This window comes from Rhizobium rhizoryzae (assembly GCF_011046895.1).
Classification (GTDB): Bacteria; Pseudomonadota; Alphaproteobacteria; order Rhizobiales; family Rhizobiaceae; genus Neorhizobium; species Neorhizobium rhizoryzae.
This window is the reverse complement of record NZ_CP049250.1, coordinates 629684-685061: the sequence shown is the minus strand read 5'-3', so window position 1 is coordinate 685061 and position 55378 is coordinate 629684. Positions and strand designations below refer to the sequence as shown.

At 57.9% G+C, this 55378-nt stretch carries 59 protein-coding genes (2 of these 59 cut by a window edge); 24 read left to right on the top strand and 35 right to left on the bottom strand.

Going from position 1 to position 55378, the window contains the following annotated elements:
* The 9 genes from G6N80_RS09490 to G6N80_RS09450 form a co-directional block, all read right to left on the bottom strand.
* Nucleotides 1–56: the start of a DUF1513 domain-containing protein gene (locus tag G6N80_RS09490; protein WP_165133317.1), read on the bottom strand. 1039 nt of this gene lie to the left of the window's left edge; 56 of the gene's 1095 nt are visible here — the first part of the coding sequence; the start codon lies at nt 54–56; its stop codon lies beyond the left edge, outside the window.
* A 4-nt stretch (nt 57–60) separates the two neighbouring features.
* The gene (locus tag G6N80_RS09485; RefSeq protein ID WP_246251469.1) at nt 61–1179 is read right to left on the bottom strand and encodes an imelysin family protein; all 1119 of its coding nucleotides are present in this window, start codon (nt 1177–1179) and stop codon (nt 61–63) included.
* A complete protein-coding gene (locus G6N80_RS09480; protein ID WP_165133311.1) occupies nt 1176–2708 on the bottom strand; it encodes a di-heme oxidoreductase family protein in 1533 nt (510 codons plus the stop codon). The genes G6N80_RS09485 and G6N80_RS09480 overlap by 4 nt, the downstream gene beginning before the upstream one ends.
* Before the next feature lie 42 nt (nt 2709–2750).
* Nucleotides 2751–4022 carry an imelysin family protein gene (locus tag G6N80_RS09475; protein ID WP_165133308.1) on the bottom strand — a complete coding sequence of 424 codons (1272 nt, stop codon included), beginning with the start codon at nt 4020–4022 and terminating at the stop codon, nt 2751–2753.
* Nucleotides 4023–4199: 177 nt separating this feature from the next.
* The gene (locus tag G6N80_RS09470) at nt 4200–5480 is read right to left on the bottom strand and encodes an RsmB/NOP family class I SAM-dependent RNA methyltransferase (RefSeq protein ID WP_165133305.1); all 1281 of its coding nucleotides are present in this window, start codon (nt 5478–5480) and stop codon (nt 4200–4202) included.
* Between the two features lie 84 nt (nt 5481–5564).
* Nucleotides 5565–5873: a septal ring lytic transglycosylase RlpA family protein gene (locus tag G6N80_RS09465; protein ID WP_137135056.1), complete on the bottom strand. Its 309-nt coding sequence runs from the start codon at nt 5871–5873 to the stop codon at nt 5565–5567.
* Nucleotides 5874–6320: 447 nt separating this feature from the next.
* The gene (locus tag G6N80_RS09460) at nt 6321–7205 is read right to left on the bottom strand and encodes an SDR family oxidoreductase (protein WP_165133302.1); all 885 of its coding nucleotides are present in this window, start codon (nt 7203–7205) and stop codon (nt 6321–6323) included.
* Entirely contained in the window at nt 7193–8377 is a 1185-nt protein-coding gene (gene queG / locus G6N80_RS09455; protein ID WP_425503942.1) for a tRNA epoxyqueuosine(34) reductase QueG, read from the bottom strand. The genes G6N80_RS09460 and queG overlap by 13 nt, the downstream gene beginning before the upstream one ends.
* Nucleotides 8370–9062, bottom strand: coding sequence for a glutathione S-transferase family protein (locus tag G6N80_RS09450; protein WP_062555138.1), 693 nt, complete (start codon nt 9060–9062; stop codon nt 8370–8372). The genes queG and G6N80_RS09450 overlap by 8 nt, the downstream gene beginning before the upstream one ends.
* 160 nt (nt 9063–9222) lie before the next feature.
* Between G6N80_RS09450 and G6N80_RS09445 the strand changes: the two genes are divergently transcribed.
* Complete coding sequence (locus tag G6N80_RS09445) at nt 9223–10029, top strand: undecaprenyl-diphosphate phosphatase (protein ID WP_165133296.1); 807 nt, start codon at nt 9223–9225, stop codon at nt 10027–10029.
* Nucleotides 10030–10114: 85 nt separating this feature from the next.
* Here G6N80_RS09445 and G6N80_RS09440 read toward each other — a convergent pair whose 3' ends face one another.
* From G6N80_RS09440 to dnaN, 7 genes are all read right to left on the bottom strand, one after another.
* Nucleotides 10115–10303: a hypothetical protein gene (locus G6N80_RS09440; RefSeq protein ID WP_162249581.1), complete on the bottom strand. Its 189-nt coding sequence runs from the start codon at nt 10301–10303 to the stop codon at nt 10115–10117.
* A gap of 201 nt (nt 10304–10504) precedes the next feature.
* Nucleotides 10505–11485 carry a complex I NDUFA9 subunit family protein gene (locus G6N80_RS09435; protein ID WP_165133293.1) on the bottom strand — a complete coding sequence of 327 codons (981 nt, stop codon included), beginning with the start codon at nt 11483–11485 and terminating at the stop codon, nt 10505–10507.
* Nucleotides 11486–11627: 142 nt separating this feature from the next.
* On the bottom strand, nt 11628–11924 hold the full coding sequence (locus tag G6N80_RS09430; RefSeq protein WP_062555141.1) for a DUF1330 domain-containing protein: 297 nt from the start codon (nt 11922–11924) through the stop codon (nt 11628–11630).
* Between the two features lie 39 nt (nt 11925–11963).
* On the bottom strand, nt 11964–12662 hold the full coding sequence (gene pyrF, locus G6N80_RS09425; protein WP_165133290.1) for an orotidine-5'-phosphate decarboxylase: 699 nt from the start codon (nt 12660–12662) through the stop codon (nt 11964–11966).
* Nucleotides 12662–13261 carry a histidine phosphatase family protein gene (locus tag G6N80_RS09420; RefSeq protein ID WP_165133287.1) on the bottom strand — a complete coding sequence of 200 codons (600 nt, stop codon included), beginning with the start codon at nt 13259–13261 and terminating at the stop codon, nt 12662–12664. The genes pyrF and G6N80_RS09420 overlap by 1 nt, the downstream gene beginning before the upstream one ends.
* Nucleotides 13262–13269: 8 nt before the next feature.
* On the bottom strand, nt 13270–13866 hold the full coding sequence (gene pmtA / locus G6N80_RS09415; protein ID WP_062555144.1) for a phospholipid N-methyltransferase PmtA: 597 nt from the start codon (nt 13864–13866) through the stop codon (nt 13270–13272).
* A 122-nt stretch (nt 13867–13988) separates the two neighbouring features.
* The gene (gene dnaN, locus G6N80_RS09410; RefSeq protein ID WP_062555145.1) at nt 13989–15107 is read right to left on the bottom strand and encodes a DNA polymerase III subunit beta; all 1119 of its coding nucleotides are present in this window, start codon (nt 15105–15107) and stop codon (nt 13989–13991) included.
* Nucleotides 15108–15368: 261 nt separating this feature from the next.
* On the opposite strand from dnaN, the gene rsmI reads away from it, so the two are divergent.
* The 9 genes from rsmI to G6N80_RS09365 all read left to right on the top strand — a co-directional run bounded on the left by rsmI (nt 15369) and on the right by G6N80_RS09365 (nt 24331).
* Complete coding sequence (gene rsmI / locus G6N80_RS09405; protein WP_062555147.1) at nt 15369–16280, top strand: 16S rRNA (cytidine(1402)-2'-O)-methyltransferase; 912 nt, start codon at nt 15369–15371, stop codon at nt 16278–16280.
* Nucleotides 16261–16635 (top strand): YraN family protein, encoded by a 375-nt coding sequence (locus tag G6N80_RS09400; RefSeq protein WP_062555148.1) that lies wholly within the window; start codon nt 16261–16263, stop codon nt 16633–16635. Before rsmI ends, G6N80_RS09400 begins: the two co-directional genes overlap by 20 nt.
* A 128-nt stretch (nt 16636–16763) precedes the next feature.
* Nucleotides 16764–18086 (top strand): sn-glycerol-3-phosphate ABC transporter substrate-binding protein UgpB, encoded by a 1323-nt coding sequence (gene ugpB / locus G6N80_RS09395; RefSeq protein ID WP_165133284.1) that lies wholly within the window; start codon nt 16764–16766, stop codon nt 18084–18086.
* A gap of 107 nt (nt 18087–18193) precedes the next feature.
* Complete coding sequence (ugpA, locus tag G6N80_RS09390; RefSeq protein ID WP_062555150.1) at nt 18194–19078, top strand: sn-glycerol-3-phosphate ABC transporter permease UgpA; 885 nt, start codon at nt 18194–18196, stop codon at nt 19076–19078.
* A gap of 9 nt (nt 19079–19087) precedes the next feature.
* Nucleotides 19088–19936, top strand: a complete 849-nt coding sequence (gene ugpE / locus G6N80_RS09385) for a sn-glycerol-3-phosphate ABC transporter permease UgpE (RefSeq protein WP_062555151.1) — start codon at nt 19088–19090, stop codon at nt 19934–19936.
* Between the two features lies 1 nt (nt 19937).
* Entirely contained in the window at nt 19938–21029 is a 1092-nt protein-coding gene (locus G6N80_RS09380; RefSeq protein WP_165133281.1) for an ABC transporter ATP-binding protein, read from the top strand.
* A 100-nt stretch (nt 21030–21129) separates the two neighbouring features.
* Nucleotides 21130–21639 (top strand): cupin domain-containing protein, encoded by a 510-nt coding sequence (locus G6N80_RS09375; RefSeq protein WP_165133278.1) that lies wholly within the window; start codon nt 21130–21132, stop codon nt 21637–21639.
* A gap of 69 nt (nt 21640–21708) precedes the next feature.
* Nucleotides 21709–22662, top strand: a complete 954-nt coding sequence (gene gshB / locus G6N80_RS09370) for a glutathione synthase (protein ID WP_165133275.1) — start codon at nt 21709–21711, stop codon at nt 22660–22662.
* A 136-nt stretch (nt 22663–22798) separates the two neighbouring features.
* Entirely contained in the window at nt 22799–24331 is a 1533-nt protein-coding gene (locus G6N80_RS09365) for a YifB family Mg chelatase-like AAA ATPase (RefSeq protein WP_165136993.1), read from the top strand.
* Between the two features lie 264 nt (nt 24332–24595).
* Here the strand turns inward: G6N80_RS09365 and cysK are convergent, their stop codons facing one another.
* The 3 genes from cysK to dut all read right to left on the bottom strand — a co-directional run bounded on the left by cysK (nt 24596) and on the right by dut (nt 26842).
* Nucleotides 24596–25561 carry a cysteine synthase A gene (gene cysK, locus G6N80_RS09360; RefSeq protein WP_165133272.1) on the bottom strand — a complete coding sequence of 322 codons (966 nt, stop codon included), beginning with the start codon at nt 25559–25561 and terminating at the stop codon, nt 24596–24598.
* A gap of 156 nt (nt 25562–25717) precedes the next feature.
* Nucleotides 25718–26329 carry a LysE family translocator gene (locus G6N80_RS09355; protein ID WP_062555156.1) on the bottom strand — a complete coding sequence of 204 codons (612 nt, stop codon included), beginning with the start codon at nt 26327–26329 and terminating at the stop codon, nt 25718–25720.
* A 54-nt stretch (nt 26330–26383) separates the two neighbouring features.
* A complete protein-coding gene (dut, locus tag G6N80_RS09350) occupies nt 26384–26842 on the bottom strand; it encodes a dUTP diphosphatase (protein ID WP_062555157.1) in 459 nt (152 codons plus the stop codon).
* A gap of 85 nt (nt 26843–26927) precedes the next feature.
* On the opposite strand from dut, the gene G6N80_RS09345 reads away from it, so the two are divergent.
* Entirely contained in the window at nt 26928–28511 is a 1584-nt protein-coding gene (locus tag G6N80_RS09345; RefSeq protein ID WP_165133270.1) for a peptide chain release factor 3, read from the top strand.
* Here the strand turns inward: G6N80_RS09345 and otsA are convergent.
* Nucleotides 28490–29890 carry an alpha,alpha-trehalose-phosphate synthase (UDP-forming) gene (gene otsA / locus G6N80_RS09340; protein ID WP_062555159.1) on the bottom strand — a complete coding sequence of 467 codons (1401 nt, stop codon included), beginning with the start codon at nt 29888–29890 and terminating at the stop codon, nt 28490–28492. The genes G6N80_RS09345 and otsA overlap by 22 nt on opposite strands.
* Before the next feature lie 42 nt (nt 29891–29932).
* On the bottom strand, nt 29933–30670 hold the full coding sequence (otsB, locus tag G6N80_RS09335; RefSeq protein WP_244484755.1) for a trehalose-phosphatase: 738 nt from the start codon (nt 30668–30670) through the stop codon (nt 29933–29935).
* A 263-nt stretch (nt 30671–30933) separates the two neighbouring features.
* On the opposite strand from otsB, the gene G6N80_RS09330 reads away from it, so the two are divergent.
* The 3 genes from G6N80_RS09330 (at nt 30934) to G6N80_RS09320 (ending at nt 32884) form a co-directional block, all read left to right on the top strand.
* A complete protein-coding gene (locus G6N80_RS09330; protein WP_062555161.1) occupies nt 30934–31728 on the top strand; it encodes a class II glutamine amidotransferase in 795 nt (264 codons plus the stop codon).
* A gap of 68 nt (nt 31729–31796) precedes the next feature.
* The gene (locus G6N80_RS09325; RefSeq protein WP_165133246.1) at nt 31797–32360 is read left to right on the top strand and encodes a chromate transporter; all 564 of its coding nucleotides are present in this window, start codon (nt 31797–31799) and stop codon (nt 32358–32360) included.
* Nucleotides 32357–32884, top strand: a complete 528-nt coding sequence (locus G6N80_RS09320; RefSeq protein ID WP_165133243.1) for a chromate transporter — start codon at nt 32357–32359, stop codon at nt 32882–32884. The genes G6N80_RS09325 and G6N80_RS09320 overlap by 4 nt, the downstream gene beginning before the upstream one ends.
* 5 nt (nt 32885–32889) lie before the next feature.
* Here the strand turns inward: G6N80_RS09320 and coaBC are convergent, their stop codons facing one another.
* From coaBC to ubiE, 3 genes are all read right to left on the bottom strand, one after another.
* Nucleotides 32890–34095, bottom strand: coding sequence for a bifunctional phosphopantothenoylcysteine decarboxylase/phosphopantothenate--cysteine ligase CoaBC (coaBC, locus tag G6N80_RS09315; protein WP_165133240.1), 1206 nt, complete (start codon nt 34093–34095; stop codon nt 32890–32892).
* A gap of 72 nt (nt 34096–34167) precedes the next feature.
* Nucleotides 34168–35742 (bottom strand): 2-polyprenylphenol 6-hydroxylase, encoded by a 1575-nt coding sequence (gene ubiB / locus G6N80_RS09310; RefSeq protein WP_165133237.1) that lies wholly within the window; start codon nt 35740–35742, stop codon nt 34168–34170.
* Nucleotides 35743–35781: 39 nt separating this feature from the next.
* Nucleotides 35782–36558, bottom strand: a complete 777-nt coding sequence (ubiE, locus tag G6N80_RS09305) for a bifunctional demethylmenaquinone methyltransferase/2-methoxy-6-polyprenyl-1,4-benzoquinol methylase UbiE (protein WP_165133234.1) — start codon at nt 36556–36558, stop codon at nt 35782–35784.
* A 142-nt stretch (nt 36559–36700) separates the two neighbouring features.
* Between ubiE and mutM the strand changes: the two genes are divergently transcribed.
* The 4 genes from mutM (at nt 36701) to G6N80_RS09285 (ending at nt 41103) form a co-directional block, all read left to right on the top strand.
* On the top strand, nt 36701–37591 hold the full coding sequence (gene mutM / locus G6N80_RS09300; protein ID WP_062555167.1) for a bifunctional DNA-formamidopyrimidine glycosylase/DNA-(apurinic or apyrimidinic site) lyase: 891 nt from the start codon (nt 36701–36703) through the stop codon (nt 37589–37591).
* Nucleotides 37592–37799: 208 nt separating this feature from the next.
* Entirely contained in the window at nt 37800–38066 is a 267-nt protein-coding gene (gene rpsT / locus G6N80_RS09295) for a 30S ribosomal protein S20 (RefSeq protein WP_062555168.1), read from the top strand.
* An 824-nt stretch (nt 38067–38890) separates the two neighbouring features.
* Complete coding sequence (gene dnaA / locus G6N80_RS09290; RefSeq protein ID WP_062555169.1) at nt 38891–40471, top strand: chromosomal replication initiator protein DnaA; 1581 nt, start codon at nt 38891–38893, stop codon at nt 40469–40471.
* Nucleotides 40471–41103 carry a class I SAM-dependent methyltransferase gene (locus G6N80_RS09285; protein WP_244484756.1) on the top strand — a complete coding sequence of 211 codons (633 nt, stop codon included), beginning with the start codon at nt 40471–40473 and terminating at the stop codon, nt 41101–41103. Before dnaA ends, G6N80_RS09285 begins: the two co-directional genes overlap by 1 nt.
* Here the strand turns inward: G6N80_RS09285 and G6N80_RS09280 are convergent.
* Genes G6N80_RS09280 through rph form a run of 4 tightly spaced genes read right to left on the bottom strand, consistent with a single transcriptional unit; the run spans nt 41100 to nt 44431 of the window.
* Nucleotides 41100–41840 carry a class I SAM-dependent methyltransferase gene (locus G6N80_RS09280; protein ID WP_062555170.1) on the bottom strand — a complete coding sequence of 247 codons (741 nt, stop codon included), beginning with the start codon at nt 41838–41840 and terminating at the stop codon, nt 41100–41102. The genes G6N80_RS09285 and G6N80_RS09280 overlap by 4 nt on opposite strands.
* Before the next feature lie 32 nt (nt 41841–41872).
* Nucleotides 41873–43051: a radical SAM family heme chaperone HemW gene (gene hemW / locus G6N80_RS09275; RefSeq protein WP_246251468.1), complete on the bottom strand. Its 1179-nt coding sequence runs from the start codon at nt 43049–43051 to the stop codon at nt 41873–41875.
* Nucleotides 43052–43055: 4 nt separating this feature from the next.
* Nucleotides 43056–43700, bottom strand: coding sequence for an RdgB/HAM1 family non-canonical purine NTP pyrophosphatase (gene rdgB, locus G6N80_RS09270; RefSeq protein WP_165133228.1), 645 nt, complete (start codon nt 43698–43700; stop codon nt 43056–43058).
* Between the two features lie 14 nt (nt 43701–43714).
* On the bottom strand, nt 43715–44431 hold the full coding sequence (rph, locus tag G6N80_RS09265) for a ribonuclease PH (RefSeq protein ID WP_062555173.1): 717 nt from the start codon (nt 44429–44431) through the stop codon (nt 43715–43717).
* 176 nt (nt 44432–44607) lie between these two features.
* Here rph and hrcA point away from each other — a divergent pair, with 176 nt between their 5' ends.
* The gene (gene hrcA / locus G6N80_RS09260) at nt 44608–45702 is read left to right on the top strand and encodes a heat-inducible transcriptional repressor HrcA (RefSeq protein ID WP_062555174.1); all 1095 of its coding nucleotides are present in this window, start codon (nt 44608–44610) and stop codon (nt 45700–45702) included.
* A 91-nt stretch (nt 45703–45793) separates the two neighbouring features.
* The gene (gene grpE / locus G6N80_RS09255; RefSeq protein WP_062555175.1) at nt 45794–46432 is read left to right on the top strand and encodes a nucleotide exchange factor GrpE; all 639 of its coding nucleotides are present in this window, start codon (nt 45794–45796) and stop codon (nt 46430–46432) included.
* An 82-nt stretch (nt 46433–46514) separates the two neighbouring features.
* On the opposite strand, the gene ptsN is transcribed toward grpE, so the two are convergent.
* From ptsN to lptC, 6 genes are all read right to left on the bottom strand, one after another.
* Nucleotides 46515–46976, bottom strand: a complete 462-nt coding sequence (gene ptsN / locus G6N80_RS09250) for a PTS IIA-like nitrogen regulatory protein PtsN (RefSeq protein ID WP_062555473.1) — start codon at nt 46974–46976, stop codon at nt 46515–46517.
* A 59-nt stretch (nt 46977–47035) separates the two neighbouring features.
* Nucleotides 47036–47608: a ribosome hibernation-promoting factor, HPF/YfiA family gene (hpf, locus tag G6N80_RS09245; protein WP_062555176.1), complete on the bottom strand. Its 573-nt coding sequence runs from the start codon at nt 47606–47608 to the stop codon at nt 47036–47038.
* 301 nt (nt 47609–47909) lie between these two features.
* Nucleotides 47910–49463 (bottom strand): RNA polymerase factor sigma-54, encoded by a 1554-nt coding sequence (gene rpoN / locus G6N80_RS09240; RefSeq protein WP_165133225.1) that lies wholly within the window; start codon nt 49461–49463, stop codon nt 47910–47912.
* A gap of 152 nt (nt 49464–49615) precedes the next feature.
* Entirely contained in the window at nt 49616–50407 is a 792-nt protein-coding gene (gene lptB, locus G6N80_RS09235) for an LPS export ABC transporter ATP-binding protein (protein WP_062555178.1), read from the bottom strand.
* Nucleotides 50408–50423: 16 nt separating this feature from the next.
* Nucleotides 50424–51002, bottom strand: coding sequence for an LptA/OstA family protein (locus G6N80_RS09230; RefSeq protein WP_062555179.1), 579 nt, complete (start codon nt 51000–51002; stop codon nt 50424–50426).
* Nucleotides 50999–51682 carry an LPS export ABC transporter periplasmic protein LptC gene (gene lptC, locus G6N80_RS09225; protein WP_062555180.1) on the bottom strand — a complete coding sequence of 228 codons (684 nt, stop codon included), beginning with the start codon at nt 51680–51682 and terminating at the stop codon, nt 50999–51001. The genes G6N80_RS09230 and lptC overlap by 4 nt, the downstream gene beginning before the upstream one ends.
* 193 nt (nt 51683–51875) lie before the next feature.
* Between lptC and sppA the strand changes: the two genes are divergently transcribed.
* The 3 genes from sppA to G6N80_RS09210 all read left to right on the top strand — a co-directional run bounded on the left by sppA (nt 51876) and on the right by G6N80_RS09210 (nt 53664).
* A complete protein-coding gene (sppA, locus tag G6N80_RS09220; RefSeq protein WP_165133222.1) occupies nt 51876–52820 on the top strand; it encodes a signal peptide peptidase SppA in 945 nt (314 codons plus the stop codon).
* A gap of 27 nt (nt 52821–52847) precedes the next feature.
* Nucleotides 52848–53153, top strand: a complete 306-nt coding sequence (locus G6N80_RS09215) for an integration host factor subunit beta (RefSeq protein WP_062555182.1) — start codon at nt 52848–52850, stop codon at nt 53151–53153.
* A 166-nt stretch (nt 53154–53319) separates the two neighbouring features.
* Entirely contained in the window at nt 53320–53664 is a 345-nt protein-coding gene (locus G6N80_RS09210; RefSeq protein WP_165133219.1) for a DUF1049 domain-containing protein, read from the top strand.
* Nucleotides 53665–53668: 4 nt separating this feature from the next.
* On the opposite strand, the gene G6N80_RS09205 is transcribed toward G6N80_RS09210, so the two are convergent.
* Complete coding sequence (locus G6N80_RS09205) at nt 53669–54127, bottom strand: SRPBCC family protein (RefSeq protein WP_062555184.1); 459 nt, start codon at nt 54125–54127, stop codon at nt 53669–53671.
* Nucleotides 54128–54258: 131 nt separating this feature from the next.
* On the opposite strand from G6N80_RS09205, the gene G6N80_RS09200 reads away from it, so the two are divergent.
* Nucleotides 54259–55378 carry the 5' portion of a class I SAM-dependent methyltransferase gene (locus G6N80_RS09200; RefSeq protein ID WP_165133216.1) on the top strand. Its footprint extends 17 nt past the window's final position, so only the first 1120 of its 1137 coding nucleotides appear in the window; it begins with the start codon at nt 54259–54261; the stop codon falls past the right edge of the window.

The following is a 55378-nucleotide window of genomic DNA, read 5'->3' as shown; positions in this document are numbered from 1 at the left end:
GCCTTGACGAAGCTGCGCCTGTCAATCTCGCCCGTCCTCACCTCGAAGGTCCGCATCCAATCAGTCTCCGTCGGAAAAGGAAAAGCCCGTGGTCAGGCCGAGCGCCTGCCCCAGATCATCGTTGAAGAGAGAAATCAGATCGCGGCTGTCGGAAAGCATGGCATCCAGCTTTGCCTTCTGTTGCGGTTTGCTGACGGCCGCTTCCAGATCGGCATCAATATCCTGAGCAAGCGTGATGAGGGATTTGAAATAGACATCGATGGAGTTCACGATCCAGATCTGGCTGGGCTTCAACAGCTCTTTGATGCCCGATCCATGGACAAGCTGCCGCAGTCCTTCCAGATTTTCGCGCATCATCGGAAAGGTCAGGCCGGATCGCCAGAACAGCGCTTGCTTTGGAAAGCTTTGAGAGGATCCGCTTTTGTAGAAGCTCTCGATGCGCTGATCGCGAAGGGCCTCCGCGGCGTGAACCAGAATACCAAGCACCTCGGTGACGGCTTCCTGGTCCTGCCGGAAGGCAGAGCTTTGCGGCCCGGGGTTCTTCCAGTCTTTGGAAAGGCCGTCCGGATCATCCCAGGCCTGCACCAGTTCCATCGCGATGTGCTGCACGTTACCGGCGATTGCGAGGCCGTAGCGGCATCGATAAGATTTTGTCTGCGCAGTCAGTTGATCCGAACCGGTGCCATACAACACAAATTCGAGCGCTCCCAAACCCTGTACGGCAACACTTTTGGAAGACAGCGTATCAGGTGCAGTCGCCGTCTCGTCGGAGGATGACAGCAAGGCCTGAACCTGCCGAAACCCGAGACCCTTCTTGTCCGGATAGAAAAGTATCCTCTCGAAGCGGTTCTTTTCGAGCACGGGGCCGACGCGCACGATCTCGATCCGCGCCCAGCTTTTGGCGGCTTCCGAGAATGCAGCCTGTGCCTGAGCAAGATTGTTTGCAGAGGGCACGGTGCAAAGCTGCATCATCCGGTCGCTCAAAAGGCCGGTCTTCTCCGAAAAGTCCCGGTAGCCCGGCTGTATGACATTGGTGATGACCCGTTCCATCAGCGCCGTCGTCCGCTCATGCGTCAGAACCGGCGGAGAAGGGTTCGCATCCTGCGCGCCCGCATCCGCTGCTGCAAACAGAAAAAGACCAAGGGCCAGACCGATAGACAGGACACTCGTGCGCATCATAGGGACTCCAGAAACGTCAACAGGGCATTGCGATCTCTGGTTTCAAGAGCCGCAAAACCGTTCCGGGATTTCTCCGCCTCGCCACCGTGCCAGAGAATGGCCTCAGTCAGGTTGCGGGCGCGCCCGTCATGCAGAAAAAAACTATGTTTACTGACAGTTTGCGTCAGGCCGACGCCCCATAGTGGCGGAGTACGCCATTCTCGGCCGGACGCGTCGCCGACGGTTTGGCCGTCAGCAAGTCCATCGCCCATATCATGGAGCAGGAAATCCGAATAGGGCCAGATCAGTTGAAAGGCCTGAGAAGGGTCGGAAGCGGAGCGGCTCGTCACAAATTTCGGCACATGGCAGCTCGCGCATCCAAGGCGGTAGAAGGCCTCCTTGCCCTTCAGCACCTCGGGTGAACTGACATCGCGTCGTTGAGGAACGGCAAGATGGCTCGAGTAAAACGTCACGAGGTCCATCACCGGGTCCGGCGCTTCGGTATCGCCAAGACGCGGCTGGACCCCATGTGCACGGGCGCGGCAATCCGTTTGTTGCGGGGTGCAATCGCCGTAAGGATCGGGTCGATCGGACGTGGATAATCCAAGGTCGCCCGAGAAGGCCGCAGAGGTCTGGTCGCGGACGGTGGCATTCTGTGCCTTCCAGCCAAAGCGCCCGAGCGCCAGTTTGCCGGTCACGTGGTCTCGAACGATGGCCGCTTTCCCCGAAATTCCGTCTGCGTCCCTGTCATCCGGGTCCGCATGGGCGAGAATGTCCTGCGCAGGAATGGCTTCGATGAGCCCAAGCCCGATCATCGCAGGGGCAATGCGGGGGGAAAGGGTCGTTCCCGCTGCAAGCGGGCCTTGAGCCAGTCTGTTGACCGAATAGGCCGGGCGTCGTAGCGAAACGTTAGTACCATCCTTGAGGCGGACAGGCTGCTCCGAGTAGGAGATCTGCATCGTGCCTTCGGCAGCAAGTCCAGGGACGGCAAGATCCTGCAACTGCGCACCGTAGATCGGATCGGGAAAATTGAGCGCACGACGATCGGCAACACGTGCACTCTCCTCCGGCGTTGCAGGGGCGCGCGCCAGCCGCAGGAACATGGAGATCCTGTCATTGCCTCCCTCGGGAGGGTGACCACGCCCATCCCTCACATGGCAGCTTACGCAGGAGCGTGCGTTGTAGAGCGGCCCCAATCCATCGGAGGCTTGTGTCGAGGAGGGTGCGGCGACCCATAGCTTGGTGAAAAGCGCATTTCCGAGTTTGAACTCTTCCTGCTGGCTGAAGGTGATGCCGGGTGCGAACTGCGAAAAAGCATCGGCATCGACGGCGCGCGTCGAGGTCGCTGCACCGGCGGCCATCGCTTCAAATGGTTCTGCCTGGCCAAAATTACCGGTTGGTCGAGTGACCGCAGTGACACGCGCCTGATCCTTCGGCGTCAAATCCCTGCGTGGACCCTGATACGGCAACTCCTGCTGTCCAATGCCGGACGCTGGCACGAGACAGGTCAGCAGGATGGGGAGAGCAAGGACGAGTGCGCGTTGATGCATCGGGAGTAGCGGCCCATCGATATTCGATGGGCCGTCCTGGTCTCATTTGAACACGGCGTTCGGATTATCGAGGCTCGCCGAACCCTGGAGCTTCACCTGGCCAAGATCGAGCGCCGCGATCACGCGCTCGATTGATTTCGTCTGGGCAATCAGGTCATCGATCGGGGCCTGAACAATCGCATTGCCGTCCTTGTTACCCTCGGCGATCATCTGGTCATAGGCTTCGACTTTCTGAGCGCGCTCCGCCATGATCTGCATGTCGGCAAGCGTCTTGTCGAGCTTGGCGTTCAACTCCGTGTCGAGAGCGGCATCCTTGGCCTTGACGAGATCGGAGAGGGAAGGCCCGGCCAGTTTGGTTCCGTCAGTGCGTGTGTAGGTTCCGCGATAGGCGGATGCTATGCCGATTGCATCGTTCAGGTGCGAATTGTGCGTGTTGTCGGAAAAGCAATCCTGCTCCTCTTCCGGATCATGCAGCAGAAGGCCAAGCTTCATGCGCTCGCCCGCCAGTTCGCCGTAGGACAGTGAGCCCATGCCTGTGAGGATCGCGGAAAGGCCCGCCTTCGGATCGGCCAGAACAGCTTTCGTGGCTTCGCCGGTCGCAGCCCAAGCCTCTACCATTTCCTGAAGATCCTGAACCAGCAGCGTGGTCGCCGACTTCAGATAGTCGCCACGACGATCGCAATTGCCGTGCGTGCAATTGGCCTTGTCGTAATCGGTAAAGGGGCGATTACCCGCTCCCGGTCCGGTGCCATTCAGGTCCTGTCCCCACAGCAGGAATTCGATCGCGTGATAGCCGGTCGAAACATTGGCCTCCACTTCGCCCGCCGTATGCAGGCTGCGGATCAGTTCCGGCGTGATCTTCGAGGCATTGATGTCCTCGCCGTTGATCTTGAGCTTGGGATTGGCAATGACATTGGCCGTGTAGAAGGCATTGGCATCGCTTTCGGTGCCGTAGGCGGCATCAACATAGTCGATAAGACCTTCATCGAGAGGCCAGGCATTCACCTTGCCTTCCCAGTCATCAACAATGGGATTGCCGAAGCGGTAGACCTCAGTCTGCAAATAGGGTGTACGCGCTGCAAGCCATGCCTGACGTGCAGCCTTCAGCGTTTCCTCTGATGGCTTTGCGATGAGGGCGTCTACGGCCTTGTCCAATGCCTTGGCTGTGCTCAGGGCGTCTTCGAATTTCGCATGGCCGACGGCCGCATAGTGTTTCAGAACCTCGGTGGGCTCTGCAGCCAGTGCAGGCAGAGCGACAAAAGCCACCGAAGCGGCCAGAGCAGAACTGATAGTCGAGAGAGTTCGGCGGAGCATGGTCCCCTCCTGTCTGAAAATGACGATGCCGATGGCCGATCACGCCTTCCCGGCAAAACGTGACCGAAGCAAGGCATCTCTGCCCCTTCTCCGATCAATCGTTTCAATCCTCATTGCGCAAAAGGAAACTGGTGTCAAATAATCTAGATTAGAGGAATTCCAGCCTCGACAGTCCTTTTAGCTCTGCCGTTTAAGCTTGCAGAAGAAGAAGCCATCAGTCTGCGTGGAGGCCGGTGTCAGCGTCAGACTACGACCATCGGCGGAATGCGGCTTCGGCGCATCCTTGCCAAACAGTGTTTTCCAGTCGTCCAGCGCTGACTGGACTTCGTAAGAAGGATTGTTTGCCAGGAAGCGCTCGATCTGTCGGTCATTCTCTTCCGGCAGAACGGAGCAGGTGACATAGACGAGTGTTCCGCCCGGTTTGACATAGGCTGCAGCCGATGACAGCGCATCCTGCTGTTGCCCAAGGCGCTCCTCGATGTTCTTCTGCGTCAGGCGCCATTTCGTATCGGGCCGCCTGCGCCATGTTCCTGTACCCGTGCAGGGAGCATCCACAAGCACGACGTCCAGCTTCTCCTTCAGGGCATCCATCTGCTGCACGTCGTCGTGCACCTGAACATTGCGCGTGCCGGCGCGGCGCAGGCGCTCGATGATGGGAGCAAGGCGTTTGCGGTCGGCGTCATAGGCATGAACCTGACCCTTGTTGTTGAGGCTTGCCGAGAGCGCCAGCGTCTTGCCGCCGCCACCTGCGCAGTAATCCAGAACCTGCTGCCCTTCGGATGGCATTACGAGATCGGCAACAATCTGCGATCCTTCGTCCTGAACTTCGAACCAACCCTTTTGGAAGGAGAGTTCGGCGGTCACGTTCGGAAGGCGGGATGCGCCATCACCGGCAGGGATACGAATGCCCTGACGCGCGATCTGCGTTGGCTGCGCGCCCGCCCGATCCAGCGCCTTGACGACCTTGTCCCGGTTAGCCTTCAGCGTGTTGGCTCGCAAATCCAGCGTTGGCCGACCAGCCATAGCCTGAGCTTCTGCAAGCCAGGCGTCGCCGAAATAGGACTGGAAGCTCTCAACGACCCATTCCGGGATATCACCTTGAATATGCGCTGGCGCGTCCGACAGATTTCGCTCGGAAAGACCTGTCAGATCCGGAGCGGGTGGCGCAAATTTGTCATCCGCCAGTTCTGCCGCGAGGCTTGTGCGCGTGAAGCCCCATTGACGTAGAAGAACGGCGTAGACCAGTGCCGTCTCACTCTCGTCATCCATCAGCCAGGCATGGGATAGACGCATGCGCAAGGCATCATAGACGATGTTGCCGATGGCGGCGCGATCTCCGGAGCCAGCGAAGCGATGCGCCAGGCCCCAGTCCTTCAGTGCATCGGCAACGGGACGTTTGCGCGTCTCGATATCTGCCAACACTTCGATGGCTGCAGCCATCCGTCCGCCCAGTCGCATGTCCTGATCTCCTTGCTTTCCGGCGCGTTTAACGTTGAAAAGCCATCAGGGCAAGCTTGAGGAGCAATCCGTCATCCATGCGGATCAGCCGATGACCTCGTAACAGACCTGCGCGGTGCCTGTCGAAACCATTCCGATGTCGGCGGCTGCTGCCTTCGAGAGATCGATGACGCGGCCGCGAATGAAAGGGCCGCGGTCATTGATGCGAACCACGACGGTCTTGCCATTGCGCTTGTTGGTAACTTTGACCTTCGTTCCGAAACTCAGCGAGCGATGCGCCGCGGTGAGCTTGGAGGCGTTCATGCGTTCGCCGGAGGCTGTCTTGGAACCCAGTGCATACCAGGAAGCGTGACCACAACCTGGAGCGGCTTGCGCCGTTTGAGAGCCAATCATCGAGAATGATGCGAGAGCGACTGCTGCGAAAGCTGAGCGTTTTGGAAGTTTCAAATCCGATTATCCCCGTTGATCCAAGTGGTGAGATGCGTGCGGGGTGGTCTAGGCACGGCCAAAAAAGGCGAAAACGTGGGCTTTGTGATCACGCAATGTTAAAATCTGTAACAATCGTGATTGGAAGCCGGCTAACGAGTTAAGATGTTCAGCCAGGAAAAATTTAGTGATTCCAGTAGGATTCTGGAAAATTGTTCTGCCGAGATTCGAACGCCTGATTCGCGTGAAAACGTGAAGAGAAAATTTTATCAAAAAGCAGAATCGCTTGCCACATTTGGACAAAAAATATGGCGCTTTGTCATGAAAGTTAAATTTCTATAATCCAACTGCCCAATTTGGATGGAATTTTCATCTTTCTTCAACAGCGCGCATAGACCGTCTGCAGGACCGGCTTTACGCTTTCCAGCGGCCGGATTGCCACAGCTGCTCCAATGAAACCTCGAAGGTCGGAAACTGAAAGTTAAATCCAAGGTTGCGTATCTTCATATTCGAGACGCGTTTGTTCTCGCCGTAGAAGGAGCGCGCCATCGGCGTCAGTTCAGCTGTTTCGAAGGCCTGTTCCGGCGGTGGCTGGATGCCCATGAGGTGCGCGGCTTCCGTAACGACATCCTGTGGCGGCGCGGGAAGATCGTCCGTCACGTTGAAGATACCGGAGGCGTGGCGCTCGCACAGGAACAGCGTCGCACGACCGATATCTTCCACGCGGATGCGGTTGAACACCTGGCCCGGTTTGACAAGCCGGCGTGCCGTCCCCTGGGCCAGACTGATGAAGCCGTTTCGTCCGGGGCCATAAATTCCGGAGAGGCGCAGGATCGCGAGTGGCACTTCAGCGCGGTTCGCCGCTGCCTGCCAAGCGTTTTCCGCGGCAACGCGTTCCCTGGAGCGCGCGGACACGGGGCGGCATGGTGTTTCCTCATCGACCCAGTCCCCCTGATGATCGCCATAGACGCCGACTGTCGAAAGGTAGGCGACCCATTGAAGCTTTGGGAAGACGGCGCGCACGTCTCCATTTATGACGTTGAGCAGCGGGTCTCCGCCTTCGCCCGGTGCGATGGCCGGTGCAATGGATTGTATGAGATGCGTTGTCTGGGCAAGTTCCGTCCGAAGACCATCGCCCAATTCCGTTCCGCCGAAGAGAAATGGCCGGATCGCTTTATCCTTCAAATTCTGGCTCTTCTCCTCGCTACGCGTCGTCCCGGCCACGTCCGCGCCAGCCTTCAGGAAGTCTGCAGCGATTGCCTGTCCTGAATAGCCTGCACCAAAAATCATGACCCGCATGCCTGAACTCCCATTACCCATTCATTCTCAACGTCGATATCCGCATCAGGCGCTCTTTGCTGCGCCAAAAGGAGAAAGGCATCGGCCTGCATCAATCTCGACAAGGCCCAGACAGCCATACCCCGCACATCGGGTGATGCATCATTCAACAGCGCTTTACACGGCTCGATGAAGGACGGCTCACCGGAATTGCCGGCTGCAATCAGCACATTTCGGATAAAGCGGTCCCGCCCGATACGTTTGACAGGAGAACCGCTGAACAGGGTGCGGAACTGACCGTCGTCCAGACCCAGCAGGTCGGCAATCCTTGGCTCTTTCAGATCAGCGCGTGCGCGCAGCTTCATTTCGGATGCTTCGGAGGCAAACTTGTTCCACGGACAGACCGCCAGACAGTCGTCGCAGCCGTAGATGCGGTTGCCGAACATTGGCCGGAGAGAAGACTCAATGATGCCTTTGTGCTCGATGGTCAGATAGGAAATGCACCGCCTGGCGTCGATCTGGTAAGGGGCCGGAAAGGCATTCGTCGGACACGCATCGAGGCAGGAACGGCAAGAGCCGCAATGATCGCGTTCCGGCGTATCGATCTCCAGTTCCGCGGTCGTAAACATGCTTCCCAGAAATAACCAGGAGCCGAATTCGCGGCTGACCAGATTTGTATGCTTTCCCTGCCAACCCAGCCCTGCCGCAGCGGCGAGCGGCTTTTCCATGACGGGGGCTGTGTCGACGAACACCTTGACGTCTTCGTCAGCGCGGGCCGCAAAGCGGGTGGCCAGTTCCTTCAGCTTCCCCTTGATGACGTCATGGTAATCACGGTGCCGGGCATAGACGGATATGGCTGCTCGGTCTGTCTTGGCGAGAAGTTCGCGCGGATCTTCATCCGGCCCGTAGTTCACGCCGAACAGGACAATCGAGCGGACCTCGCTCCAGAGGACACGGGGGTCAGCACGGCGCTCTCGCGTTTCCTCCATCCATGCCATCGTACCATGGCGTCCGGCCTGCAGGAACGTGCCGAGGCGTTCAGGCGCCTGAGGTATCGAATCGGGCAAGGTGATGCGGCAACTGTCGAAGCCAAGCACCTTGGCTTCAGCCAACAGGAACGTCTTAAGCTTGCGTTGCCGATCCAGAGCCTTGGCAACCTGTCGATCCGTGTCTGCTCTTTCAGTCTCAGAAATCGAGGTCCGCATAATGAGATACCGGCGTAATGCCGCGAATGCGTTCTGCCAGGAGTGGCCGGAACGAAGGGCGCGACTTCAGCCTCTGATACCATTCCTTGGCGATGGGTGTCTCCTGCCAATCGATCTCGCCCAGATAATCCAGAACGGAAACCGATGACGCGGCGGCGAGATCCGCATAGGACAGGCGGTCGCCCGCAAGCCAGGTGCGAGAGCCGGCAAGCCAGGAAAGATATTTCATATGCTGGCGGATATTGCCGCGTGCCGTGCGCAAAACCTTGGAGTCAGGCGCGCCGCCGCCTTGGGCTGCCGTCATCTGGAGCTTGTAGACACGCTCCTTGGTCAGTGGCCGCGTGACATCCTGTTCCATCTTGAGAAGGAACCATTCCGTCAAGCGCCGGATTTCAGCCCGCTGAAAGGGGTCTTCCGCGAAGAGGCGTTTGTCCCGCTTCAGGACGCCGTGCGTTTCGTCGAGGAATTCCAGCAACACATTCGGCCCGCACAAAGCCCGCATATTGTCATCCACATAGACAGGCAGCGTGGCAGCCGGATTGATTGTCAGGAATTCGCGGCGCTTCTCCCAAGGTTGCTCCTCGACGAGATCCGTCTGGAAGCCGTATTCCGCCAGGATCAACCTGACAAAACGGGAGGCCGAGGACATGGGATGATGATACAGAGTGGGCATCGATACTCGAAATTGAAGTTTGCTGTTATAAGCGTTGAGTCGGTCGCGATCACCAAAGCCGGAATGTGGCTGACATAAGGCGGCCAAGCCCAATTGTTAGGGTGAGGTTGCAGATTCCGTTCCCACTATAGGTCCCATCACCGTTAATAAAGGATCAAGAATGGCCGACCAATCTATCGTTGGCGCCCTCGTTCTCGGCTTGATCGAAGGTCTGACTGAATTTATCCCCGTTTCATCCACAGCCCACGTGCTCCTTGCAGGACACTTCATGGGGTTTCGCTCGCCCGGTAACACCTTCGCGGTGCTGATCCAGCTGGGTGCCATCCTCGCCATCCTTCTGGTCTATTTCCAGAAGCTGCTTCAGATTGCTTTGGCCCTTCCGCACAGCACCCAGGCACGACGATTCGTACTGACAGTGCTGCTTGCGTTTCTGCCAGCCGCAATCATCGGTGCTCTGGCGCATGACTTCATCAAGAGCGTGCTGTTCGAAACGCCGATGCTGATCTGTGTGATGCTGATTGTCGGAGGTTTCATCCTTCTGACAGTCGACAAGATGAGCCTAAGGCCGCGCTACACCGACATTACGCAATATCCGGCGGGCCTTGCGTTCAAGATTGGCCTTTTCCAGTGCCTTGCGATGATACCAGGTACCTCCCGCTCTGGAGCGACCATCGTCGGCGCATTGCTGATGGGGACGGACAAGCGTTCCGCAGCGGAGTTTTCGTTTTTTCTCGCCATGCCGACCATGCTGGGTGCGTTTGTTCTTGATCTCTACAAGAACAGGAATGCTCTCAGCTTCGATGATGCGGGAATTATCGCGATCGGCTTTGTGGCCGCCTTCGTGACGGCGCTTCTGGTGGTACGATCCCTGCTCGATTTCGTATCCAGCCGAGGATTCGCACCATTTGCCTATTGGCGCATTCTGGTGGGTACCGCGGGCCTTATCGGTCTTCTGGTCTTCGGATGATGCTCGCAAAGGCATAAATCCTGCCTTTGCATCCTCAGATCGACCAAAGAAAAGGGCTGCCAGTGGCAGCCCGAACTTGTTCAGCTTAACGGCGAATAGACGCCGTGCTGCACGGATCCACGCCATAGGCGGGCGCGCAGGCGCTCTTGTTGGCGGCAACGGTGCCGGGGGCCAGGAACGAGCCTGCAAGAATAACAAATGCCGCACACGCAAAAAACAGTGCGATGGATTTGCCCATGGGGGGAAGCCTTTCGGAGGAGGGTGTGGCAGTCACGGCGATACTCGGGTACTTGGGAGAATGGCGGCGGTGTACGAGCCGTCGCGATCTGTTTCAATAGAGTATTTTGCTGAACCGCCGGTTAACGTTAAGCAGTTGTGCGTTGCGTCATTTACGCCACAACCCTGAACGTCAAAGAGGCAGAACAATGTCCTGCCTCCTGCTTGAGCATAGCTCATTGAAGTGGATTTTAGGCAGTCAGGCTGCCTTGCCGGAATTGGTGAACTGCCCCTGCACGCGATATTGGACGAGGTAGCTTGGCAAGATCGCATCCAGCAGCGTAGGACGGATACCGAAGGCTGCAAGCGTCCGGCCTTCCTGCTCGGCTTCCTTCGAAACAACGTTATCAGACTTCAGGAGGAGAACCTGATCGCTCGTCAGCGGCGGCGTGATCAGGGGAACCATGGAGGCGATGCTGCCGATCAACGAGGCAACGCCGAAGGGCAGCGTGACCAGCGGACGCTTGCGGTAGGTGATGCGAAGGACAGCCTCGAGACACTGCTTGAAGGTCAGGATTTCTGCGCCGCCAAGTTCATAAGTCTTGCCCTTGGCAACCTTGCCTTCGACCGCCTTTGCGATGGCCGTGGCGACGTCTTCCACGAAAACGGGCTGGAACTTGGTCAGGCCGCCACCGATCAGCGGAAGGAAGGGCATGGTGCGCGCCATATCGGCAAATTTATTGAAGAAGTTGTCTTCCTTGCCGAAGATAATGGAGGGACGCAGGATGATCGCATCCGGAACGGTGGAGAGGATTGCTTCCTCGGCGCGGCCCTTGCTGCGTGCATAGGAGGACTGCGACTTGGAATCCGCTCCGATGGCCGATACGTGTGTCAGGGTTGCGCCCACGGCGCGGGCAGCCTCCGCGACGGCCTTTGCGCCAAATTCCTGAACGGCGTCAAACGAGTTCTTGCCGCTTTCGAACAGGATGCCAACGCAGTTGACCACGTGATCCGAACCGGCGACCGCCTGATCGATTGATTTCCGGTAACGCAGATTGGCCTGTACCAGCTGGATCTGGCCGACATAGCCAGCCGGACGCAGGAAGCCTGCGAGGTCCGGCCGACGGACGGCCACACGGATACGGTAGCCGCGCTTGGCCAGTTCCCGCACGACATGCCGGCCGACAAAGCCCGAGCCCCCGAAAACGGTCACGAGCGGCGGAAGATTGGACATGGTCATGGGAGTGCTCCGAAAGCCAAGGAGAGTTGTTTTTCTTTGTCTCTAGCCGAAACGGCGGACGAGGTGAAGTGTTGCAATGCACGCATTCGCTGGCAGCGCGTGATTTATTCAATGCGCTCCCGCAACAGAGGATGCCTATGTCTCAAACGTCTCCGATGCCTTCGACAACCACCATTTCCGCATCGGCAACCTGCTGACGGATCTTGGCGGCAATCTGATATTCCGGAGACTTATAGCAATCGACTGCGGCCTGCATTGAGGGAAACTCGATCACGACGTTTCGGGCTCTCGCCGTTCCTTCCAGCCGCGTGTGATCGCCACCGCGTGCCAGAAACTTTGCGCCATACTTCTCAAACGCTGGTTTGGCCGCAGCCACATAATCCTTGTACCGTTCCGGATCACGAACATCGACGCGCGCAATCCAGTATCCCTTCGGCATGGCTTCCTCCATATTCAACGTCACTGAATGAAAGGCGCCTTATGCGGAAAGCGCAAGTGCCATTTCATCAAGGATCGATTTTGCCGCAGCAAGAGGATCACTTGCCTTGACGATAGGCCGTCCGACAACCAGATGGCTCGAACCGTTCCTTATCGCATCGCCAGGCGTCACCACGCGCTTCTGATCGCCCGCGTCAGAACCCGCAGGACGAATTCCTGGTGTAACGAGTGCCATGTCCGGTCCGATGACGCTGCGCACGGCAGAGGATTCCTCGGCAGAGCACACGATGCCGCCCATCCCGGCGTCTCGGGCCTGCTCGGCGCGCTTGAGAACCAACGAGCGAGGATCGGTGTCGTAACCCGCGTCCACGAGATCCGCCGCGTCCATTGATGTGAGGACGGTGACGCCCAGCAGGCAAAGATCCGATCCCTTCGCTGCCGCAACCGCTGCACGCATTGCCTTCGGATAGGCATGAAGCGTCAGCATGTTCACGCCCATCTTGGCGACATTTTCGACCCCGTGGGCAACGGTGTTGTCGATGTCGAGCAGTTTCATGTCGAGAAAAACGGATTTTCCGTCCCGAACCAGATCGTGTGCCAGTTCCAGTCCGCCGACGAAAGCCAGCTGGTAGCCGATCTTGTAGAAGGAAACCGTCTCGCCAAGTGTGCGGATCAGCGCCTCTGCCTCGCCGACGGTCGGTACATCCAGGCCCAAGATCAGGCGGTCACGAGCATCCATCACGTTTCTCCTTGCCAGAATTCCATCGGTGTCCACTCGCATTTGAGACGGCACTCGGCAAGATTGCGCGCAAGAGAAAAGCAGAAAAGATTGCCGCCGCCTGGAGGCTGATCGCCGTCTCGAGCGATGGGCCGACCCGCAAGCGAGCACTTGAGGAGCGTTCCAACCCCGCCGTGGCCTACAAACGCGATGGGGCGGGCGGGATCATGTTCCAGAATGATCTGAGAAATCGTGGTCACGATCCGCTGTTGCGCATCGATAGCCTTCTCCCAACCCCGAAAGCTATGGGAGGGATCCGCGAAAAAGCGATTGGCCGCCTCTTCATGAGCGTCATGCGTGAGATAGCCCGTCGAGGACCGGTCGATCTCGTGGCTGGCGCTTGCGATTTCGACCTCGACGCCAGCCGCCTCGGCCAGGATTTCGGCTGTCTCGATGGCCTTCCGCTCGGGGCTGCTGACGATCCGCTGCAACTTGGCCACCCATGGACGTGCTGCTGCAGCAAGAACGCGTTCACGCCCAAGCGGCGACAGGCTCCAGTCAGGAACCGCAACCTGCGGGTCGATCTGCACCTGAGGATGACTGATATAGAGCCCGAACATGTCCTGATTTAATCAGGGCGCGTATAGGTCCACAACTGGGCCGGTGGCAAATTGCGCACGACAAAGTCGAAATGCTTGATGCGATACCGATCCGGCTTTGCAATGATGGGTGAAACCGGTCCATAGGTGATCTGCATCACCGGGCGGCCGTGTGGCATGCGGTCCAGCAGGTCTTCCAGAAGCCAGATCCGTTTTTCCATTGGGAAGCTCAGCATCGGGATGGCGGAGATGACAGCGTCGAACTTGCGATCCTTGAAGTCGCCAAGAATGGTCTGGAGCTCGAAAGCATCGCCGTTGACGAAGCGCACGTCCGGCATGGTCCGCATCAGATGCTGATAGAAGTCCGTCGAATACTCGATGGATACGAGATCCTGTGGCTTGATGCCCCGTTTCAGGATTGCCTTGGTGATGATGCCCGTGCCGGGACCAAGTTCAAGAACCGGAAGACCGGACTGCGGATTGATGACGCTTGCCATCCGGCGTGCTGTGACGCTGGAGGTGGGCAGGATCGCCCCAACCTGCTTGGGACCCTCCATCCATCCCTTGAAGAAACGGATTTCCTCATCGAATTTACGGCCCAGTCGTTCCTTCAGGCGCAATTCCATCAACTATCTCCCGCGAATCTATTAACCGTTCATCGCGCCGTCATGACGCAAAATCAAGAAAAAATGTCGCATCTGAAATGCGGCAGAAAAAAGGGCCGCGGCTGCGACCCTTGAAATTTAGATTAAACACGCATCGGCATCAGCACATAAAGTGCGTCATCGCCCGCCGTATCCCGTACAAGTGTCGGCGAACCCGCATCGGCAAGAAGGAAGATTGCATCCTCGCCGGAAAGTTGCGCCGTGATGTCCAGCAGATACTTGGCATTGAAGCCAATTTCCATCGGTTCGCTTTCATAGCCCACGGCGACTTCTTCCGTGGCGCTGCCGGAATCGGGATTGTTGACTGTCAGAAGCAACTGCCCATCGCTCAATGCCAGCTTGACGGCGCGGCCACGTTCGGAGGAAATCGTGGATACGCGATCGACAGCGCGGGTAAAGCTCTGGCAATCCACGCGCATTTCCTTGTCGTTTCCGGTGGGAATGACGCGCTGGTAGTCCGGAAACGTGCCATCAATCAGCTTCGACGTCATGACAATTCCGCCAAGCGTCAGCCGGATCTTGGCATCCGAAACCTCGACGGTGACGACCGCTTCGGCATCGTCCATCAACTTCTGCAGTTCGCCCACCGTCTTGCGGGGAATGATGATGCCTGGCATGCCTTCCGAACCGGAGGGCGCCTCGATATCGGCGCGAGCAAGGCGATGTCCATCGGTCGCAACGGCTCGCAGCTTCAACTGACCGCCTGTTTCGATCGTATGGAAGAAAATGCCGTTGAGGTAATAGCGCGTTTCTTCTGTCGAGATCGCGAACTGCGTGCGGTCGATCAGCATCTTCAGATCGGATGCCTTGATCTTGAAGCTATGCGTGAAACTTCCCGCCGTCAGGTCAGGGAAGTCAGCTTCGGGCAGGCATTGCAGCGAAAACTTGGAACGGCCGGACTGAACCGACATCGTGCTGCCATCCGGATTGACGGCCAGAAGAACCTCCGAACCATCGGGTAGCTTGCGCACGATTTCATAGAGAAGATGCGCCGGAACCGTCGTCGCGCCGGCCGTCTCGACCATTGCCGGAAGTTCTTCGGTGATCTCGAGATCAAGGTCCGTCGCCTTCAGCGCCAGATCATTGCCGGAAGCACGCAGCAGGACGTTGGAGAGGATAGGGATCGTGTTGCGGCGCTCCACCACCCGGTGAACGTGATTCAACGATTTCAGGAGGTTGGACCGCTCAAGAGTAATACGCATGGGATGCTACCGCTTTCGACCGTGCCGGCTTCCGGTGAGAAGCCGAATGTTATTCTCGTCCGTCAGTCTGGTCGGACGGATGTGGATCGGCAAAATGGCAGACAAAGCGGCAAAAAGGCAAGAGGCCCCTCCGATTCTCGGGTCGGAATCAAGTTGGTGCATCAACTACTCACAGCTTTCCACATGGTTGCCGCTTTTGCCTTGCCCAGCATGGGGCGCTCGCCCATAAAGACGTAACAATAATAAGGCAGGCATTGAGCAGTGACGGAAGATCGACAACAGGCGGCGAAAACCTATCGGATCGGGAACACGGCGATCCCGGCGCGACCGCTGGAACCGGCACTCTATCTCGTGGCAACTCCCATCGGCAATCTGGGTGATATCACCCTGCGCGCCTTGGAAACCTTGGCAGGTGCTGATGTGCTGGCCTGCGAGGATACACGGGTCACGCGCGTGCTGCTGGATCGTTTCGGCATTACGGGCAGGCCCTATGCCTATCATGAACACAACGCCAATGAGGCTGGACCGAAGCTTCTTGCCGCTCTGGAGGCAGGAAAATCTGTGGCGCTGGTGTCAGATGCCGGCACTCCGCTGGTTTCCGATCCGGGTTATCGCCTGGGCCAATTGGCGATCGAAGCGGGTTATCGGGTCATACCGATTCCAGGCCCCTCGGCACCGCTGGCCGCCCTTGTGGGGTCGGGCCTGCCATCGGATGCATTTCTGTTCGCAGGCTTCTTGCCGGTGAAGGAAAAAGGCAGGCGGGATCGCCTGGCAGAGCTTTCCAAGATCCCGGCAACCCTGATCTTCTTTGAATCGCCCCACCGGATTTCAGATACGCTCACCATTGCAGCGGATGTTCTTGGCCCGTCACGTGCAGCTTGCGTGTGCCGTGAACTGACCAAGACCTTCGAGGAGTTCCGCCGCGGCACGCTGGGCGATCTGTCAGAGCAGTACAAGGACGCAACGGTCAAGGGCGAGATCGTTTTCGTCGTCGGTCCGCCAGACTATGACGATATTCCCGCCGCCGTTGACGTGGATATCATGCTGAGGGAACTCTCTGCCAGCATGCCCGCCACCAAGGCCGCTGCGGAGGCGGCCCGCCTTACCGGTCTGTCGCGCAAAGATCTTTATCAGCGCCTGATTGAGTTGAAAGATGCCGAAGACAGTCATTAATGACGGCAAGCGGCGCAGAACTGCCGAACGCCGTGGACGGCTCTCCGAATACTGGGCCGCGTTATATCTGATGGCCAAAGGTTACCGCATCGTCGCTCTTCGTTATAGAACACCGCTGGGAGAGATCGATCTCATCGCGCGCAAAGGCAATCTGGCCGTCTTCGCCGAGGTCAAGGCGCGCAAGTCGGAACACTCAGCCGTCGAGGCGGTGAGCTTCTACAGTCAGAGCCGCATTCGCGCAGCAAGCGACCTTTGGCTTGCAAAGCAAAGGAAGGCATCCGTCTTGTCGTTGAGATATGACATCGTAGCGGTAAGGCCTTGGCGTCTACCGAAACATTTCGTCGATGCGTTCTGAGTGTTTTTGCATGCCTGTGCAAATTCGATGATGTTGTAACAGTTATGTCATATATATTTCAAGGACCTGTCACGGAAGGTCGCTAATCACCCCCTCATCCTAAACTGAAGGAAAGAGGGACGATCCCCATGTTCAAGAAGCTTGGCCTTGCAGCGGCAGCGTTTGCTCTGTCTGCCTCCACATCGCTTGCGGCAACTGAAGTTACCTGGTGGCACGCCATGGGCGGCGAGCTTGGTAAGAAGCTCGAAGAGATCGCCACGAAGTTCAATGAAAGCCAGAGCGAATACAAGGTCGTTCCCGTTTACAAGGGCTCTTACCCAGAAACCCTGACGGCTGCCATTGCAGCGTTTCGCGCCAATCAGCAGCCTGCTATCGTTCAGGTTTTCGAAGTCGGAACCGGCACGATGATGGCGGCCAAAGGTGCCGTTTACCCCGTTTACAAGCTGATGAAGGACGAGGGCGAAAGCTTCGAGCCGAAGTCGTTCCTCGGTCCGGTTGTCGGCTATTACTCCGACACGCAGGGCAATATCCTGTCGCTGCCGTTCAACTCGTCAACGCCGATCCTCTATTACAACAAGGACGTCTTCAAGAAGGCTGGCCTTGATCCGGAAGTTGCTCCGAAGACCTGGAAGGAAGTCGAGGAGTTTTCAAAGAAGATCGTAACATCGGGCGCGGCCAAGTGCGGCTTCACGTCTGCCTGGATCACCTGGGTACAGACAGAAAACCTTTCCGCCATTCATGACCAGCCGTTCGGCACGCTGGAAAACGGCTTTGGTGGTCTCAAGACCCAGTTCTCCTTCAATGGACCGGTTCAGCAGAAGCATTGGGCAAACTTGAAGAAGTGGCAGGATGAAGGCCTCTTCAAGTATGGCGGCCCCGTCGGTGGCGACAACGCAGCAACGATGTTCTACGCGCAGGAATGCGCCATGACGATGAACTCGTCTGCAGGCCGCGCCGGCGTCATCAACAATGCCAAGGATTTCAAGCCGGGCTTCGCGCCGCTTCCCTACTATGACGACGTGACCAAGGAGCCCAAGAACTCCATCATCGGCGGTGCAACGCTGTGGGTTCTTAACGGCAAGGACAAGGCGACCTACAAGGGTGTAGCCAAGTTCTTCAGCTATCTTTCCAAGCCTGAAGTCCAGGCCGACTGGCACCAGTACACCGGCTATCTGCCGATCACCAACGCCTCCTACGATCTCGGCAAGAGCCAGGGTTATTACGACAAGAACCCAGGCTCTGACGTTGCCATCAAGCAGATCATGCGCGGGACGCCAACCGCCAATTCCAAGGGCGTCCGCTTCGGCAACTTCACTCAGGTCCGCACGATTGTGGATGAAGAATTCCAGGCTCTGCTGGCTGGCAAGAAGGACGCCAAGCAGGCTCTGGATAGCGCGGTAACCCGTGGCAACCAGCTTCTGCGCGAGTTCGAAAGCGCCAACACCAACTGATCCTGTCGATCATCGGAAGGGGGCCAGGCATCCTGCCCGGCTCCCTTTCGTCCGTTTTTGCGCATCCGGTGCGATTGACCGGTGGCGACAGAGCCGAAAGAGCGGCCATGGATACCAAACGTACGACCTTCCACGCGAAGTTTCTTCCTTACATGCTGCTCCTGCCGCAGCTCGTCATCACACTCGTATTTTTCATCTGGCCTGCCGGACAGGCCGTGAAATCCTCCTTCGAGCGCGAAGACCCCTTTGGTCTTGCCACGACCTTCGTGGGCCTTGCCCATTACCGGAAGCTGCTCAGTGACCCGACCTATCTGGACGCGATGGCGCGGACGGCCGTTTTTGCCGTTTCGGTCACAGCGCTTTCCATGCTGCTGGGCCTCGCCTTTGCTGCAGCCGTGGATCGACTTGCGCGCAGTGCAAAATTCTACACGACGCTTCTCGTCTGGCCTTATGCGGTAGCGCCGGTCGTCGCGGGCGTTTTATGGTGGTTTCTCTTCAATACCTCGACGGGGCTCATGCCCTTTGTGCTGGAACGCTTCGGCATTCGCTGGGATCATGATCTCAATGGCACGCATGCGATGATCCTGATCATTGTTGCGGCTGCCTGGAAACAGATCTCCTACAATTTCCTGTTTTTCCTGGCCGGTTTGCAATCCGTGCCGCAGGCGTTGATGGAAGCTGCCGCAATCGATGGCTCCGGCCCCGTGAAACGCTTTTTCACCATTTCGCTGCCGCTTCTCTCGCCCACCACCTTCTTCCTGTTCATCATCAACGTGAACTACACGATGTTCGACACCTTCCCGATTGTTGATGCAACGACGGTTGGCGGGCCGGCACAGGCAACGACCACGCTCGTCTACAAGGTCTATCAGGATGGCTATCTCGGCTTGAACCTCGGCTCCTCCTCGGCGCAATCGGTCCTTCTGATGCTCATCGTCATGGTGCTGACGTTCGTTCAGTTCCGCTACGTCGAACGCCGCGTGCAGTATTGAGAAACGACCATGGTTGAAAACAGACCCCTCCTGAACATCCTCACGCACGCCTTCCTGCTGCTAGGCTTCGCCATCGTGGCCTTGCCGGTCTACGTTGCGGTGATCGCCTCCACCCACGATGTTTCGACCTTGATGAGCAGCCGGATTCCCCTGCTGCCGGGGGATCATTTCATCGAGAATTATCGGATGATCCTGACCAATGCTTCGGCTGCAAATGGCCTTCCGAACTATTCCCACATGGCGCTGAATTCGCTGATCATGGCTCTGGTGATCACAGTGGGAAAGATCGCGATCTCTATTCTGTCAGCTTTTGCGATCGTCTATTTCCGCTTTCCGTTCCGGGTCTTGGCTTTCTGGATCATTTTCGTGACCCTGATGCTGCCGGTGGAAGTGCGCATCATGCCGACCTACAAGATTGTCGCTGATCTGGGCATGCTCAATTCCTGGGCCGGTTTGACGATACCGTTGATCGCATCAGCAACTGCCACCTTCCTGTTCCGCCAGTTTTTCATGACGATCCCCGATGAGATGCTGGAGGCGGCACGTGTCGATGGTGCGGGGCCGATGAAATTCTTCCGCGATATTCTGCTGCCGCTGTCCCGCACGAATATCGGTGCGCTCTCGGTCATCCTCTTCATCTACGGCTGGGTGCAATATCTCTGGCCGCTGCTGGTCACCACCGATCCCGGTTACTACACGCTGATGATGGGCATGAAGCGCATGGTCACTGTGCAGGATGGCGTAATCCAGTGGAACCTCGTGATGGCCGGTGCCGTGCTTGCCATGCTGCCCCCCATCCTCATCGTCATATTCATGCAAAGGCTGTTCATCCGCGGCCTTACTGAAACGGAGAAGTAACATGGCCTCGATTTCGATCGACAAGGTCTCGAAGATCTACACGGGTGGCGTGAAGGCGGTAAATTCCGTTTCCATCGATATCGCTGACGGCGAATTCATCGTCCTGGTCGGCCCCTCCGGCTGCGGCAAGTCAACGCTGCTTCGCATGCTGGCCGGGCTGGAAACGATTTCGGAAGGCGAGGTTTCTATCGCGGGGCGTGTCGTCAACCGCATGGAACCGGCCGAGCGCGACATCGCCATGGTCTTCCAGAACTATGCGCTCTACCCGCATATGACGGTCTACCAGAACCTCGCCTATGGCTTGAAGAATCGTGGCACGCCGAAGGCGGAAATTGATGCACGGGTGGCCGAAGCCGCGCGCATGCTGGAGATCACCCAGTATCTGGAGCGCAAGCCGCGCGCGCTTTCCGGCGGTCAGCGTCAACGCGTTGCCATGGGACGTGCGATCGTACGCAAGCCTGCGGCCTTTCTCTTCGACGAGCCGCTCTCCAATCTCGATGCGAAGCTGCGCGTGTCCATGCGCGGCGAAATCAAGCGTCTCCAGCGGCGTCTCGGCACCACCTCGATCTATGTGACCCATGATCAGCTGGAAGCCATGACACTGGCGGACCGGCTGGTGGTGCTGAACGGCGGAGAGATCGAGCAGATCGGCTCTCCACTCGAAGTCTATCACGCACCTGCATCCACCTTTGTTGCAAGTTTCATTGGCTCTCCCGCCATGAACCTTGTTCGGGCAGAGGTGCAAGGCTCCAAACTGACGATCGGCTCCGGACAGCTGGAGCTTTCAACAGCGAGGCCCTCGGGAGTGGTGACCGTGGGGTTGCGGGCAGAAGATCTGCGGTTGGCGCCGGCCGGCGAGACAGGGCTTCCCTTCCGGCTGGATTACATCGAAGAACTGGGCTCCCAGCGTCTTGCGCATGGTTTTGTCGGAGATCAGTCTCTGACAGCGGCTTTTCCTGCCGAAACCTTCCTTGCGGAAAACCTTTGTCTGGTGATTGATCCGGCACGGCTTCATTTCTTCGATCCAACCAGTGGAAAAAGGCTTGCGGTGGAGGGGTCGAGGCCACTTGGCCGATCTGCAGCCAGCGCATGATCCGAATTTCGGGCAAATGACTAAAATGCGAGTGACCCCGGAAACCTGATCCTCGGTTGTGCCTGATACTCTCCGCCTGAATCTCGCAGTGGGGGAAAGTATGGTTTTGAAACTGGCCTTGGCTGGAGCTCTGGCTCTGGCGCATCGTAGACGGACTGCCAATGAAGTGGCAGTCCCCGCTCCGTTCATCGGTGCCAGCAACGAGCATCTTGTAAAGGATCTGGTTTCCTCGCCCATAGAGCCCAGCTGGATACTGTCCGGAAGCCCTGAGGCGCGAGTTGCCTACCATTCAAATGCGACTGACAAATGTGCCTGTACGGCGATGTGGGATTGCACGGCTGGCTCATTCAGGTGGTTTTTTGGCGAAGATGAAACCGTCGTCATTCTGGAAGGCGATGTTTTCGTCATCGCGGAAGATGGCACGCAGAAACTGCTGAAAGCAGGCGATGTCGGTTACTTCAAGGCCGGAACCTGGGCGACCTGGAAGGTGGAGCGCTATGTCCGAAAGATCGCCTTCATGCGCCAGCCGCTCGATCTGCCCGTTTCCCTGTTTTATCGTATCCGCAGGCGCATCATCCGCAAGCTGAAGGGCCGAAGAACAGCACTCTGAGCCCATTCTCGCGTTGCCATTGCCCCTCAGGCATCCTACATCTGCCAGGTAATCTCTTGAGGGGCAGTCATGGCCAATATTCGTAAAGTCGCGTTCCAGATGGACCACGTGTCCGGCATCAATATCGCCGGAGATTCTACCTTCGCCATGGCGCTGGAAGCGCAGGCGCGCGGCTACGAACTCTTTCACTATACGCCCGACAGGCTGACCATGCGCGATGGCAAGATATTTGCCGCCGTGGAAGCCATGCAGTTGCGTGACGAAAAGGGCAATCATTTCACGCTCGGCGAGCGGGAGCGCGTCGATCTGTCGACTATGGATGTCGTCCACCTGCGGCAGGACCCGCCCTTTGACATGGGTTACATCACATCTACCCATCTTCTGGAGCGTATCCATCCGAAGACGCTGGTCGTGAACGATCCTGCCTGGGTGCGCAACTCACCGGAAAAGATTTTCGTGACCAAGTTCGCGGATCTGATGCCGCCGACCCTGATTACCAAGGATGTTGGCGAGATTGCCCGCTTCCGGGAGGAGCTCGGCGACATCATCCTGAAGCCGCTCTATGGCAATGGCGGCGCAGGCGTCTTCCACTCTGCCCGTGATGATCGCAACTTTTCGTCGCTTCTGGAAATGTTCGGCCAGATGTATCGCGAGCCTTACATCGCTCAGGCCTATCTGCCGGCCGTGCGCAAGGGTGACAAGCGAATCCTCCTCGTTGATGGAAATCCGGTGGGCGCGATCAACCGCGTGCCAGCAGAGCACGACGCCCGCTCCAATATGCATGTCGGCGGACGTGCAGAGCCGACGGAGTTGACCCGCCGCGAGCAGGAAATCTGCGAGCGTATCGGACCAGCGCTGCGGGAGCGCGGCTTCCTGTTCGTCGGGATTGATGTCATCGGTGACTACATGACCGAGATCAATGTCACGTCTCCAACCGGCATTCGCGAAGTCAAGAAGTTCGGCGGGGTCGATGCAGCCGCGCTGCTTTGGGATGCGATCGAGGCAAAGCGTTCTGCCGCTTGAGAGTTGAGGCACTTCAAATTTAGGTGCAACTTTAACAGGAATTTTGTTCTCTAATTGTTCTTGTTTCCGCCTTCAAGTTGTGCTTGATTGCACGCGAGCTTCGGTGCTGCTGCCGAAGCGTGGCTGGCAGGTGGAAATGGTCGCGCGTGTTAATACGGTTGCCTTTCAGGGCATAGAGGGCGTCCCTGTTGACGTGCAGGTCATGGTGGGCCCGGGGAAGCTCGCCATGCAGATCGTTGGCCTGCCGGACAAGGCGGTAGCGGAGAGTCGTGAGCGCGTACAGGCAGCCCTGCATGCCTCCGGTCTCGCGCTGCCGCCGAAAAGGATCACGATCAATCTGGCGCCTGCGGATCTTCCCAAGGAGGGATCTCACTTTGATCTGCCGATTGCACTCGGGCTGATGGCTGCCTTGGGCGCCATTCCAGTCGAAGCACTGGCAAGTTACGTTGTGATTGGCGAGCTCAACCTGGACGGAACACTGGCTGCAGTGGCCGGTGCCTTGCCTGCAGCCATTGGTGCAAATGCGCTCGGCAAAGGGCTCATCTGCCCGGCAGACAGCGGTGCGGAGGCCGCCTGGGCCGGTGCCGAGTTCGATATTCTGGCACCTCGCAGTCTGATTGCGCTGGCCAACCATTTTCGCGGAAGCCAGCTTCTTTCAAGGCCAGCACCGGCAATTCGTGCAGCTCCCACCAGTTTGCCGGATCTCGCCGAGATCAAAGGACAGGAAAGCGCCAAGCGAGCGCTGGAAGTTGCTGCGGCGGGTGGTCATAATCTTCTGATGGTGGGGCCGCCAGGTTCTGGAAAGTCGATGCTGGCGGCGCGCCTTCCTTCCATTCTTCCGCCGCTTTCTGCAGCGGAGCTTCTGGAAGTCTCCATGATTCACTCGATTGCGGGTCAACTTTCGGGAGGGAAGCTGTCGGACCGGCGTCCGTTCCGCACACCGCATCATTCGGCCACCATGGCAGCGCTTGTCGGTGGCGGTTTTCGGGCAAAACCGGGTGAGGCATCGCTGTCACATCACGGCGTGCTGTTCCTTGACGAATTTCCCGAATTTTCCCCGCAGGTCCTTGATGCCTTGCGACAGCCGCTGGAAACGGGCGAGTGCATCATTGCACGCGCCAATCACCGGGTCTCTTATCCGGCCAATATACAACTGGTCGCTGCCATGAATCCGTGCCGATGCGGTATGGCCGGTGAGCCGGGGCATACCTGTGCCAAGGGCCCTAAATGCATGACGGATTATCAGGCACGCATCTCCGGGCCTCTGCTGGATCGCATCGATATCCGTATCGACGTGCCCGCTGTTGCGGCAGCGGACCTCATCCGTCCTCGTCCGGCGGAAAGCAGTGCCGATGTAGCTGCCCGCGTCGCGAAGGCAAGAGATCGCCAGCGCCGGAGGTTTATTGCCGCAGGCATGCCCTATATCAGCACCAATGCAAGATGTTCGACCTCGCTCATCGAGCAGGTCGCTGAACCTGACACTGCCGGAGCACAGTTGTTAAGGGATGCGGCTGACAAGATGAAATTCTCGGCGCGTGCCTATCATCGGGTGCTGAAAGTAGCCAGAACACTTGCGGATCTGGACGACTGCGACCGTGTTGGGCGCATCCATCTCGCGGAAGCCATATCCTACCGAATAGCAGGTGAAAGGTTGACTGCAGCCGTCTGACGACAGGCTCTTGAGATAACCAGGGAGGTTCGGTGATGAGTAGAGCGGATGACCGCTTGTACACCTCTCACGCCAGATGTCGGGCTGACCTCTGCCATGGAGATCAGCCCTGACGGTGTAGCGCTAATGCATGTCGCGCTCAACCGGATTCGGTTGAGCGAAACGAACATGCATCATTTCAAAGTCTTACAGCGTCGTCCGCGCGTTCAATCGAACGCGCCGCGCTGTAGTCATGTCAGGCAAGTCTTATCGTGTTGCTTGGCTTCAGGCACCGAGACCGTCGAACAGGACGGTCGAGAGGTAGCGTTCTGCAAAAGACGGAATGATCACGACGAGATTTTTGCCTTCATTCTCTGGCCGGGAGCCGATTTTGATGGCGGCTGCGAGTGCTGCGCCAGACGAGATGCCGACGGGCACGCCTTCGAGACGAGCCACCAGACGAGCGGTGTCGATGGCCTCCTGGCTGGCAATAGTGACGATTTCGTCATAGACGGATCGGTCTAGGATCTTAGGCGCAAAGCCCGCACCGATGCCCTGGATCTTGTGAGGGCCGGGCTCTCCACCCGACAGGACTGGAGATTCGGCGGGTTCAACGGCGATGACCTTGATGTCCGGCTTGCGGCTCTTCAGAACCTGACCTGTGCCGGTAATCGTGCCACCGGTACCGATGCCAGACACGAAGAAGTCGACCTGTCCGTCTGTATCGTTCCAGATTTCCTCCGCGGTTGTCTTGCGGTGTATTTCAGGATTGGCCGGGTTCTCGAATTGCTGGGGGATAATTGCATCGGGCAGGCTGGCCGCCAGCTCTTCTGCCTTGGCGATTGCTCCCTTCATCCCCTTAGGCCCCTCGGTCAAAACAAGTTCCGCGCCCAGAAGCGCCAACATCTTGCGACGCTCGATGGACATGGTCTCCGGCATGGTGAGGATGAGGCGGTAACCCTTGGCGGCGGCTGCAAAGGCGAGTGCAATGCCCGTATTTCCGGAGGTCGGTTCGACCAGAACTGTCTTGCCCGGCGTAATCGTACCTGCAGCTTCCAAAGCCTCGATCATTGCAACGCCAATACGGTCCTTGACGGAGGCGATCGGATTGAAAAATTCCAGCTTGGCCAAAAGATTGGCCTTCACACCTTTCTCCTTGGCCAGCTTATCCAGCCGAACAATCGGGGTGTTGCCAATCGTTTCGGTGATCGAGGAATAGATCTTGCCGCGACCCGGTTTTGCATCAGTCATTGCGTATCTCCAAGCATTCGTCAGGCATCGAGTTTGGGGTGATTGAGCCTCAACCTAAGCCGTAAAACTGTGTTGCGCGAGAGGAGAGTGAACGCTGTCCCCCGGGCTTGGCGGAATAATTTTTCCCGCGTTGCATCCGAGGCTTACCCTGCGTTCTCAGCGTGCTGCGATGTAAGCCGCTGTTCCCGCCAGAATACCTGCTGCCGAACGATTAAGTGCCTGCAGCGTGCGCGGTTTCTTCAGGAGTTCGCGGGCTTTCGACGCGAGCAAAATATAGGGCAACAAGACCGCGATCAGCACGATGAACGTGGTCGCTACCAGAACCGCATAATCTCGCAGACCGATGTCCTGCAACGGTATCAGGGTCGGCACGAGCGCCACGTAAAACAGCATGGTCTTCGGATTGCCAAGCGTGACCAGCAGTCCGGATAGAAATGCCATCATGCCTGTGGCGCCGCGGGTCGCCTGAATATCCTGCCGCAGCAAACCGGCGGTCCACAGCTTCCAGGCGATATAGCAGAGATAGAGAGCACCAAGATATTTGATGATGAGAAAGGGCGTCGTGAAATTCTGCGCAAGAATGGCAAGGCCGAGAATGACGGCCGTGAGATAGACGAGATCACCCAGAATGAGGCCAAGCCCCATGAAGAATGTGGGGCGGAAGCCGGATCCGAGAGCTCGCGCGACAATGGCTGTCATGCCGGGACCGGGAATGGCCGCTGCGATGAACAGAGCGCCAGCATAGGTGATCAATGAAGCAAGGGTCATGAACTATCTCCTCATTCGCCATTGCTAATTGCGTTGCGATCCGGGCGCAACGGTTTATACGCCGGTAGAGCCGAAGCCGCCCGCACCTCGCGCCGTGTCATTGAACGTATCGGCCTCCTGCACCTGAGCCTGAACAACGGGTGCGAAAACCAGCTGTGCGATCCGCATGCCGCGGTCGATTGTGAAATCCTCCTGGCCCAGATTGATCAGCAGGACCTTAACCTCGCCGCGATAGTCGCTGTCGATCGTGCCGGGTGTGTTGAGGCAGGTCACGCCATGTTTGAACGCGAGCCCGGAGCGAGGGCGAACCTGAATTTCAAAGCCCTGCGGTATCTCGAAAATAAAGCCGGTTGGCACAAGCATGCGAGCGCCGGGCTGCAGGACGAGAGGTTCACTCACAGCGGCGCGAATGTCCATACCAGCCGCGCCCGCGGTTTCATAAGCCGGCAGATCAAGCCCCTCAGCATGAGGCAGTCGAACGAGTTTCAGGGCAGGGCCGATGACTTCGCGCATGAGCGTCTCCTTCAAATCAGGCAGGTCAATTGCATAATTGGCCCGAAATCGCTAGATACGCCGCAACTCGAAGGATTTGCACATCATGGCTGAAAGCATTGCCGAGGCGGTATCCCGCCGCCGCACATTCGCGATTATCGCGCACCCGGACGCCGGTAAGACGACGCTCACTGAAAAACTGCTGTTGTTCGGCGGTGCCATTCAGCTCGCAGGTGAGGTGAAGGCGAAGAAGGATCGTATCCAGACCCGGTCCGACTGGATGAAGATCGAGCGCGAGCGCGGCATTTCCGTCGTGACCTCGGTCATGACCTTCGAATATGAAGGCAATGTTTTCAATATTCTGGATACGCCGGGTCACGAGGACTTCGCGGACGATACCTACCGCACGCTGACGGCGGTGGATGCAGCTGTCATGGTTATCGATGCCGCCAAGGGTATCGAGCCGCGAACGCTGAAGCTCTTTGAAGTCTGCCGCATGCGCGACATTCCGATCATCACATTCGTCAACAAGATGGACCGCGAGAGCCGCGATACCTTCGAAATCCTCGACGAAGTGGAAGAGAAACTGGCGCTGGACACGGCGCCGGTCACCTGGCCTGTCGGGCGGTCCAAAACCTTCTGCGGCTCCTACAATCTGGCCAGCAACACCTATCGTGGTTCCGACACACAGGTTGAGCCGTTGAAGGTGAATGGTCCGCAAAGTGTTGCAGAAAACCTGCCGGAAAACGAACGCGACGCTTTCATCGACGAGCTGGAACTGGCCCGGGAAGCCTGCCGCCCGTTCGACCGCCAGGCTTTTCTAGAAGGCCATATGACGCCGGTCTTCTTCGGCTCGGCGCTCAGAAACTTTGGCGTTCGTGATCTCATCAATGCGCTGGGCGATTTTGCGCCTCCTCCACGAGATCAGGTAGCCGATACCCGCACCGTTCATGCGGCTGAAGACAAGATGACGGCCTTCGTCTTCAAGATCCAGGCAAACATGGACCCCAACCATCGCGACCGCATTGCTTTTGCCCGCATCTGCTCCGGCAAGCTGGAGCGCGGCATGAAGGCGCGCCTGGCCCGTACCGGCAAGCAGATGGGCCTGACCGCACCGCAGTTCTTCTTTGCCTCGCAGCGCCAGCTGGCTGATACAGCCTATGCAGGCGATGTGGTGGGTATTCCGAACCACGGCACGCTGCGTATCGGTGATACGCTGACAGAAGGCGAAGCGCTGGTCTTCCAGGGCGTGCCGAACTTCTCGCCGGAAATCCTGCGACGCGTGCGGTTGGAAGATGCCATGAAGGCGAAGAAGCTGAAAGAAGCGCTTCAGCAGATGGCCGAAGAAGGCGTTGTACAGCTCTTCTCGCCAGAGGATGGCTCACCGGCCATTGTCGGCGTGGTCGGTGCCTTGCAGCTTGACGTTCTGAAGGAACGGCTTTCGGCGGAATACAGCCTTCCTGTGTCGTTTGAAATGTCGCGCTTTTCGGTCTGCCGCTGGATTTCCTCGGAAAACAAGGCAGACATGGAGAAGTTCCTGACTGTCAAGCGTGGCGATATCGCCCGCGATTTGGACGGTGACCCTGTCTTTCTGGCTCAGGATGCCTTCTCTCTGCGCTATGAGGCGGAACGTTACCCGTCCATCAAGATGGTTGCCATCAAGGAGTATCACGTCGCCAAGGCGGCGTGATCCCCTTCGGACGTAAGGTCTGCCAGGAAGTCGTCGCACCAGCGTTTCACGTCATGAACCAGCAAATGGTCCATCATGCCGCGCCAACGCTGGATGCGCTCCTCCTTGCCCATCGTCAGGGCGCGAGCAATTGCATGGCCCGTTCCCTCGATGTCGTAGGGATTGACCAGAAGGGCGCCGTTCAGTTCGCGTGCCGCTCCCGCAAAACGTGATAGCACCAGAACTCCGGGATCTTCCGGGTCCTGTGCGGCGACGAATTCCTTGGCGACAAGGTTCATGCCATCTCGCAAAGGTGTCACAAGACCAACCTTTGCCAGCCGGTAAAGTCCCGCCAGAACGGGGCGTCCGATGGAACGGTTGATGTAGCGGATGGGAACCCAGTCCACGGTGCCGAGAGCGCCATTCACCCGGCCAGCCTGCTCTGCAACGGTGCGCTGCATGGCCTCGTACTCCGGCACTTCCGATCGCGATTTCGGAGTGATCTGCAGATAGGTGACCTTTCCCTGATAGGCGGGATTGTGGGACACCAGGCTCTCATAGGCGTCGATGCGCTGTGTAATGCCTTTGGAGTAATCGAGCCGGTCGACACCGATGATCAGATCGCGGCCCTCAAGGCTCTGCCTTGCCTTGCGCACCATGGTGGTGGAGGCGGCCCGTTTGGCAAATTCTGCGAAGGCTGCTGTCTCGATGCCGATGGAATAAAAGCCGCCCTTGAAGGTTCGCCCGTGTGAGGAATAAAGCCCCTCTCCAACCGCATTGCCGAAACCCTCGCGAACCAGGCAGCCACGGAAGTTTTCCAAATCGTGGTCTGTCTGAAAACCGACAACGTCGTAATGGGTTAGACCACGCATGATCTCTTCGTGAACCGGCATGGCAAACAGTACATCTGCTGGCGGCCAGGGTATGTGCAGGAAAAACCCAATCTTGTTCTTGAAGCCCATCTGCCGGAGCTCCGCTGCAAGCGGGATCAAGTGATAATCGTGAATCCAGAGTATATCGTCTTCCTGGATGAGAGGAGCCACCCGATGGGCGAAAAAGCGGTTGACCCTGAAGTAACCGGCCATTTCCTTGCGCCCATACTCTGCGAGATCCAGCCGGTAATGACATATTGGCCAGAGAACACGATTGGCGAAGCCGTGGTAATATTCTTCGACATCGGTGCTCGTCAGATCGGTCAGCGCATAGGTAATGTTGCCGCGCTCCGTCAGCGCCAGCGGGGCGGGCTCCTTTGTGCCGCTCGACTTTCCCGACCAGCCCATCCACACGCCGCCGCGCTCTTCAAGCGCTGCCTGAAGTGCGACCGCAAGTCCGCCGGCAGGTGCCGTGCCGTTTTTCTCTGGCATGGGCACGCGGTTGGAAATGACAACGAGACGGCTCACAATAAACTCCCTCTTCAACGATCGAATTCAATCCGAATGGTGTCAGGCCTGGCGTGCCAGATCGGCCAGAATCTTCCTGAGTGCATCGGGTGACGGTATCGCACGCACCGCGGCAGTATCGCGCAGTTCCCCGATCCGGATCGACAGGCCTCCCAACTCGTTGGCGACTTTGAACATCGCCTCATCCGTCAGATCATCACCGATGGCGATGGGTTTGCGCCCCAGAAAGGGTTCCGCGTCGAGAAAGGCTCTAAGGGCCTCTCCCTTGCTTGCACGCGCAGGCCTGATCTCGATCACCATTTTGCCGCGTTGAAGCGTGTAGTCAGCCCCTGCCTCCTCGACAGCAGACTGCATGACGGCGTCCAGCGCTCCGGCCCATTGCTGCGCCTGACGGTAATGGGCCGCCACTGCTGATCCCTTGTCTTCGATGATGACGCCGTCCCAGTCGGCGGTTACGCGGACCAGAGATCGTTTTAGCGCCTCGAAATCGTCGTCTTGGGGTAGCCGTTCCAGATCCCCGGCAGAATTTCGCCTTTCTGCACCATGAAGGCCGGCGATTGGCAAAGCCAGCGGTGAGAAAAGCTGGTCTGCAAAGGAAACCGCACGGCCTGTAACAAGTCCGACCGCGCCGCCCAGAACATTTGAGATCTGCGACAGGGTCGAAATCAACCCGTCAGGAACAACAACCGCTTCCGGCGTCTCTGCCAAGTCTATCAGAGTACCATCAATATCGAGGAAAAGCGCCCAGGCTTGAGGCTCGCTTGAAAGCTCTTCAAGCACTGCCGGGTCCGCGAGAGGTTCTTTGGCTTCACAGCCTGTATCAGGTGTTAACATGTTTTGGGATGTAGACCGGCCCCCTCATAAGGCAAGGTGTCAACCGCGAACTGACTGCTTCGGTGTCGGTACGCCTGGTCATTCGTTTGACGATGTCCAGGCAAATTCATCGGGGCACGATGTTTGCTAATGCATCATTTACCAATTCGTCACAAACTTTTATCGGTAGCCTATCAGTTTGGCAGGCATTTAAGTCAGGAAGATCCATCATGTGTCGCTGGGCCGCCTATCGCGGTAACCCTCTTTACCTGGAGGAACTCGTTTCCTCTCCTGCCCACTCCCTCATTGAACAGAGCCATTGTGCAAGCAGAGCCAAGACAGCCACAAACGGTGACGGTTTTGGCATTGCCTGGTATGGCGATCACCCTGAGCCGGGGCGCTACCGCGATATTTTGCCGGCCTGGTCGGACTGCAACTTGCGTAGTCTAGCCCGCCAGATCCGGTCTCCGCTATTTCTGGCCCATGTGCGTGCAGCGACCAGCGGTGGCACGCGCCGAGACAATTGCCATCCCTTCGTTTTCGGCCCCTGGTCCTTCATGCACAACGGACAGGTGGCAGGCTTCGACAAGATCCGCCGCAAGCTGGAAGCGCATCTGTCGGATGAACTCTTCCATGCCCGGTCTGGCACGACAGATTCCGAACTGCTTTTCCTGCTCTCGCTCGAAATGGGCATGGCGAAGGATCCGATCGGTGCCGTTTCTCGCGCAATCGCCCTGGTGCAGAAACATGCCGCAGAGGAAGGGGCCAATCCGCTGGTGCGCTTCACCGCAGCCTTCTCGGACGGCAAATCGCTCTATGCAGTTCGCTATGCCAGCGATCAAAAGCCCCCGACGCTGTACGCGGCTCCCATGGGGCCACGAGGCGGCTATTGCCTCGTGTCTGAGCCATTGAACGATGACGTTGATGCCTGGACGGAGATCCCCGCCGGAAGCGCCGTTCTGGTGACGGATGATGGACTGCTGACCTCTGCATTTTCGCCCGCACCTTTCGCGAAAGCGGCTTGATCACAAAACCGGACGGCCAGATCAGTCGATCTGGCCGTCCGGCATTGCAATGGAAATGAGAGTTGACGATGAAGACTGACGGCGCCCCCACGATTTCCTCAGCGCCCCCGACCAGTTTTCAGCTGTTTCTCGGTTTCTTAGGGATAGGCATCATCGGCTTTGGCGGCGTTCTGCCCTTGGCCCGTCGCATGCTGGTGGAAGACCGACGCTGGCTGACGCCCGATGAATTCGTCGATCTTCTGGGGCTTTGCCAGTTCCTGCCGGGTGGCAATGTCATCAATATCTCCGTCGCCGTTGGCATGAAGTTTCGCGGGTGGCGTGGCGCTTTGGCGTCCATTCTCGGCCTGACGGCGGTTCCAACGGCTTTCGTCATCGTTCTCGGCGTGATCTACGATCGGTATCGTGACGATCCGCATGTGCAGCAAGTCTTCGCAGGTCTGGCAGCAGCGGCAGCGGGCTTGCTGATCGCCATGACAATCAAGCTCGTGAGGCCGATCCTCACCAAACCGGCAGCGCTCTTCATCGCCTCCTTGCTCTTCTTTGCGGTCGCCTTCCTGCGTCTGCCGCTATTGCCGACCATGCTGGTTCTCGCGCCGTTATCCGTTCTTCTGGCCTGGAGGCTGCGTCCATGATCGGAACCCTCCTTGCCCTGGCCTTCATCTTCACCGAACTGTCGCTCATGGCGTTTGGCGGAGGCTATGCGGTTCTGCCCGAGATCCAGCGGCGGGTGGTGGATGTGCAGCACTGGGTGACGGCGGAGGAATTCAGCGCACTCTTCGCGCTTGCGCAGGCGGCACCCGGACCAAACATGATGATCGTCCCGCTCATCGGCTGGCACGTTGCCGGATTGCCGGGGCTTGCGGTCGCGTCGATCGCGAAATTCCTGCCGTCGTCGCTGATCACCTGCCTGACCGTGTCGGTCTGGGACCGGTTTAGGGACCGCCCCTGGCGCGCCGTGGTACAGGCTGGGCTCCTGCCTATCACGACCGGGTTGGTCGCGGCCAGTGCCGTCGTGATTACCGTCGCATCCGCCCATACGCTGCTACTTGCCGCGATAACGGGCGTCACGGCTGCAATCTCCATCTGGACGCGCGCCCACCCTGTTGCGGTTCTTGGGCTCGGTGCGGCCGTGGGTCTCGCCTCAAGCTATCTCTGACGCTGCTATCCGAGCCGACGGGCAATCTCGTGGGCAAGCTTCTCGGCAACTTCGTCCTTGCCAAGATCCGGCCACTCCTCGAGGCCTGAGGACGAAATAATCTTCACCCGATTGCGATCGCCACCCATGATGCCGGTCGCAGGCGAAACATCGTTTGCGACGATGATATCCGCTCCCTTGGCTTCCAGCTTGCGACGGCCATTCTGCTCGACATTCTGCGTCTCGGCTGCAAAGCCCACCACGAAGCGGGGTCGAAGGGCATGGTGACCTATCGTCTTCAGGATATCCGGATTTTCGGTGAGTTGAAGTGGAGCCGGAGGTTCACCCGGTTGCTTCTTGATCTTCTGGTCCGAGGAACCCGCGACGCGCCAGTCTGCCACCGCCGCCACCATCACGGCGATATCTGCCGGAAGGGAATTCAGAACAGCATGCAGCATTTGGTCCGCGGTTTCCACATGGGTAGTGGTGACGCCAATAGGATCGGCAATCACGACCGGCCCCGAAATCAGCGTCACCTCGGCACCCAGCTTTGCAAGGGCTGCGGCAATGGCGTGACCCTGCTTGCCGGACGAACGATTGGCGATGTAGCGCACCGGATCAATCGGCTCGTGTGTCGGGCCTGATGTAACAATGGCCTTTTTGCCCGCCAGCGGCTTCTCGCCCGGCGAAAGCAGGGCGGTGACCGCTGCAACAATTTCCAGCGGTTCGGCCATGCGACCCGTGCCAGCCTCGCCACTTTCCGCCATTTCGCCTTTCATGGGGCCAATGAAATGAATGCAGTCCTGTTGAAGCGTTGCCACGTTGCGCCGCGTGGGTGCCGCATCCCACATCTTCGGGTTCATGGCGGGCGCAACAAGAACAGGCCGGTCGGTTGCCAGCAGCACGGCGCTGGGTAGATCGTCGGCCAGACCATGCGACATCTTGGCCATCAGATCAGCGGTTGCGGGTGCGACCAGAACCAGATCGCAATCGCGAGCAAGCCGGATATGTCCGACATCCTGCTCGTCTTCCCGCGAAAAGAGATCGGTATAGACATGCCCCGAAGAGAGCGCGCCGACGGCAAGCGGCGTGATGAATTCCTGCGCAGCCCGCGACATCACCGGCCTGACCTCAGCACCCCGTTCGCGAAGGCGACGGATCAGGTCGAGGCTTTTATAGGCGGCAATGCCACCCGAAATGATGAGAAGAATGCGCTTTCCCGCAAGATCCATGACCGCACTCACTCCTGCCCTTTTCTTGGTCCTGACCCTAGCTCTCTTGCCTACACGAGAGAAGAGGGCGGTTCAGCTCAGTTGAACGGCGATATAGATCAGTGAGGCAGCAATGACCCAGAGCGCAATCCGTCCCCATCGGCTGTGCTTTGCCTCGGATTTGCCGATCGCTTCTGCTGTCTGGTCGTCGAAGCGCACGCCATGTTCCGTCATATGCAGCAATTGCTGATGAAACTTCTCGGTCTTGGCAGCGATCTCGGGCGCTGCTTCCGCAAGCTTCATCGCGGCTTTCAGTCCGTCCTTCAGATCCGTGACCACCCGCTTTGGACCCAGATTGTCGCGGATCCAGTCTCCCACAACAGGTTCTGCTGCACGCCACATGTTGAAACGCGGATCCAGCATACGCGACACGCCTTCGACAACCACCATGGTCTTCTGAAGCAGGATCAATTCGGGCCGTGTCTGCATTTCGAAGAGATCGGTTACCTCGAACAGAAGGGCCAGAAGGCGGGCCATGGAAATCGTTTCCGCAGGCTGGCCGTGAATGGGCTCGCCAATGGCGCGGATGGCCTGTGCAAAGCTCGCGACATCATGATGGGACGGCACATAGCCAGCTTCGAAATGCACTTCCGCCACCCGCATATAGTCGCGCGTGATGAAGCCATAGAGGATCTCCGCCAGGAAACGGCGCTCCTTTTTGCCGAGACGCCCGACAATGCCCATGTCGACGGCGACAATCGTGCCTGCAGGATCGACGAACAGGTTGCCGGGATGCATGTCGGCATGGAAGAAGCCGTCGCGCAGCGTGTGGCGCAGGAACGACTGAATCAGCGTTTCAGCCAACTTCTCCAGATCATGGCCCGCCTCTCGCAGACCGTCGATGTTCGACATCTTGACGCCATCGATCCATTCCATGGTGATGACGTCGCGCCCGGTCCGCTCCCAGTCGACCTGCGGTACCCGGAAGCCCGGATCGTTCTTTGTATTTTCGCCGATTTCGGAAAGGGCCGCCGCCTCCAGCCGCAAATCCATTTCCAGTTTCGTCGTCTGCTCCAGCGTCCGCGTCACTTCCACCGGCTTCAGACGCCGTGTGGATGGCAGGAAGCGCTCTTGCATCCGGGAGATCAGGTACATGCTTTCGATGTCGTGGGCGAAGCGCTGGCGCACACCAGGACGCACCACCTTCACCGCCACCTTGCGCTCACCCTCGGCATAGGCAACACGCGCTGGATGAACCTGTGCGATGGAGGCTGCAGCAAGTGGCTCCTCGAAACGCGTATAAAGTTCGGTCACCGGTCTGCCAAGCGAGGCTTCGATGGCGCTCTTTGCCGTCGCGGTCGGAAAGAAGGCCATGCGGTCCTGGAGCATGGAAAGATCAAGCGCCCAGTCGACGCCCACCACATCAGGGCGGGTTGCGAGAAACTGGCCGATCTTGACGTAGGACGGACCGAGCCTGTCGACGGCTCGTGTCAATCGAACGCTGCGGCTTTCTTGGATGGAGTTCGGCCGTGTGAAAATCTGCGCGAGCGACTTCACCAGTCCGACAACCGGTGGCAGACCCTGGGTCGGGAGTGCCGCCACCACGCCTTCCCGCACGAGAACCCAGCCCACGCGCGCAAGCCGGAAATAAGCGCCGATCGTGCTCATGCTCCGGTCCCCGCAGCAATCCTTGCCAACTTCATGCGATTACAGTTTCCAGCCAGAGTGAAGAGCTGCAATGCCGCCCGTATAATTGGTGTAGGTCACGCGGGAGAAGCCAGCAGTCCGGATCATCCGGGCAAAGTCCTCCTGATTGGGAAACTTGCGGATCGATTCCACCAGATACTGGTAAGGTTCCGCATCGCCCGTGATCATCTTGCCGAACTGGGGAATAGCCCTGAAAGACCACTCGTCATAAAAGCGGTCGAGCAGAGGCATCTCGACCTCGGAGAACTCCAGCACCAGGAGACGGCCGCCCCGCTTCAGCACGCGATAGGCCTCGCTCAGCGCCACGTCGATGCGCGGAACGTTGCGAATACCGAAGGCGATCGTATACGCGTCGAAGCTGTTACTCTCGAAGGGAAGTTCTTCCGCATTGGCCTCGACAAACGTCAGATTGTTGGAAAGCTTGCGGCTGGCAGCGCGTTCTGCGCCGACTTCCAGCATTGAGCCGTTGATGTCCAGAACGGTGGCATGGGCGAGACGGTTGGAGGCCTCCACGATGCGGAAGGCAATGTCTCCGGTGCCGCCTGCGACATCCAGAATCTTGTAGGATGGATCCTTGCGCGGGTTGAGCGCGGCCACCATCGCATTCTTCCAGACACGATGCATGCCGGCCGACATGACATCGTTCATGATGTCGTAGCGTTTTGCGACCTTGTGAAAAACCTCGTTCACCAGCCCCTGTTTTTCGCCTTCCGCAACGCTGCGAAAACCGTAGGAGGTTTCCATTCCGCCGTCTGCCGTGACACGGTTCTCAGCCATGGTTGTTCATCTCCGTTTCAAACTTGGCCGGACCATAGCGAAGTTGGATCGGCTATACTATCTCTGTTGAGGCCGCTTGCGGCACTTTGGCGCTGGTCTATAGAGCAAGGGCAGCACCGTTGAAACAGGAAGTAAGGTACGCATGCCCGAATTGCCAGAGGTGGAAACGGTGCGCCGCGGATTGGCGCCGGTGATGGAAAACATGACGGTGCTTGCGCTCGAAACCCGCCGCGCTGATCTACGCTTCCCCTTTCCGGAGGATTTTTCCGCCCGCGTGTCCGGTCGGCGGATTGTCGGGCTTGGGCGTCGGGCCAAATATCTGCTGATAGATCTCGACGATGGCATGACCATTATAGCCCATCTGGGGATGTCGGGTTCCTTCCGCATCGAACAAGGCGGCTCGAGCGATCTTCCGGGTGAGTTTCATCACGCGCGATCCAAGGATGGCAAGCATGATCATGTCGTCTTTCACCTCGACAGTGGCGATACGGCATGTCGTGTCATCTATAACGATCCGCGCCGCTTCGGCTTCATGCATCTGTGGCCGCGAGCTGAACTTGATCTCTATCCGGCCTTTGCCGGAATGGGGCCAGAGCCGACCGGGAATCTCCTGGATGCGGATCTGCTTGCGAAAAGGTTCGAAGGGCGTTCACAACCCTTGAAAAGCCTATTGCTCGATCAGACCGTCATTGCGGGCCTCGGCAATATCTATGTCTGTGAGGCGCTCTGGCGTGCCGCGCTTTCGCCTCTGCGAAGAGGCGCGACGCTCGTGACCGTGACGGGCAAGGCCCGGCCACCTCTGCAACTGCTGACGCAATCCATTCGCGACGTGATTGCCGATGCCATCGCGGCGGGAGGGTCTAGCCTGCGAGACCATATTCAGACGGACGGCTCCCTGGGCTACTTCCAGCATAGTTTTGCGGTCTACGATCAGGAAGGACAGCCCTGTCGGCGAGAGGGTTGCAGCGGAACGATTGAACGCGTCGTACAGTCCGGCCGTTCAACCTTCTTCTGCGCAACGTGCCAGAAGTGACTCGCAAGACTCGAGGTTTGCGTGCTTTTCGCAAAAATTCCTGCGAAATTGCGCGTTGACGGCGGGCTGCATTCCAGCTATTAGACCGCCCACAGTTGGGAAAGCCTTCGACGGCTTCCTCTATTGCTCCCAAATTGCTGGATGACAGGTCAGGTAGACCCGGCGCGGCGACGGCGGAGTTTTGGTTCGAATTCGAAGAGAGGCAGAGATGGCCAATACCACTTCGGCGAAGAAGGCGACCCGCAAGATCGCACGCCGCACAGACATCAACAAGGCGCGTCGTTCGCGCGTTCGTACCTTCATCCGTAAGGTTGAAGAAGCCATCGCTTCGGGCGATGCAGCAGCAGCAGCAGAAGCTCTCCGCGCAGCACAGCCGGAAATCCAGCGCGCTGCCACGAAGGGTGTTGTTCACCGCAACACGGCCTCCCGCAAGGTGTCGCGTCTGGCGGCTCGCGTGAAGGCAATCTCCGCCTAATTACCGTCACAAACGGTTGTCATTTTTGAAGCCCGGTCATCGACCGGGCTTTTCGTGATTCTGACCTGTAAGAACTTGGGTCATAGGGCGGTAAAGAGCTGCATGACACCTTAGTGACAGAAATAATTGTTTATTTTCAATTATTTATCGGAGGATCCTGTCAAGGCTGTCGCAGTCGGTCGGGGAAATTCGAGAGTCTGTGAGTCAAGCGATTTTTTATTTTTTTGCCCTTTCTCGCCATCTGTCTCTATGTCATTTTCGAATCCCATTGATTCGTTTGAGATTCTCCCCGAAAGCCTCTTCTCCGAGTCAAATTAGGCGCTCTGAGTCAACGCGCCTGGCTTAATTTTATGTAAAATTCGTCGTTGATTCCCCCCCATGATCCTGCCTTAATGGGTCCCAGCAAGAGGCACGGGGAACCCTCCAGAAAATCGACGCAGAGAATTCGGCTTGACCGAGGTCTCCAGATTTTCGTCTCTTGTCCGGACCGCGACTGCAGTTCGGTTCTTCAAAAAGTTTGAGCGTATTCATCGGTGCCTCATGGGCTCCGCGGTCTATCGTTCGTGCCGAATGGGGCGTTGCATTCGGATAGAAGTGTGGGTCTGGTTTCATCGACGAGGGTGAGATCGGGCTTCCTGGGGCGCACGGGGGCGCGCCAGCAGCCGGATAGCCGGCGTCGTGCGAGGGGTCGCGCGGCAAATGCAACCAAGGCGGATGTTGCCGGTTCTGGCGAGGAGAACCGAATGCAGAGGCCGAACAAGAATTTGTCCTGGCGGGTGGCTTTGGCACCTTCCGGCAGGAAACACATGAGAAGGCGGCAAGGAATGCATATGAACACCGTATCGACCCGGACTTTGGAGAGTGGCAACCAGGTGTCCGAGGCGTTCGAAAGCGTTCAGTCCCAGGCGGCAGGGGAAAAATCTGAAATGAAGCATGATGCTCTGTTCGAACGGTTCAGTGCCCGTTTGAAGGCGCAGGTCGGCCCTGACGTGTATGCAAGCTGGTTTGGTCGCCTGAAACTGCACTCCATCTCCAAGAGCGTCGTTCGTCTCAGCGTGCCGACGACCTTTCTCAAATCCTGGATCAATAACCGCTATCTGGATCTTATTACCTCGATCTTCCAGGCCGAGGATTCTGAGATCCTGAAGGTTGAGATCCTGGTGCGCACAGCCAGCCGTGCAGTTCGTCCGTCAGGCGAAGAGCGTGCAGCAGCGCCGGAAACTGCCGTTGCAGCACCGCAGCGCCGTTCCAGCGGTCCGCGCGAAATCGGCCAGATCGCGGCCTTTCCGACGCAGTCCCAGCCAGCACAACAGGCTGCAGCGCCATCTGCTCGCACCGCTTCTGCGAGCCCGCTGTTTGGCTCGCCGCTCGACAGCCGTTACACCTTCGACACCTTCGTCGAGGGTCCGTCGAACCGGGTGGCACTGGCCGCTGCCCGCACGATTGCGGAAGCCGGTGCAAGTGCCGTACGGTTCAATCCGCTGTTCATCCATTCCGGTGTGGGCCTTGGCAAGACGCATCTGCTGCAGGCCATTGCCAATGCGGCGGTCGGCTCATCGCGTATGCCGCGTGTCGTCTATCTGACTGCTGAATATTTCATGTGGCGTTTTGCAACGGCCATTCGCGACAACGACGCGCTGACCCTGAAGGAGTCGCTGCGCAACATCGACCTTCTCATCATCGATGACATGCAGTTCCTGCAGGGCAAGATGATCCAGAACGAGTTCTGTCACCTTCTGAACATGCTTCTGGACAGCGCAAAGCAGGTGGTTGTCGCCGCTGACCGTGCACCGTGGGAGCTGGAATCGCTTGATCCTCGCGTCCGTTCGCGCCTCCAGGGTGGCGTTGCCATCGAGATGGAAACGCCGGACTATGAAATGCGCTTTGAGATGCTGAAGCGCCGTCTGGAAATGGCTCGTCAAGATGATCAGGCGCTCGATATCCCGGACGAGATCCTCAGCCACGTCGCGCGCAATGTTGCCAATTCGGGCCGTGAACTTGAAGGTGCGTTCAACCAGTTGATCTTCCGGCGCTCGTTTGAACCGGAGCTATCCATCGGGCGTGTCGATGAGCTTCTGGCGCATCTCGTCGGTGCGGGCGAGGCCAAGCGGGTTCGCATTGAGGACATTCAGCGGATCGTAGCGCGCCACTACAACGTCTCGCGCCAGGAGCTTGTGTCGAACCGCCGTACGCGTGTCATCGTCAAACCGCGCCAGATCGCCATGTATCTGTCGAAAACGCTGACGCCACGGTCATTCCCGGAAATCGGTCGCCGCTTTGGCGGGCGCGATCATACGACCGTTCTCCACGCTGTGCGCAAGATCGAGGAGCTGATTTCTGGTGATACCAAGCTCAGCCACGAGGTCGAACTGCTCAAGCGTCTGATCAACGAAAACAACGCCTGATGAAACGCGGTGGCATGGGTTGTGATGCTGATGCCACCCGATCCTTCTACAGTCGTCGTGCGGCAAGCTATGCCGCAGACACAGGTGATTATTCTGTTTCGGAACATCTGACGCGCTTCAGCGCTCTCCTGGCGCAAGATGCGCGGGTGCTCGAGCTTGGTTGCGGCAGCGGCCGCGATAGCGCCTGGATGCTATCGAAAGGTTTTGAGGTTCACCCAACCGATGGGATTGCCGAGATGGCGGAGCAGGCCTCGGCTCGTCTCGGAATTCCCGTTGCTGTCCTCCCTTTCGCTCAGATCAGCGCGCTCGATAGCTATGATGGCGTCTGGGCGAATGCCTGCCTTCTCCATGTCCCGCGGCATGACCTGGCTGATATCCTCCAGCGTATCCAGCGTGCACTGAAGCCGAACGGTATCTTCTACGCCAGCTACAAGGCTGGTCGGGGAGAGGGCTTTGATGGGCTTGGGCGCTACTACAACTATCCTGATCAGGATTGGCTGCGCTTGAACTATGGTCGCGGCTGGTCTTCGCTGGAGATCCTAGCGCAACAGGGTGGCGGCTATGATGGCCTGCCAACGCCCTGGCTCCATGTTTTTGCGCGGAAAGCCGATGGCGGCGAACAGGTCGTTTAGATCCGCCGCGCGTGAACGATGATTTCGGAGCTCGAGTTCGGATCGAAGGGCGTCTTGTCCCACCATCCATAGACCTGCGTGATCGAAAATCCAGCCTGAGCAAGCAGATCTGTGATGGTATCGAGGGAAGGAAAGCGCAGCGTACTGCTGCTCACCAATCGGTCGCCGTCTGCCATGGTGTAGACCGCGTCGAAGGTTACCTGATCGCCCTGGACGTCGCGGTACTGGTAGAAGACTTCCACAGTGCCTTGCCCCAGGATATGTCGGCGCGTTTTTGTCTTTTCCTGCGTCCAGGTTTCCCATTCACATCGAGATGGATTGCGGCTTTCAAAAACAAGCCTTGCATCTGGCTCAAGATGTCGAGCGATGTTCCTGAGCGCCTTCAGCGTATCGTCATCAGTCAAAAACACCTGAAAGACATGCGCTGTCATGATCGCGAGTTGGAAGCGCTCCCGGAGATCGAATTCTGCTGCGGCAGCCTGCACCCATTGCACCCGCGCCTCGCTATCCTTCGCCTTGGCAATGGAAAGCATGCCGGGGGCGGGATCGACACCTGTTACCTGATGACCATCGGCGGCAAGCGGCAGGGTCAAGAGCCCCGTACCGCAGCCAATATCCAGAATGCGGCAGGGTGAAGAGGCGAGGGAGAGATAATAGGCCCGATCTTTGCCATGAGCGTTGAAATGATCATAAAGGGCGGCCATGTCACTACGCGCAAACTGATCATCGACGGGCATGTGATCCTCCTGTCAGTGAATGGTTTGCTGTTTCAGCAAGCCAGATCCGCCACCACCGCGTCGAGGATCAGCATCCCGGCTGGCGTGCACCGTAGCCTGGAATTTCCAAGGCGCTCTATAAACCCGTGTTCCAGTAAAAACTGCTCGCGCGCCGGATTTGGGAAGCGACCGGACAATTGCTGCCAGCGGGCAAGGTCCACGCCCTCGCGAAGGCGCAAGCCCATCAGCAGAAGTTCGTCGGCCTGTTCCTCGCGCTCGAGGATCTCGTGCTCCACCATGCCATGACCATTGGCTTCCACCTGCTCAAGCCAGCGTTCGGGCATCCGTTCGGTCGCGGTCGCGATCTTTGTGCGGTCGCGGCTGATGCGCCCATGCGCGCCTGGACCAATCCCGGCATAATCGCCATAGCGCCAATAGGTCAGGTTGTGTCGGCTCTCGGCACCTGGCTTTGCGTGGTTTGAAACCTCATAGGCAGGCATACCGAAGCCTTCGGTGATGGATTGCGTTGCCTCATAGAGTGCCGCAGATTGATCGCCATCCGGTACGATCAGTTTGCCAGCCTTGTGCAGCCCATAGAAGGCAGTGCCCTCTTCAATGGTCAGTTGATAGAGGGAAAGGTGATCCACGGCGTAGGATACGGCCTCGTTGAGCTCTCTTTCCCATTCCTCGACAGTCTGGTTCGGCCGTGCATAGATGAGGTCGAAGCTCATGCGCGGAAAAATCTCGCGCGCCAGACGTATGGCTTTCAGCGCATCCGCCACATCGTGCAGGCGCCCGAGGAACTTCAGGTCGCGATCATTGAGCGCCTGCACGCCGAGAGACACACGATTGACACCCGCCGAACGGTAGCCGCGGAAACGCTCCGCCTCCACGCTCGATGGATTGGCCTCCATTGTTACTTCTATGCCGGCTGGCGTATGCCAGCGGGCAGCGATGCCATCCAGAATGGCTTCAACGGTGGCGGGATCCATCAACGAGGGCGTGCCGCCCCCCAGAAAAATGCTGGTCACGGTTCGCGGGCCTGTCAGGCTTCGCATCGTGTCCATTTCCTTCAGGAATGCTTGTGTAAACCGCTGCTGATCAACAGGCGTGTGACGCACATGGCTGTTGAAGTCGCAATAAGGGCATTTGGCTGCGCAGAACGGCCAATGGACATAAAGACCAAAGCCCGGTTCGCCGGTATCAGGCAGGAGAGGGGCGTCGGTCAGCAAAGGCTTATACGTCCAGGCAGGTTTCGACAAAAATCTTGAAGGCGCGGGCGCGGTGCGACAGGGCCTGCGCATCACCGGGCTTCCAGCCGTGTTTCTCTTCTGCGCTCATTTCGCCGAAGGTGGTGGAATAGCCGGAAGGCTGAAAGATCGGATCGTAGCCAAAGCCCTGCGTGCCGCGTGGAGCAGGCGCAATCACGCCTTCCACTTCGCCACGGAAGAGTTCTGTATGTCCGTCCGGCCATGCAAGGCACAAAACGCTGACGAACCGGGCGGTACGCTGTTGCGCGGTTGTGGCACCACGCTCCTGCAGCGCATCCTCCACCTTGCGCATGGCCATGGCGAAATCGCGCGTTCCATCGGCTGTCTCCGCCCAGTTGGCGGTATACACGCCCGGCGCTCCGTCCAGAGCGTCGATCACCAGACCGGAGTCGTCAGACAGAGCAGGCAGTCCGGAAGCCTTGGCAGAGGCCAAAGCCTTGATCGTCGCATTTTCTTCAAACGTTGTTCCGGTTTCATCCGGCTCGATGAAATTAAGCTCGGCTGCAGACTTTGCGGCAAAGCCGAAAGGGCCGATCAGATCCGCAATCTCGCGGATCTTTCCGGCATTGTGGCTGGCAACGACAATGGTGCGGGTGTCGAGTTTACGCATCGGTCTGACCTCGCTCAGGCAATGGCCTGCTTCTGAAGCGCAACCAGTTCGGCAGTGCCCGCAGCGGCCAGATCGAGCAGACCCAGCAGTTCGTCGCGCGTAAACGGCTTGCCTTCAGCTGTGCCTTGCACCTCCACAATTCCACCGGAACCGGTCATGACGAAGTTCGCATCGGTCTCGGCAGCCGAATCCTCAAGATAGTCCAGGTCGATGACCGATTGTCCCGCGAAGATGCCGCAGGAGATCGCTGCAACGTGGTCCTTGAGGACGCGCTCCAGCTTGATCATGTTGCGAGCCTCCATCCACTTCAGGCAGTCGTGCAGCGCAATCCAGCCGCCGGTGATGGCTGCGGTGCGGGTGCCGCCATCAGCTTGGATGACATCGCAATCCACCGTGATCTGCTTTTCGCCGAGCGCTTCCAGATCGATCACGGCCCGCAGAGAGCGGCCGATCAGCCGCTGGATTTCCTGGGTACGTCCACCCTGCTTTCCGGCGGCCGCCTCACGTTTCATGCGGTCGCCGGTGGCACGGGGCAGCATTCCATATTCAGCCGTTACCCAGCCCTTGCCGGAGTTACGAAGCCACGGTGGTGTCTTTTCTTCAAGGCTTGCGGTGCACAGAACATGCGTATCGCCAAACTTCACGAGGCATGAGCCTTCGGCATGCTTGGACACATTGCGTTCAAAGCTGACCTTGCGCATCTGGTCGGTTTTTCTGCCTGAGGGCCGCATCGTTCTCTCCTGAAGTTCTTAAGACGCCTCTTAGAACCCCGGACGAGGCTTTGCAAAGGAAAACCCATGGAAGATTAGCATTGTTGCGGTCAATGGCTGTCAAAAACTCTTTGGCGAACGCTGGATCCGCATTATATTCGCTGCAGGATAGTCAATAGCCAGGTGAAATGCGACAGATGGATCTTCAGCCAACGCGGGGCAGGGACACCACATCGGTGCTTGACGAGCGATCGCGCGAGATCTTCCGGCGTATCGTCGAAAGCTATCTGGAAACGGGCGAGCCGCTCGGCTCGCGCAATCTCGCGCGCCTTTTGCCAATCTCCCTCTCTCCGGCCTCCGTCCGCAACGTGATGAGCGACCTCGAGGAACTGGGGCTTATCTACGCGCCACACATCAGTGCTGGTCGCTTGCCGACGCAGATCGGCCTTCGCTTCTTCGTTGATGCCTTCATGCAGGTCGGCGATCTTTCCGTGGAAGATCGCGCCAGCATCGAGCGCCAGATCCGTGCGAGTGACCGTGATCAGCCGATGGAAAATCTGATGACGGAAGCATCTCTGATGCTGTCCGGTGTTTCCCGCGGCGCAGGCATTGTGATCACGGCGAAAAGCGACCCTGTGTTGAAACATGTCGAGTTCATCCGGCTTGAACCGACAAAGGCGCTGGCCATTCTGGTGGGTGATCATAACCAGGTTGAAAATCGTATCATCGATCTGCCTGCCGGTGTGACGTCATCGCAGTTGACGGAAGCTGCCAATTTTCTTAACGCACATCTGAGCGGCCAGACCCTACCGGAACTGCGCGGTCAGCTTCGAACCCTGAAGCAGCGCGTCCAGACGGAACTCGATACTTTGTCCCGCGATCTGGTGGAAAGAGGTCTTGCTGTCTGGGCAGGTGACAACGAGGAAGGAAAGCCCTCGCGCCTCATCGTGCGTGGCCGCGCCAATCTTCTGGAGGGCCTTGCCGGCGCAGAGGATCTGGATCGCCTCCGTATGCTTTTTGATGATCTCGAGAAGAAGGACAGTCTTCTGGAGATCCTGGATCTGGCAGAAAGCGGTCCCGGTGTCCGCATCTTCATCGGCTCGGAAAACAAGCTTTTCTCCCTCTCCGGTTCCTCGCTGGTGGTTGCTCCCTACCGCGACGAAGAGGATCGCATCGTTGGTGCTGTCGGCGTGATTGGCCCGACCCGGCTGAACTATTCGCGCATCGTGCCAATGGTGGATTACACGGCGCAACTGCTGACACGGCTCAGCCGAAACCCCCGCGCGCAGTAAATCCGTCCCGATATGTGCAGAAGCCTTGATTTTTCAGGCTCGAACCTCGATATCGGGCTCACTTTCAGACAAACCTTTGATGGAGTACGTCATGACCGACGAGACGAAGAAACCCGGACCTGACGCGGAAGAGAATCAGGACGCTGCTGCTGCTGCCGCTGCTTCAGCCTTTGCGGAAAATGGTTCGGAAGCTCCTGGTGAGCAGCAGCCAGACCCGTTGGAAGCGCTTCGGGCGGAGAATAACGAGATCCGCGACCGTTTCCTGCGCCTCGCAGCAGAGATGGACAATCTTCGCCGCCGCACAGAGCGCGATGTGAAGGACGCCAAGTCCTACGCCGTAACCGCCTTCGCGCGTGACATGCTGGCCGTGTCTGACAATCTGCGACGGGCGCTCGACTCAATCCCTGCCGAAACGCGAGAAGCGGGTGATGCTGGCCTCAAGGCCTTGATCGAAGGCGTCGATATGACAGAGCGCGCAATGCTATCGGCACTTGAGCGCCACGGTGTACGCAAGATCGATGCCGAAGGTCAGAAATTCGATCCGAATTTCCATCAGGCCATGTTTGAGGTTCCGAATCCTGCTGTTCCCAACAACACGGTCGTGCAGGTCGTCCAGGCGGGTTACGTCATTGGCGAGCGCGTTCTTCGTCCCGCCATGGTCGGTGTTGCAAAAGGTGGCCCGAAGGTTGAAGCATCCGCCGCTGCCGAGGCAACCGCCGATAAGGCGTAATCAACGCCGGTATTTCTGATCAAGAAAAAAGGTCCGCTTCGAAAGAGGCGGACCTTTTTGCTTTCAAGGCGATGGAAGTGAATCAGGCGGCGTTCGCCTGTTCCTGATTCAGAAACGCATAGATGGCGGACGCTGAATCGGTGGCGCGCAGCTTTGCCACAAGATCGTGATCTCTCAGCACCCGGGCAATGCGCGAGAGTGCCTTGAGGTGGTCAGCTCCAGCGCCTTCGGGTGCCAGAAGAAGGAAAACCAGATCGACCGGTTCATCATCCAGCGCTTCGAAATCCACCGGGGTTTCAAGCCGGGCAAATAATCCCGTGATTGCCCCAATACTGCCAAGCTTGCCGTGCGGAATGGCGATGCCGTGGCCGACACCGGTCGAGCCAAGTCGCTCACGCTGCAGGATGACATCGAATATCTCGCGCTCTGGAAGTCCCGTCAGCTTTGCAGCCTTGACGGCGAGTTCCTGGAGAAGCTGTTTCTTGGAATTGACCTTGAGCGCAGGAATAATTGCATCTTGCTGCAGCAGATCTGCCAACGCCATTCTTTCCATCCTTCTGCCCCCGCCGGGGGGTATGGGAGTGCCGAAGCACTCCCTTCAGGCTATCCTTTGATACTGGCGGCGTCGATCCAGCCAATATTGCCGTCGTTGCGGCGGTACACAATGTTCAACTGTTTTCCAGGGTTCCTGAAAAACAGAACGGGTTCGTCTGTCATGTCGAGCGCCATGACGGCGCTTGCGACGGTCATTGTCTTCAGAGGCTTGGAGCTTTCTGCCACGATCGTGGGAGCAAAGTCATCCGGAACCTCGTCCTCCTCTTCCGACACCGCGTCCATCACCGTGTAGGCGATTTCTGCATAGCCGTTCTGGGTTGCCCCAGCATGGTGGTCGCGAAGCTTGCGCTTGTAGCGGCGCAGGCGCTTTTCAATCCGTTCCGATGCTGCATCGAAGCTAACCTGCGGATCGTTGGCTTCACCTGTGGCATGGAGCACGATGCCGGTGTCCAGGTGCACCTTGCAGTCCGAGGTATATCGGGATCCGGATTTCTCCACGATCACCTGACCCGAATATCCTCCGTCGAAGTATTTTGTAACCGCCTCCCCGATATGGCCCTCGATCCGCTGTCTAAACGAATCGCCGATTTCCATATGCTTTCCGGATACACGCACACTCATGGAATTCCTTCCTTCTTGTCGTGACTTGCACATGGCAGTCTACGCCAAGCGGCTCCCTCATCCAAGCGTCTCTGCTGATACTTCGCCGATTTGATAACGATAGGCCTGATCGACCGTTAAATGCGGCTCCCGCCGTCCTTTCTCATTCGTGCGGCGGGCTTCTAGCGGTCGATTTCAGGAAAGTCAACGGCGCTATGTGAGCAAGAAATGCTTTAAGCCAAGGTTCATCTTGGCTGTGATTCGCGTCTGGTGAACTGATTCGCTCAGGTTTACCCGAGCCTGGGGATGGGGCACGTCCAGCTCAACAGGCGGCAATCTTGGCGAGAGCCCGCTTCTCGCGCCGTCGTTGAACGGAGCTCGGAATGTTCATGGATTCCCGATATTTGGCAACGGTTCTTCGTGCCAGCTCGACGCCTGATTTCTTCAGGATGGCGACGATATCGTCATCGGACAGGACTGCTTCCGGAGCCTCCTGCGCGATCATCTGGCGAATGCGATGACGCACGGCTTCAGCGGAATGATTGTCTCCACCTTCAGCCGAGTTGATGGAAACTGTGAAAAAATATTTGAGCTCGAAAAGCCCGCGCGGGGTCAGCATGTATTTATTCGATGTGACCCGGCTGACTGTTGACTCATGCATTTTGATGGCTTCGGCCACGGTCTTCAGGTTCAGCGGACGAAGATGATCGACCCCGTGGAGCAAGAATGCGTCCTGCTGACGGACGATTTCGGAGGCCACTTTCATGATCGTCTTGGCGCGCTGGTCCAGGCTGCGTGTGAGCCAGTTTGCATTCTGAAGGCATTCGGACAGGAAATTCGCGTCCTCACCCGGTCTGGACGCCTTCTTGGAAATCGACTGAAAATAGGTCTGGTTGACGAGCACCCTCGGCAAAGTATCTGGGTTCAGTTCGACAAGCCAGCTTCCGTCAGTCCCGGCACGCACCACCACATCAGGGAGGATAGCCTCGTAGCCGCCATTTTCGAAGCTGCTTCCCGGACGCGGGTTGAGCGCGCGGATCTCTGCCAGCATGTCGATGAGATCCTCGTCATCCACCCCGCAGATGCGCCGGAGCGACGCAAAATCCCGCTTGGCCAGAAGTTCAAGATTTCCCAGAAGTGCCTGCATAGCCGGATCCAGCCGATCCTTCTGAGCCAGCTGGATGGAGAGACATTCGGTGAGCGAGCGTGCATAAACTCCCGGTGGATCGAGGAATTGCAAGGACTTCAGGATGGCATCGACCTGCGCTGGCGTCGTGCCAAGGCGCTCTGCGACCTCTGACGTATCGCCCTGCAGATAGCCATTCTCATCGAGAAGGTCTGTCAAGTGCTGCGCGATGAGCCGGTCTCTTTCCTGATGCAGCAGAAAGGGGATTTGCTGGGAGAGATGGTCTCGCAGGGAAACAGTGCCTGCAACAAAATCCTCCAGATCATATCCCTCGCCAGCCTCACCGCCGGGCATGGACTTCCATTGCCCCATCAGTTCAGGTGCATCCGGCCGACGCTCGGCTACATCATCAGGAAATACATTTTCGAAATTCGCGTCGAGGCGCTCGTTGAGCTGTCCATGATCGTTCGAACCGGAATCGAACCAGTCCCCATCTCCATCGCTGGAGGTGGAGTGCCCGCTATCTTCGTTGGCACTTGTCTCTGGTGCCTCGAAACTCTCGAAGCTGTCATTGCTTGCTTCTCCATCAGATGGAGAGAATTCGAGCAGGGGATTCTTTTCGACTTCCTGCGCAATGAAATGGTTGAGCTCAAGGTGTGTCATCTGAAGCAGCTGGATGGACTGCATCAGTTGCGGTGTCATGACCAGAGATTGAGCTTGGCGCAGCAACAGGCTGGTAGATAAAGCCATAACGGACGCTGAACTCCCTACAAAACCTCTCCGATCACCCAATTGCATGGAAATTGGGAGACGATGAGACCAACTGGCCCAAAAATTGCTTTTTTAGGAGGTTTGGTCAAGCATGGACGAGGCTTGAGGTAAAGATTCTCGTCAGCTTGCTGTCAGAGATGGAATTTGTCGCCAAGATAAAGGCGTCGAACATCCGCATTGTTGACGATATCGTCCGCCCGTCCATGCGTCAAAACTTCACCGGCATGGATAATGTAGGCCCGGTCGATGAGACCGAGCGTTTCACGGACATTGTGGTCCGTGATCAAAACGCCGATACCACGCGCCGTCAGGTGCCGCACAAGATTCTGGATATCGGACACGGAAATCGGATCAACGCCGGCAAACGGTTCGTCCAGCAGCATGAAAGCCGGGTCTGTTGCCAGTGCACGGGCAATTTCAAGGCGCCGTCTCTCGCCACCAGAGAGTGCCACAGCCGGAGCCTTCCGCAATCGGCTGATGTGGAATTCCTCCAGCAGTTCGTCGAGCTTGCGCTCGCGCTTCTGCCGGTCGCGCTCGTGCACTTCAAGCACGGCGCGGATGTTTTCTTCGACTGTCAATCCGCGAAAGATCGATGCTTCCTGCGGCAGGTAGCCAACGCCCAAGCGAGCCCGGCGATACATTGGCATGCGGGTGACATCATTGCCGTTGATGGCGATCATGCCCTCGTCGACGCCGACGAGCCCGGTGATCATGTAGAAGCAGGTCGTCTTGCCCGCCCCATTCGGACCAAGAAGCCCGACCGCCTCACCACGTCGTACAATCAGTGAAACGCCGTTCACGACACGTCGCGTGTCATAGGTCTTCGACAGGCTATGCGCGATCAGCGTGCCTTCGTAGCGAACCTTGTCCTTCGGGTCAAAACCCTCGGACGCAGGCGCCTTGGAGCGGGAGAAGAGAGACATGGAGTAGGGGTGCGCCTTACTGTTGCGGCTTGGATTTGGGATCGAGAAGGATCTGGATCCGCTTGCCACAGTTATCGAGCTTGGCCTCACCGGAATCGACGCGCACCACGAGCTTGCACCCGGTCAACACGTTCGGGCCGTCCGTCAGCACAACCTGCTTGCCCGTAAGGGTCAGCATTTGTGAAGCCATGTCGTACTCGCCCTGATCGCCGGTTGCCGTCTGCTGGCCGGAGTTCAGTACAACTTTTCCGTCGATAAAGATCTTGTCGATATCCTGCTTGCCGGATGCGGCGCCTGAGCCACCCGAAGAGCCGCCCGCAGGATCACCTTTGTACTGGACGACCATTTTCATGGCCTTCATCGTCGTCGTGCCCTGCACGACTTCGACATTGCCGGTGAAATAGGCCTTCTTCTCATTGTCCTTGATTTCAAGCTGATCACTCTGGATCTGGATCGGCTTGTCATTGGACAGCTTCATGCCGTCCATCTGCTTGGAGGTGGACTGCGCTGAAGCAGTGCCGGTCAGGCCCGCAAGCGCGATGCCAGCGATCAGCCAGGAGGTAAGACGAAGAGAAGATGAACGGCAAGGTGTCATTGGGCCGGGCTCTGGTTGTCTTGTTGCTTGAGAGCGGAGCCCGTCAGGTTAACCTGGACCTGCCCCGTGAACGTGATTGTCTTGCCGTTATCCGATATCTTCATCGACTTCGCAACAATGGCGGCGTCGTTTGTTTTGATATTGACCGGGTCGGTCGATTCCATGAAGCCGCCGGGAATATCCAGCCGCGCTGATTGGAAATTCGCAGTGATGCCGTTGCTGAGGTTCACCTCGAAGGGAGCCGTCATATTCATCCGATCGGCCGAGCGATCGAAGACGCCAGCGGTCGCAACAACGCGCGCGATAACGTCGCCGCTCATCGGCATTGCCGCCTTCACGTTCTCCAGTGACAACATGTTCGGGTCGGTCACATCCTGAAGCGCTCTGGTGGCGGTCAAGGAATAGCTGATGCCCCTTTCGTTACGACCGGCGATCGCGGGGCTTTCCATGACGATCTTGCCGTTTTCGATGCGCGCGCTCTGAACGGTGAGATTCTCCGGCAGGTAGGACCGGATGAACGTGATTCCAATGAAGAGGGCGGAAATCGCCAGCGCAGCAACCGGCAGCAGGACACGCAGCCGCTTCACGCGACGCGAATGGGCCAAGGCAGCCTGGTAGGCGCCAGTGGCTGCTCCGTCGTTACGGGGAGCTTCGGGATTTGATGCAAGCTTTTGCAGCATGGAAACCTTTTGATACCGTGTCAGTCGGAGGTCGTACTCTGACGTACCGTCGGACCCACCACATCGTCTCCCAATATGGCTTTTATCCATCAAGAAACAATAACGTTCGACACAAATTCGTGTATTGAAGAATCTTATTCCGGCGAGGATGGCAAATAAGTCATCTACAGACGCCTTAATGAAGGGAACTCTAATGGATCAGTCGGCGATCGCGGACCGTCGTCAACTTCGACGCAAGCTTACTTTCTGGCGGATCGCTGCGGCTTTGCTGCTGGTAGCTATCGGTTTCTCGCTCTACAGCGTTGTTGGCGGAGAGGGATCGGCACGGCCGCATGTGGCGCGGGTCGAGATCGACGGTATGATCACCGATGATGACGAACTGATCGAAAGGCTCGAAACGATCCGCAAGAACGCCCAGGTCAAGGCCCTGGTTGTGTCAATCTCTTCACCTGGCGGCACCACTTTCGGCGGTGAACGGATCTTCAAGGCCATTCGTGCCGTCGCGGCCGAAAAGCCGGTTGTTTCCGACGTTCGTACCCTGGCCGCCTCGGCGGGCTACATGATCGCGTCCGCAGGCGATACCATCGTCGCGGGCGAGAGCTCCATTACCGGTTCGATCGGTGTCATCTTCCAGTATCCGCAGATCCAGAATCTTCTCGAAAAGCTTGGTGTGTCTCTTGAAGAGATCAAGTCTGCTCCCATGAAGGCTGAGCCATCGCCATTCCACGCTCCGCCGGAGGAGGCAAAGGCGATGATCAGAAGCATGATCATGGATAGCTATGACTGGTTCGTGGATCTGGTGGCAGACCGACGCAAGCTTCCAAGGGAGGAAGTTCTCAAGCTCGCCAACGGTGCCATCTTCACAGGGCGGCAGGCCTTGAAAGTAAAGCTCGTCGATACGCTTGGCGGCACCCCGGAAATTCGTGCCTACCTCGCCACGCGTGGCGTCTCCAAGGATCTGCCGATCATCGAATGGAAAGAGCGCAAGGAGGCCGGTTATCTGGGGCTCGGTGCTTTTGTGCCCTATATCGCCGCAGCCCTGGGCTTCGACCCGGATCTATCAAAAGCCCAAGGCCTTCTCGGATCCAAGTTGTTCCTTGACGGTCTTGTTTCCGTTTGGCAGGTTGGTAAGGATTGAAAATTCAGAATATTTCAGGGGGAAGTCGTGATTAAATCCGAACTGGTGCAGATTGTTGCGGCCCGCAATCCGCATCTCTACCACCGTGATGTCGAGAATATCGTCAATGCCGTTCTGGATGAAATCACCGACGCACTTGCCGCCGGAAACCGCGTCGAGCTTCGCGGCTTTGGTGCATTCTCCGTCAAGAATCGTCCGGCTCGCTCCGGACGCAACCCCCGCACCGGCGATACGGTTTTCGTAGAAGAAAAATGGGTGCCGTTTTTCAAGACTGGCAAAGAGCTGCGCGAACGCCTGAATCCTGATCTGGTGGACGAAGAAGACGAAGACTGAGTTGCCCCTGTCAGGGTTGGCCTGTCTTGAAACCAACCTTTTGAACACTAATCTCTGGTCGTGAAGAGCCGGTAGAGTTCGAACCGTCTCAACCCCCTCGAGCAGGGTGTGAATTCACGTCATCAGGCAACAGCCCTGAGTCCAGGCACGTTATCGGGAGCATGTCATGAACCGAGTCCGCAAGATCGTCAGCTTCGTGATTTTTGTGCCGCTGGCCATCATGCTGATCGTGCTCTGCGTCGCCAATCGCGAGCCGGTAAGGCTGGCGCTGAACCCATTTCAGCCTTCCGATACGGTTCTCTCCGTGACCGGTCCGCTCTTTCTCATGCTCTTTCTGGCTTTGCTGGTAGGCATGTTGATCGGCGCTGTCGGTACATGGTTTGCACAAGGCAAGTACCGCAAGCAGGCCCGGCTGGAGGCGCGAGCAGCTATTGCTAGAGAAAAGCAGACAGGTTCTGCACCTGCGAAACCTTCAACAAACGCTGTCGCTTTGCCGGGCTCCAGAATGTAAGCAGTTACAGACTGGTTTCCGCAGGTGTCGTCAACACCGCGTTGAAGTCTGCAAAGAATTGCTGCGCCAGTTTCTGGGATGTCGACCCGATCAGGCGCGATCCCAGTTGAGCAAGCTTGCCGCCGACCTGTGCATCTGCCTTGTAGCGAAGGATCGTATCCGCACCGTCCTCTTCCAGCACAACATCGGCATGGCCTTTGGCAAACCCGGCGATTCCACCTTTGCCTTCACCGGAAATACGATAGCTCTCGGGCGCGTTGATGTCGGATAGCGTGACCTCGCCGTTGAAGCTGGCGGAAACAGGGCCAATCTTCAGTTTCACCGTCGCCGCCAGTTCGGTTGGTGATTTTTGCTCCAGGGTTTGGCAGCCGGGAATACACTGGCGGAGAATATCCGGATTGTTGAGAGCAGCCCACACAACGTCACGCGGTGCGGCAATACGTTCTTCTCCACTGATCTCCATCCGACCCTCCCAAGCCAGCATTCGACAAACTCATATTAGCTTGCTTTGTCGCAGAAGGGAAAGCGCTTTGCCAAGAGCAATGCCGATGCTATTTGCTGCGGAAACAGTTTGATCACAGCGGAAGACCTCTCTTGAACAAGAAACCGCAGCGGCCGGATCGGTCCACGCAAAAAAATACACAAGATCGCGGGCAAAAGCGAAGCCCGGGCGGGAAGCCTGCGGCCGCAGGATCGCAGGCGCCGAAGTCGGCGAGGGCTGATCATCCGCAACGCAAGCCTCCGCGGGACAATGCGAAACCAGAAGGTGTTGCCGTTCCGGTGGCCGAAACGCGCCCGCTCATCAAGCGCAAAGGCGAATTGCCGCGGGAGCGCGTGCCAGTCATTCTGGAATCGACCGGGGCAGGGGATTTTTATCTGATCGATAGTGGAGCGGGCCTCAAGCTGGAACAATATGGCCCTTACCGGATCGTTCGACCGGAAGCGCAGGCGCTTTGGCAGCCTGGCCTTTCCGAGAGCGTGTGGGAGAATGTCGATGCCATCTTTACCGGGGACACTGATGAAGACGGCATGGGACGCTGGCGATTTCCAAAGGCGGCCCTTGGTGAAACATGGCCTATGTCTCTCCTGGATGTCGATTTCCTTGGTCGCTTCACCTCCTTCCGTCACGTAGGAGTCTTTCCGGAACAGATCGTTCACTGGTCCTGGGTCAAGGAGCAGGCGGAGAAGGCCGATCGCCCCATCAAGGTCTTGAACCTTTTCGGTTATACGGGTGTCGCTTCTCTGGTTGCCGCCGCTGCTGGTGCCGAAGTCACGCATGTCGATGCCTCGAAGAAGGCCATCGGATGGGCGCGGGAAAACCAGGCGCTTGCCCGGCTGGAACGTGCGCCGATACGCTGGATCTGCGAGGATGCCATGAAGTTCATTCTTCGTGAGGAGCGTCGCGGTAATCAATATGACATCATCCTCGCCGACCCGCCGAAATTTGGCCGTGGTCCCAATGGCGAGGTCTTTCACCTGTTCGAGCAACTGCCGCTGATGCTGGATGTCTGCCGCGAAATCCTGTCGCCAAAGGCAATCGGACTTGTGCTGACCGCCTATTCGATCCGCGCCAGTTTCTATTCCATCCATGAATTGATGCGCGAAACGATGCGCGGCGCAGGCGGCGCGGTGGAATCAGGCGAGCTTGTCATTCGCGAGGCGGGTCTCGATGGACGAGAACCGGCCCGGGCCTTGTCTACGTCCTTGTTTAGCC

Excerpts from the sequence above, each read along its gene's own strand:
- G6N80_RS09480 (WP_165133311.1), bottom strand. The coding sequence starts at position 2,708 with ATGCATCAACGCGCACTCGTCCTTGCTCTCCCCATCCTGCTGACCTGT.
- G6N80_RS09435 (WP_165133293.1), bottom strand. The coding sequence starts at position 11,485 with ATGACCATGTCCAATCTTCCGCCGCTCGTGACCGTTTTCGGGGGCTCG.
- coaBC (WP_165133240.1), bottom strand. The coding sequence starts at position 34,095 with ATGGATCTTGCGGGAAAGCGCATTCTTCTCATCATTTCGGGTGGCATT.
- pyrF (WP_165133290.1), bottom strand. The coding sequence starts at position 12,662 with ATGGATGCTCGTGACCGCCTGATCTTGGGCCTGGATGTACCGACCGTC.
- hrcA (WP_062555174.1), top strand. The coding sequence starts at position 44,608 with ATGGATCTTCAGCCAACGCGGGGCAGGGACACCACATCGGTGCTTGAC.
- mutM (WP_062555167.1), top strand. The coding sequence starts at position 36,701 with ATGCCCGAATTGCCAGAGGTGGAAACGGTGCGCCGCGGATTGGCGCCG.
- G6N80_RS09375 (WP_165133278.1), top strand. The coding sequence starts at position 21,130 with ATGGTTTTGAAACTGGCCTTGGCTGGAGCTCTGGCTCTGGCGCATCGT.
- rpsT (WP_062555168.1), top strand. The coding sequence starts at position 37,800 with ATGGCCAATACCACTTCGGCGAAGAAGGCGACCCGCAAGATCGCACGC.
- G6N80_RS09475 (WP_165133308.1), bottom strand. The coding sequence starts at position 4,022 with ATGCTCCGCCGAACTCTCTCGACTATCAGTTCTGCTCTGGCCGCTTCG.
- G6N80_RS09325 (WP_165133246.1), top strand. The coding sequence starts at position 31,797 with ATGAAGACTGACGGCGCCCCCACGATTTCCTCAGCGCCCCCGACCAGT.
- G6N80_RS09450 (WP_062555138.1), bottom strand. The coding sequence starts at position 9,062 with ATGCCCACTCTGTATCATCATCCCATGTCCTCGGCCTCCCGTTTTGTC.
- G6N80_RS09205 (WP_062555184.1), bottom strand. The coding sequence starts at position 54,127 with ATGGAGATCAGTGGAGAAGAACGTATTGCCGCACCGCGTGACGTTGTG.
- dut (WP_062555157.1), bottom strand. The coding sequence starts at position 26,842 with ATGCGCGAAGTCATCGGCCCTGCCCTGAAACTCGTTCGACTGCCTCAT.
- dnaA (WP_062555169.1), top strand. The coding sequence starts at position 38,891 with ATGCATATGAACACCGTATCGACCCGGACTTTGGAGAGTGGCAACCAG.
- G6N80_RS09460 (WP_165133302.1), bottom strand. The coding sequence starts at position 7,205 with ATGCGGGTCATGATTTTTGGTGCAGGCTATTCAGGACAGGCAATCGCT.
- G6N80_RS09330 (WP_062555161.1), top strand. The coding sequence starts at position 30,934 with ATGTGTCGCTGGGCCGCCTATCGCGGTAACCCTCTTTACCTGGAGGAA.
- rph (WP_062555173.1), bottom strand. The coding sequence starts at position 44,431 with ATGCGGCCCTCAGGCAGAAAAACCGACCAGATGCGCAAGGTCAGCTTT.
- G6N80_RS09345 (WP_165133270.1), top strand. The coding sequence starts at position 26,928 with ATGGCTGAAAGCATTGCCGAGGCGGTATCCCGCCGCCGCACATTCGCG.
- G6N80_RS09465 (WP_137135056.1), bottom strand. The coding sequence starts at position 5,873 with ATGATTGGCTCTCAAACGGCGCAAGCCGCTCCAGGTTGTGGTCACGCT.
- sppA (WP_165133222.1), top strand. The coding sequence starts at position 51,876 with ATGGATCAGTCGGCGATCGCGGACCGTCGTCAACTTCGACGCAAGCTT.
- hpf (WP_062555176.1), bottom strand. The coding sequence starts at position 47,608 with ATGAGTGTGCGTGTATCCGGAAAGCATATGGAAATCGGCGATTCGTTT.
- ubiB (WP_165133237.1), bottom strand. The coding sequence starts at position 35,742 with ATGAGCACGATCGGCGCTTATTTCCGGCTTGCGCGCGTGGGCTGGGTT.
- G6N80_RS09230 (WP_062555179.1), bottom strand. The coding sequence starts at position 51,002 with ATGACACCTTGCCGTTCATCTTCTCTTCGTCTTACCTCCTGGCTGATC.
- ugpB (WP_165133284.1), top strand. The coding sequence starts at position 16,764 with ATGTTCAAGAAGCTTGGCCTTGCAGCGGCAGCGTTTGCTCTGTCTGCC.
- G6N80_RS09430 (WP_062555141.1), bottom strand. The coding sequence starts at position 11,924 with ATGCCGAAGGGATACTGGATTGCGCGCGTCGATGTTCGTGATCCGGAA.
- rpoN (WP_165133225.1), bottom strand. The coding sequence starts at position 49,463 with ATGGCTTTATCTACCAGCCTGTTGCTGCGCCAAGCTCAATCTCTGGTC.
- lptB (WP_062555178.1), bottom strand. The coding sequence starts at position 50,407 with ATGTCTCTCTTCTCCCGCTCCAAGGCGCCTGCGTCCGAGGGTTTTGAC.
- ubiE (WP_165133234.1), bottom strand. The coding sequence starts at position 36,558 with ATGGCTGAGAACCGTGTCACGGCAGACGGCGGAATGGAAACCTCCTAC.
- dnaN (WP_062555145.1), bottom strand. The coding sequence starts at position 15,107 with ATGCGTATTACTCTTGAGCGGTCCAACCTCCTGAAATCGTTGAATCAC.
- G6N80_RS09210 (WP_165133219.1), top strand. The coding sequence starts at position 53,320 with ATGAACCGAGTCCGCAAGATCGTCAGCTTCGTGATTTTTGTGCCGCTG.
- pmtA (WP_062555144.1), bottom strand. The coding sequence starts at position 13,866 with ATGGAATTGCGCCTGAAGGAACGACTGGGCCGTAAATTCGATGAGGAA.
- gshB (WP_165133275.1), top strand. The coding sequence starts at position 21,709 with ATGGCCAATATTCGTAAAGTCGCGTTCCAGATGGACCACGTGTCCGGC.
- G6N80_RS09355 (WP_062555156.1), bottom strand. The coding sequence starts at position 26,329 with ATGACCCTTGCTTCATTGATCACCTATGCTGGCGCTCTGTTCATCGCA.
- ugpA (WP_062555150.1), top strand. The coding sequence starts at position 18,194 with ATGGATACCAAACGTACGACCTTCCACGCGAAGTTTCTTCCTTACATG.
- ptsN (WP_062555473.1), bottom strand. The coding sequence starts at position 46,976 with ATGGCGTTGGCAGATCTGCTGCAGCAAGATGCAATTATTCCTGCGCTC.
- G6N80_RS09485 (WP_246251469.1), bottom strand. The coding sequence starts at position 1,179 with ATGATGCGCACGAGTGTCCTGTCTATCGGTCTGGCCCTTGGTCTTTTT.
- G6N80_RS09420 (WP_165133287.1), bottom strand. The coding sequence starts at position 13,261 with ATGTTCGGGCTCTATATCAGTCATCCTCAGGTGCAGATCGACCCGCAG.
- G6N80_RS09445 (WP_165133296.1), top strand. The coding sequence starts at position 9,223 with ATGGCCGACCAATCTATCGTTGGCGCCCTCGTTCTCGGCTTGATCGAA.
- lptC (WP_062555180.1), bottom strand. The coding sequence starts at position 51,682 with ATGCTGCAAAAGCTTGCATCAAATCCCGAAGCTCCCCGTAACGACGGA.
- G6N80_RS09470 (WP_165133305.1), bottom strand. The coding sequence starts at position 5,480 with ATGCGACTGGGCGGACGGATGGCTGCAGCCATCGAAGTGTTGGCAGAT.
- cysK (WP_165133272.1), bottom strand. The coding sequence starts at position 25,561 with ATGACTGATGCAAAACCGGGTCGCGGCAAGATCTATTCCTCGATCACC.
- G6N80_RS09320 (WP_165133243.1), top strand. The coding sequence starts at position 32,357 with ATGATCGGAACCCTCCTTGCCCTGGCCTTCATCTTCACCGAACTGTCG.
- G6N80_RS09365 (WP_165136993.1), top strand. The coding sequence starts at position 22,799 with ATGGTCGCGCGTGTTAATACGGTTGCCTTTCAGGGCATAGAGGGCGTC.
- rdgB (WP_165133228.1), bottom strand. The coding sequence starts at position 43,700 with ATGCGTAAACTCGACACCCGCACCATTGTCGTTGCCAGCCACAATGCC.
- G6N80_RS09280 (WP_062555170.1), bottom strand. The coding sequence starts at position 41,840 with ATGCCCGTCGATGATCAGTTTGCGCGTAGTGACATGGCCGCCCTTTAT.
- grpE (WP_062555175.1), top strand. The coding sequence starts at position 45,794 with ATGACCGACGAGACGAAGAAACCCGGACCTGACGCGGAAGAGAATCAG.
- G6N80_RS09400 (WP_062555148.1), top strand. The coding sequence starts at position 16,261 with ATGCCGAAGACAGTCATTAATGACGGCAAGCGGCGCAGAACTGCCGAA.
- ugpE (WP_062555151.1), top strand. The coding sequence starts at position 19,088 with ATGGTTGAAAACAGACCCCTCCTGAACATCCTCACGCACGCCTTCCTG.
- G6N80_RS09380 (WP_165133281.1), top strand. The coding sequence starts at position 19,938 with ATGGCCTCGATTTCGATCGACAAGGTCTCGAAGATCTACACGGGTGGC.
- G6N80_RS09285 (WP_244484756.1), top strand. The coding sequence starts at position 40,471 with ATGAAACGCGGTGGCATGGGTTGTGATGCTGATGCCACCCGATCCTTC.